Genomic DNA, 55783 nt, shown 5'->3' on the forward strand with positions numbered 1-55783 from the left:
GGCCGCGTCCGTTTGAGTGGTGGTCTTTCGCTTCGTTGCGATGATCAGCTGTCGTTAGTTTAGGCGGCGGTGATCTCGGGGAGTATCACCGCCTCGTCGATGGTGGGGGTGGTCGCGGTGAGCTCGGTCATGGAGGCTTCGGAGAAGTAGCGGCGGTCGGCGGCTTCCCATTCGTCGTGTTGCTCGACGAGGACGGAGCCGGCCAGGCGGAGCAGGGCGGCGTTGTTCGGGAACACGCCAACGACGTCGGTGCGGCGCTTGATCTCCCGATTGAGGCGTTCCAGCGGGTTCGTGGACCAGATCTGTCGCCAATGCCGGGCGGGGAACGCTTTGAACGCGAGGATGTCGTCACGGGCGTCGGTGAGCATCACGGCGGTCTTGGGGTGGACGCGCTCGATCATGCGCACGACTTCGTCGAACTGGGCATCGATGTGCTCGGCGTCGGGTTGGGCGAAGATCGTGCGGATCACGCTGGCGACCATCTCCTGCCGGCCCTTCGGGAGGGCGGTCAGGACGTTGCGCATGAAGTGGACGCGGCAGCGCTGCCAGGCGGCGCCCTGCAACACGGTCGCTGCGGCCTTCTTCAGTCCGGCGTGGGCGTCGGAGATCACCAGCTTCACCCCGCCCAGACCTCGTGTCTTCAACGAGCGCAGGAACTGCTTCCAGAACTCCTCGGTCTCGCTGTCTCCGACATCGAAGCCCAGCACGACCCGCCGCCCGTCAGCGGCGACGCCGATCGCGACGACGACCGCCTGGGACACGACACGGTGGTCGATGCGGACCTTGCAGTAGGTCGCGTCGAGGAACACGTAGGGGTAGGCGATGTCAGACAGCGAGCGGTCGCGGAACGATGCGACCTCGGCGTCGAGCCCTTGGCAGATGCGGGACACCTCGGACTTCGAGATGCCAGTGTCAGCGCCGAGCGCTTTGACGAGGTCATCGACCTTCCGGGTTGAGACGCCGTGGAGGTAGGCCTCCATCACGACCGCGAACAAGGCTTGGTCGACCCGGCGGCGCCGCTCCAGCAGCGACGGGAAGAACGACCCCTGCCGCAACTTCGGGATCCGCAACTCCAGATCCCCAGCCGTGGTCGACAGCACCCGCGGCCGGGAACCGTTGCGGGTAGTCGTGCGCTCGCTCGTGCGCTCGTAGGGGGCGGCGCCGATGAATGCGGCTGTCTCCGCGTCGATCAGCTCCTGGTAGAGCCGCTCGGTCGCGGCTCGGATGCGGTCGGTGGTGCCGGTGAGCTTCAGTTCCCCGAGCAGCTCGAGGAGGGCAGACTGGTCAAGAGCCATCGTGCGGTGTCGTCTTTCTGTGTGAGTTCTTGGTCGTTCTCACTGACCATCGCACGATGGCTCACCCCGTCGCGGTCACGACGCCGCGGGCCCGAAAGACCACCACCCCGCGGGACTCCAGGGAGCCAGGCGATCACTGCGCTCTGCCATCGGTCGGGGTCAGAGTTCCACGAGAGCGTATGTCCGGCCTCGAAGGTCTCCAGCGAAACAAGGCCAGGCCGAGCATCTCGGAGTGCTTGTGAGAGCCGTATCGGTACGGAGTCGTCGTGGGTGCCGTGAAGGATGAGCGTGGGCGCGGTGAGTTCCTCGGCACGAACCGTCCAGTCGAAGGATCGGATCGGGATGCTCTCGGGCAGGCCGACCATCCGGGCCAGCGGGCGGAGCGTCAGCCACGGGATCGCGAGGCTGCCCGCGGCTGAGGGGAGTCCGCTGCGGGTGCAGTTCGCCTTGATGACCTCGGTCCAGTCGAGCACGGGCGAGTCGAGCACGAGACCGGCGATGCTGCGTCGATACGACGGGTGGTGAGCGAGCTGGAGCGCGATGGCCGCGCCCATCGACCATCCGAACAGCACGACCTGTCGGGCTCCGTGCCGCATCGCGTACTCAATGGCGGCCGCGGCGTCGTCGGCCTCGGTGAAGCCGAGTGTTGAGCGACCGTTGCCGACTCCCGGGCCTTCGCCGTCGGCTCGGTAGCTGATGACGAGCGAGGTGTAGCCGCGCTCGGTCGCGGCGAGCACGGCGCGAAGCGTTCCGGCTCGGACGCTGCCGAGGCCATGTAGGTGGATCGCCCACGTCGACCTGCCGCTGTCGCCGTCGATGCGCCAGGCGGGGGCAGGCCCCGCGGGGGTGTCGATGGTGATGTCGTGTGCATGAAGGCTGGCGTCGTGCGGGGTCGCGTAGTAGATGCCGCTCCAGGAGACGTGATCGCCAGCCCTGAGAGTGAGCCCCGATGCCGTGCTCGTCACCCGTCGTGCGATCAGAGTCGGTCCACGGTCGAGCACGTCTTCGGAGAGTTGCGCCCAGCCTCCGTTCTCGAACCAGAGGTTGTACGCGCCTTCGGCTGCGGTCTGGCGAGTTCGGTCGAGCACGATGAGAGAGCCGTCGCCGTCGCGCTCAACCTCGCGGACGGTCAGGTCGTATCGCCGCGTGCCGGGGGCTGTTAGCCGCCGCGCGATCACCCAGCCGACACCCAACGCGCCTGCCGCAACGAGTCCGGCACCTAGCGCGACCCGTCGCATCACGAACTGCCCTCCTGGCCGACCCGGCCTCCTGGCGAAGCGGTGGTCCGTGTCGCTCTCGTGTCGAGTCCGAGGAGGTGGCTCTCGGCGCGATTCAGCAGGGCGCGCTCGGCTGCGCTGATGTCGAAGGTGACGCGCGGGTCGATCATCGCGTCGCGGATCTCAACGATCTCTCGGTGTAGACGGCTCTCCAGGTCATCCGCGCTCGCAGCGAGCGGGTCTGCTTGGCTCAGCCCAGGCCGCACGAGGGACGCCCGCTTCCAGAGAGGCTCCAACTGTGTCGCGAGGCCGACGGTGCGCTTCCGGCGCATGTCGTGCTGTGCGCGGCGGACGACAGGCTGCGCGGCGAAGCCCGCGCATAGGAAAAGGAACGCGAGTAGAGAGAGCGGTTCGTAGGCGCGTTGGACGGCGCGCATGAGATCGAGATGTCCTGTGACGTGTGCGACATCCATGATGAGCACGGCCAGGCACAGTCCGCCGCCGAACGCCGATCCCAGGCTCAGCAGAGCCGAGGGGAGACGCTGGATGCCGGAGCTGCGCAGATATTGCCGCGCGGCGAGGATCATCATCGTCGTGATGACGAGGAAGAAGTAGCTGAAGTTGATGATCGAGTAGGCCGCTGCTGCGGGTTGCGCGCCGAGGTCGATCATGAACCGAGTCGTGGTTGTGCCTCGGTCGATGAACACGAACGTCGTGGTGATCGCAAGAAGCGAGGTGAGGAGCACCGGGATGCCCACGGCGACCCGCACGAGCCTGGGGCGGTACTCGTCAGCCTTCATGACGCCTCGACCGAGAAAGAAGATCCCGGTCATCAGCAGCCCATCCGAAACGAGGGTTGTGACGTTCGTGCCGCCAAGAAGCGGATCGGTGACGAGGTAGATGGCGTCGACGTTCAGGGTCATCGCGACGGCAATCGTGAAGGAGGCGTAGGTGATGCTTCGATCCGCCCGTTTGCGGCGGAAGATGAGCAGGCTCGCCACGAGCGCCCACATGAGCGTCGCGACGAGCGCCTGGATCACCCGAAAATCTCCGAATAGCGGGACTCGGCGAACACCGATCCTCGGATGCCCGCGGCCAGCCGATCTGCGAGCGACTCGGCGGCGATCTCCGTCTCACTGTCAATGTCCTGTCGCTTGAGCAGGCGTCCGCGCGTGTGAAGAGGGATGTTGGGCAGCAAAACGTCCCCGGCTGTGCAATCGTCGCCCTCCGTGTGACCGAGGATCATGTGGGCCAACTCGTGAAGGACGAACTGCTGGCGGTGCAGTGCAGAGTCGCTGCGTGCGTGGAGCACGAAGTCCTCGGTGTCGGTGACCAGCCAGAGCGCACAGATGCCGTCGCGGGTGTCGAGGTCGGCGAGTTCGACGACGCGGAGCCTGCGATGGCGCCGTTCCTGTATGGCCTGGAGAAGGTGCGCAAGCGTGAACCTGCTGCCGAGCCGCAGATCGGAGACGGCGGCCGTTACGGTCTCTTCGGTGTTCACGTTTACCCCCTCTCGGCCGAGCAGCTACTGGCCTCGGCTCCGTGGTGCGCGACACCCGTCAGTGCTCGGGTGTTCGCATCATTTCCTCGTCCAGGAACTTGCTGATGGCTTGGAGCGCCTTCGGCGAGATGTCGCCGAGTGTGCGAGCAGCGTAGGACTTCACCTTCGCTGCACGCATCGAACGCACGAGGTCGAGCTGGGCGGAGACCTTCTCCGGGGTAGCCACGCCGCTCTCCCCCGCAAGAAAGGCAGCATCAACGTCGAAGAAGTCCGCGAGTCCCTCGAAGATCGCGGCGTCTTGAACGTATCGGTGGCCGTTGACCATGTACGTCCATCGTGATCGAGACAGGCTGATGCCACGTTGTCTCAGATACTCCGCGATCTGCGAGTAGGTCGGTTCGGAGCCGGACTCGGCAACAGCGACATCCATCAGAAGTCGCAGGCGTTTGGCGAGGTCGTCAGCCGCAGCCTGACCTTCGTCTTCAGTCATCGTCGCTGACCCCCCTTCCCTTCGGGAGGACCAAGGCATCGACGTAGCCCAGGCCCAAGGGCAGTTGTGCATGCTCAATTTACCCGTTGAGCATGCACAAATCAACTGTTGCGCATGCTCAACGTGCGGTGTTAGAACGGAATCTCAGGAGAGCTTTGAGCATGCTCAACGCGGCTTCCCTGTGAGCGGGAGGAGACGATTCCATGAGCACAGCGCGACCCCGCAGCCTGACCGCGTTGCCCATCGGACGGCGACCGTCTCTTGGGAACCCCGGCGCACCTGATCGACAAGAGCCCCACGGCTCACGACCAGGCCAGAGGAGGTGCCGAGATGACGATGCCGGAAGCCCCGCGCGGAGAGCGCCAGCCGATGGATGCCGCAGCCCTGCTCGCCTCGCTCACCGGGCTGTCACCGAGCGCCGCAGCGTGTCGCTACGCCGAGGCAGGCATCCCGGTCTTTCCCTGCGTCACAGGAGGCAAGCGCCCGCTGACCAAGCGGGGATTCCACGAGGCGAGCACCGAACCGCGCCAGGTCGCTCGCTGGTGGGCGCGGTGGCCGCGCGCCAACATCGGGATGCCGACGGGCCAGATCTCCGGGCTGGAGGTCGTGGATGTCGACGTGCACGGGGCGATCCGCGGCTTCGCAGCGTTCGAGCTGGCCCGGCGCGAGGGGCTGACGGATCGCTGGGCCGCGTTCATCCGCACGCCCTCGGGCGGAGTCCATGCCTACTACCCGGCCGATCCCGAGCTGGTGCAGCCGTCCTGGCAGGTGCCGCGTGCTGGCATCGACTTCCGAGGATCGGGCGGCTACGTCATCGTGCCGCCCTCGATCATCGCCACCAATGCGGGGCCGAGTGCGTATGCCCTCATCGGTTCCGGGCGAGGCGATGCGGTTCCCGTCGATGCCCGCGCGCTGCGGCAGTTCCTCGATCCGCGACCGGCGCGCCCGACGCCCGTCATCCCTGTCGAGGGTACGGACGGCGTTGACGTGGAGCGGATCGCCCGCTGGGTCGAGATGCGCGGCGAGGGCGAGCGCAACCGCGGCCTGTTCTGGGCCTCGTGTCGACTCATCGAGGCGGGCATCCCGCCCGACCGCGTGCGTGCCGCGCTGGGGCCGGCTGCCGAGCGCGCAGGCTTGCCCGCGCCGGAGATCGAGACGACGATCCGCTCGGCGCACCGCGTAGCGAGGGGCGCACCGTCCGCGCCTACCGCCAGTTCCGTGCCCAGCCATGCAGCTCAGCCTTCATCTGGTCAGGTGCTCTCGTGATCCCCGGCAGCATGCAACAGCCGCGCGGGCGGATCGCCGTGTGGACGGCGGTAGCTGGGACCGTATTCATCGCCGCAGCCGCCTTCTGGCTGTCGTTCACGGCGCTCGCCGACCTCGCGCGACGCTCCGGCGTCGATGAGAGCCAGGCGTGGGCATGGCCGCTCATCGTGGACGGCATCATCGTCGTTGCCACAGTGTCCGTCGTCGCGCTCGCGGGGCAGCGTGCCGCCTGGTATCCGTGGCTGCTGCTCATGGCCGGTGCCGCGGTCTCGGTAGCAGCCAACGCGATCCACGCGGTCGTCGCCGCTGACGCCGACGTTCCTTCGGCACTCGCAGGATCGGTCGCCGCAGTACCTCCGCTCGTGCTGCTGGCGATCACGCACTTGACCGTCGTGCTCACCCGACGGTTCCGTGCGGAGCCGTCGGCGCAGCCTGCCGTGTTGGTGTCGAACGCAGTCGAGTACCAGTCGCCGGAACCGCCTGCGCACCTTGCTCCCAGAGAACTCGCCCTGCGACTGAAGGAGGACGGCATGACGAACAAGGCCATCGCTCGTGCGACCGGGGTGCATCCGTCCACGGTCGGCCGCTGGCTGGCGACGCCCGCACTCTCCGCCGCGTCGGAAGGAGGCGCGCTGTGAACGACGAGTTGCCGGAGGACGAGCACGCCCGGCGGCTTGCCGATGTCCTCCACACGCTGAAGCCGACTCCGAGCGAGGCGGCTGAGATCTCGGAGCTGGCGCGCCACACGGACCCGTGGCTCGCCGCGCAGACGTGGCGCGGCGGCCACCCACTCCTGGAGCGGCTGAGCGCAGAGCACGACCGCAGCCAGGTCGTGTGGGTGCGCCCGACCGAGCTGCTCCCATCCGCTTCGGCCCGCATGATCGGGCGCGGCATCGACCTGCGCACCGAGCTGGCGCGCCGCGTTGAGGAACGTCGGCAGACTTCGCCGCAGGCGACTCCGGTGACCCGGCCCGGCATCCGCGGGCGTGCCCAGGGCATCGCGCCGCTCTCCGCGTTCGGGCAGTCCCCCGCGCGCCAGTCCTCTGTCAGCCGCGACCCGCTCCGCCGCCTGTGAGCGCGCCATGTCTGCCCAGGCCGCTCCCACGTCGTTCCGCACCCCGGAGGGACTGCGCGCGCTCCTGGAGCGTCTGCACGACGATGGGAAAGGCGCGTGGCGGCGCGACGTGGATGTCGCGGCGCTCATGGAATACACTGCGGGTCGGTACGCGAGCCTCGCGCGAAAGCACGGCCTCGACCCGTGGGAGGCAGCGAGCGCCGCGTTCGACGCGATGCGCACCCCGGCCGTGCGCAACGCGGAAGATCCGTGGGCCGTCGTCACCCGAGCCGTGCAGGTCACACTGATCGCCGAGGAACGGGGCAACGGGCTGCTGTGCTCGACGCATCAGGCGCGCAGACCGCAGTACAGCGGCTTCCACGACCCGGAGCGATTCAGCGACCGGGAGAACCCACTCAGCGACTACCACGAAGCGTTGCAGGTCGCGCCCGCGGGTGAGGACGAGAACGAATCGGACGACGAGGTATCTGGCGTCGTCCGTGCAGTCGAGGACGCGATCAAGCTACTGGCGCTGCTCGACTGGCCGGAGCAGACGGCGCGCGCGGCCATCGAGCACATCTGCACTCGACTCGGCGACGCGCCGTCACGGGCGAGCGCAGCGGAATCGCTTCGGCGAGACCCACACGCTCGGGCCGTGCTCGATCTGTCGTCGACGAGCTGGAACGCGCTGCTCCGTGCGATCCTCGGCAACCCCGATCCCGATCAGGCCCACACCGCCGTCGGCCGCGGCGTGCTGTTCCGCCTTCTTGTCGGCGAGCCCCTGCGTGCGCTGCTCACCGATGACGACCTCGTGCTGCTGCTCGGCCTGAACGCGCCCACTCTGGCGGGGGCGAGGTGAGCACATGGCGGCGAGCACCGGGCACATCGAGCTGGAACGCACCATCGACTCCATCGTCGTCGGCAGCCGTCATCGCATGGAGATGGGCGACATCGACGCACTCGCAGCATCCATCGAACGTGACGGACTTCTCCAGCCTCCGACCGTGACACCGGACGGCGTGCTCGTGTGCGGCGCTCGACGCATCGCGGCGCTGCGCAAGCTCGGCCACAAGAAGGTCAACGTCTTCGTGCGCTCCGGGATCAGCGACCGGCTACAGAGGCTCATGGCCGAGCAGGCCGACAACGTGCTCCACAAGCCATTCACGCAGACCGAGGCCGCGGCGCTGTACCGCGAGCTGAAGACGCTCATGGCCGAGGACGCCGCTCGTCGTCAGGCGGCGACGCAGTTCGGTGCTGGCGGGAAGATCGCCGGAACGAGCGGTGGTGCCGTCACGGCACCACCGCTGATCGGCGCTCCGGGCAAGTCCCGCGCGCAGGCTGCGCTCATGGTCACCGGGCGCAAGTCGTACACGAGCCTGGAACAGATCAACGACCTCCAGCGGATCGCCAATGACCCCCGACAACCGGAGGATGTGCGCGGCTTCGCCCGCTCAGAACTCGACGCCATCGACCGCGGCTCGTCGATCACCACGGCGCACGCCCGCACGATCGCCATGCTGGCGATCCCGCAGGAGGAACCCGAACCACCCGGCGAGCTGGAGTTGCTCGCACAGGAGGCGCTGGAGCGCGCGAAGCAAGGGCGCAAGCGAGGCCCGGCACCCGCACCAGCGTCGAGCGCCGTGCCGGTTCGCTATCCGGTGCGGGCGTTCACCCTCACCTGGAGCGACCTCGATCAGTGGTGGTCACACTACGACCCTGCTGAGGTCGGCACCGCGCTGAGTGATGACCAGTGGGAGCACTTCGAGACGATCCTCGACGCTACCGTCCGTTTCTTCGACGCGGCCCGCGCCGCCCGAACCGCCCGCCAACGTCTCGCCAAGGAGAGTGCCTGATGCCGCAGACTCGCTTCCCTCGTCGCCTCACGATCCTCCTGATCGTCGGTGCCGCCGTGCTTGCCGTCCTCGTCGGACTCGGGCTCTACGGGTTGCTGCTCGCGCCTCGATCCGAGCCTTCGCCGGGCGGCAGCTCCACGAGCGACCCACCAGGCGCTTCCACCAGCGCACCGTCGCCGACATCGAGCACACCGCCCGCCGTCCGTGAGTCCGACGACCCCGAGACGTTCGCGCGAGCCCTCGCCGTCGCGCTGTTCACATGGGACACCGCGACTGACTTCGGGCCGACCGACTACGCGCAGGTCATCGTGGATGTGGGCGACCCATCCGGCAATGAGACCGCCGGGCTCGCCTCTGACTTGCGCACCTATCTCCCGACCGCGGACGCCTGGGCGCAGCTCCGCACGATGCAGACCCGTGAATGGCTCGACATCAATGACGTGTTCGTGCCGGACGAGTGGGCGACGGCGCTGGAGCAGGCAGCCGAGGGACAGATCCTTCCGGGCACCGTCGCCTACACGATCACCGGCATACGACAACGTGAGGGCATCCACGGCACCGAGCCCGTGACCAGCTCCCACGAGGTCGCGTTCACCGTCTTCATCACCTGCGAGCCGACCTTCGATAACTGCCGCGCGCTTCGCATCTCCGAGCTTGACAACCCCCTGCGTTGATCGGCACCCGCATGAAGAAGCTCGTTGTGGCCATCGCCACCCTCGTCGCAGTGCTCCCCATGAGCCTGGTCGGCGTGGGTCTGCTCGTGTCGCCCGCGGTATTCGCCGCATGTCTCTCGTCAAGCTCGCTCGTTGTCGGGCCGATCCCGGAGTCGCTCACAGCCACAACGCGCGCGGGCGAGACCGTGACCCTCAACCATGAGCAGCTAACCCATGCAGCCACCATCACCACGGTCGGCGCGCAGACCGAGGGCGTTGGTCGCGCTGGCATCGACATCGCGCTCATGGCCGCACTCACCGAGTCGCGGCTACGGATGCTCGCAAACTCGGCTGCGATACCAGAGTCGGGCGATTTTCCGAACGACGGAGAGGGCAGCGATCACGACTCTCTTGGCCTGTTCCAAATGCGGCCGAGCGCAGGATGGGGCACCGTCGCGGAACTGATGAACGCGACCTACCAATCGCGCGCCTTCTACAGAGGTTCGAGCGGGCCGAACTACCCATCACCGCGCGGCCTGCTAGACATACCCGACTGGCAGCACCTCGACCCTGGCGAGGCAGCGCAAGCGGTCGAGGTCTCGGCATATCCCGACCGCTACCAGAACTACCAGCCAGTCGCCGAGGCGATCCTCGCTGCACTCACGCGCCGCGCCGAAACCACGCCGGGCGGTACCCCGCTCGGCAACGTACCCGAGACGACCGCCATCGTCTTCCCGCTGCCGAGCGGGACGTGGGTGAACACCAGCGACTTCGGGTGGCGCGAAGACCCCTTCACTGCAGAGCGAGCGTTCCACTCAGGAACGGACTGGGCTGCCGACGACGGCACGCCGATCCTCGCGCTCGCCGATGGCGTGGTCAGCTTCGCCGGCCCGTCGGGCGGCTACGGCAACCTCATCATCATCGAGCACACCATCGGCGGCGAGCGCATCGCCTCCGCCTACGCGCACATGTGGCAGAGCGGCGTTCTCGTCAGCGTCGGGGATCGCGTCGTTGCCGGGCAGCACATCGGCAACGTCGGTTCGGCGGGCAGGTCGACCGGAGCCCACCTGCATTTCGAGATCCGGCCGGGCGGGTCGAACGCAGCGGCCGTCGATGCCGAGCCCTGGCTTGCCGCTCACGGCGTGCAGAACCTCGATGCCGCAAGCACCGCGGCGCTCTGCTCAGCACAGATGGCCGCGTGACATGGACATATTCCCCGACTTCGGAGCCGTCGGCGGTCAGGCAGAACTGCGCGCCATCGTTGGTGCGTTGCTGACCGTCGTGCTCATCCTCGCCGTGCTCATGCTCGTCATCTGCGCCGCAGTGTGGGCGATCTCGTCGGCGAACGGCAACATCACTTCAAGTGCCCGCGCGCGCGCCGGATTCCTCGTCTCCGTCGGAGCCGCAGCACTCGCCGGCCTCGGCGTAACCTGGGTCAACTTCCTGCTCGGCGTCGGCGCGAGCATCTGATCCTGCCGATGGAGGTCAGGAGCGGCGCGCAAGGATTCCAATGGAGCAGTCGTCCTTCGTTGCCTCGCGGAGCCTGGTGTCGACCACCCGCCGCAGCCGCTTCTTGTGCTCCGGGCTTCTCACATGTCGCGTCGGTGCGACCGCGACCGCTTCGATCAACTTCGCGCAAGCAGGGGCCAAAGTCTTCGAGCGTTGGTCGAACAGGCTCGCGCTCGTTCCGTCGCTCATCAAGATGAAGCCGGAGACGCCCTCTGTCGCTCCGCGGAATAGCCGCGTCGAACTCGCGGCGCCAGGGGAGGTGACGAAGGTGGTCTGATTTGCGAACTCCGCATTGTCGGGTGCTGACACGACACGCAGTTCGCCATTCTTGACGTAGCCGATTACGCCGTCCCCGATATGCACGACGACGAACCTCTCCGCCGAGACCGCGACAGCGAGGAAGGTCGACGCGAGATCCGCGATAGTGCAACCTAGCCGCCGAGCCACACCCGCGAGACGCTCGTGCAGGCGTTCGAGAATCTCCTGCCGTGCTTGCTCTGCATCGGCGCTGGCATCGAACTGCGCGAACTGCTCGATCAGCAGCGCGCAACCTTCTTCCACTACTGCCTGAGCGCCGAACTCCGCTTGAGAGGCCGAGCCCGCGCCGTCAGCGAGGCAGAGCACCTGGACACCGCGGCGAGACAGGTAGGCGGTCCTGTCCTGTCCGCGCGTGCCGTCTAGTTCGTGCCCGCGTCCTCGCACTTGGTAGTGGAACTCGTTGAACAACTAGAGCTCCGCCCAGCCAGCCAGCCCCTCGAGGTCCAGCTTCACAGTGTCGCCCGGCGTGGAACGAGAGACGCGGGAGACCGACTTCGACAGCCACTCGAAGAACTCCTTGAAGCTCGGCCCGCGCAGCCGCAGCGGCGGACGGCTCGGGCTGAACTTCGCCAGCACGTCCATGTCAGCGTCAGCACCGATGCCGATCGGGAACACCGTCAGCTTCTTCTGCGCAACGAGGTCGGTCACACGCTGGATCGCCTGCTCCAGCTCGACGGCGCTACCGTTCGGCTGTCCGTCCGTCATGAGCACGAGCCAGGGCTGGTAATAGAGGACGCCCGCGCCCGAGTACACCGACTTGCGCTTCTCCAACGTGTCCAGCGCAAGGTTCACCCCTTCCCCTAGTGCGGTGCCGCCCGTGGCGTCAATCGCGTCGATGCGCTGGAGCCGCTCGACACTGGAGAAGTCCTGGATCAGGCTCGCCGCGGAGTTGAACTCGACGATGCTCACCTCTGCGGCATCGTGAGCGTCATCGTCCTCGTCGATGGCGTCATAGAAGAGGTTGACGCCCTGCACGAGTTCGCGGATCTTGTCGCCCATCATTGACCCACTGGTATCGAGACAAAGGGTTACGGGAACCCTTGGAGTCGGATTCTCTACGAGGTCATCGGCGCCGATTGTGAGTGCCATGTCATTGTCCTTGTCAGTTCGGTTGGTTCGTGGATGCTGTTCGGTTAGGACTTCCACCACTCCGCGAGACGCTCCCAGAGGGACTTCTTGGGTAGGGTGCTCTGCGGACTGGTCGCGGTCGCGGTTGTGCGCGACGGACGCGGAGTTGACACTGGCCGCGGAGGGCATGCCTTCCTGATGGCGGCGTGCGACTTGGGAATGTCGAGCCCCTTGCTCGTGAACCAGCTCACGTGGTCGAAGGTGATGAAGGGCTGGCGGCAGTCGACACAGAGTCTCGCAGGGTCGAGCTGTGCCGCCTTCGTCGCACAAGAGGCGCAGCGCCCATACGTCAGCTCAGTCTTGGGTGTGGGCGTTCCGCAGTCCTTGCAGGCGACGAGCTGGCAGTTGGAGCAGCGGCCGTCGATGAGGTACCGGCGGGGCGTGTCCTTCCCGCAGTTGCGACACGCGGAGTAGTTCCGCTTGCGGTTGCACTCCCAGCAACGCCCGTCTCGCAGCGCGTCGGCAGGCTTCGGTTTGCCGCAGTCCGAGCATCGGGTCTGGTTCTGGCGACAGTCCTCGCAGAGCTTCGGAGTCCAGTAGCTTCGCTTGTCCTCCTGCCAGCGCCCGATCATCGAGGTGCCGCACTGAGCGCACTCGTACTCGGGTGTCTCCGCGTCCTTCTTCTTGAACCGAGTGGGGTACACATCGTGCGACATTCGATCGAAGTCGTCGGACCCGCCGAAGAACTGCTCGTACTCGCGGAACACCCGCAGCCACTCGTCCGTGGTTGGACGCTTGGAGTACCTCAGCCCGTCGCGGTGGAAGGTATTCCAGAACGTGCGCTTCACGGGGAAGGGCAGGTGACTCCACATGTACTTCCAGTTGCCCTCGGGCTGATCCCGGTCGGACGCCCCACGGAACTGGAACGCGAACTTGCCCTCCTTGATGAGCGCCGCGAAGTCCCCGCCGTCCGCACCTGCCCGCGCGTATGGGAACTGGCCGGTGATGAGAATCATGAAGAGCATCGTGGCGACGGCAAACAGCTCCTCCTCTTCCGTGCGCAGAGCGTCCGCGTAGTCTCCGGTCACGGTGGGTGCGGTGAACATCGGCGTCCCTACGGGACACGGGTAGCCCTCCAACTGCCAGGAGTCAGCGTCGATGATCCAGACATCCTTGTTCGCGTCGACCATGACGTTCTTCGGGTTGATGTCGCCGAGCAGGATGTTGAGGGAATGCAGGTAGGAGACCTTCTCCAGGAAGGAAATGCAGACGTCGACGAGATCCGCCTTCGTCCAGTTGGGATAGGTCTTCTTGAACCGGGCAGGCCGCATGACAGTCGCCTGGAGTTCCTTGCCGGTGGCCCGCGGCATGGCGTAGCCGACGAACTCACCGTCGCTGTTCGTGATGATGCTTGTCGGGAAGCCGATGCCTTCCCGCTCGAATCCGCGCGACAGGAGCAGGGTCAGCTTCTCCTTGCGGTGCCATGTCCGGTGCTCGGCGTCGAAGACCTTGACGACGCTGTTCGCCGCGCCGTCCACTGCGTAGACTCGCCCCTCTCCGCCCTCACCGAGCATCGCACCGAGCACAAGCGTCCCGGTTTCTCCGCGGGCCGACGTGAAATGCACGGTATCCCCGGCCGCGGGCAGGACTGTGCTTCCCTCCAGCACGCGGTCAGGAGCCCTGATCGTCGCTGAGGGGTTGAAGGCACCCGGAACGCCTCTTGCTGCTCCGACCGCGGAGCGTTGCTGCCGCGTCGTTCGGCGTGCGCCAGGCGCGGCGACGACCGGGGTGACCGCGAATGTCTGCTGGAAGTCGGCGAGCAGCGGTGCGAGCGCTGCGACCTCGTTCTGGTCCTTGTCGGTGCCAAGGCCCTCCTCGACATGCCTCGTCATGCGTGCGTGCTTGCGCGAGGCTCGCTCATACAGGGCCTGATCACTATCCACCTCGATCAGCCCCTCCTTGGTGAGAACTCCGGCGACGAGACGCCGATCCGTCTCCGCCGCGAGCAGGCGAATTCGCAGCCGCAGAGTGATGTCGTTCGTCAGAAGGCACATCTCATAGCGGTGGGCCGCGCGTTTGAAGACCTCGACAAAGAGATCGTCTGCATAGGGGTTCGAGACATTGCCGAGGTCCGTTCGAATGAGTCCCGCGCCCGCGGCCGCGTCGAGGAACACGAGGGCATTGCCGGCCTTCTTGATCGAGCCCGCGCGCTCTTCGCTCAACCCGGAGGTGTCGATCAAACTCTGCTTGGTCAGTTCATCGACGACCTTGCTCGGGACCACAACAGGATTCTCGTGCGCACGGATAGCCTCAGCGCATCTCTCGAAGAGTCGCTTGAGCCCACCCTCGTGTGCCGGGTCCGTGTCCATGAAGACGTTTGTGTCGATGAACAGCCGGTGTTCCGGTTGCACGAAGTCCTCTGGCGTGAGCGCGCCGACCGCGGCTTCTATGGTCACTAGGACTCCCGCCCCTCTCCGAGTGCGTGCTGAAGTCGCCGCGCATCAGCACGGAACGTCACGTTGCTCTGGAAGCCGGTCGATCTCGATGAGAACTCGGTGAGCAGTTCTGCGGCGCGCTCGTGGCTCACCTGCCGCGTACGCTGATAGGCCAGCAGCTCGTCCGCCGGGACTCTGTGATGCGTTCCGACTTTCACCGCCTCGATGTCGCCGGATTCGATCAGCTTCATCAGGGACGCCCTGGAGATGCCGAGCATCGCGGCAGATTCGGTCGTGGTGTAAAGCTCTTTGACTGGCACGACGACCGCGCCTGACGTGTGCTCCGCCTCGACGAGCAGCAGCAGCTTCTCGGCGATCACCCTCGGGATGGTGAGCGTGACGCGCACGGGGTCTGCTGACTCAGCGAGGGCGTCGCGGAGGACGTCCGCTGCGTCGTCAAGCGGCTCCGTCATTTGCCTCTCCTATCGTCGCAACTGCTTCTAAGTGCTGTAACTGTAACACAAGTGTCGTCAATGTGAGGAAATGGTTTCCCGGAGGCGAATCGCGACGTGAGCGGGGACAGCGCGCGCACCTACCCGGCAAGCCGTCCCCTCGCCTGCTGAAGGAGCACACAGTGATCGACATCGACCCCAATACCGACGGGTTGCCCGGCATCGAGCAGCTCCGCGTCATCGTCGGCGCGGCCATGACGGTGGGGCTCATCCTCGCTGTCCTCGCCCTCATCATCTCGGCCGTGGTCTGGGGCTACGGGGCGAACAGCTCGAATCCGCACCTCGCCGGCCGTGGCAAGGTCGGCGTGCTCGTCTCGTGCGGCGCGGCCATCATCTGCGGGGCATCCGTCACCCTGGTCAACTTCTTCTGGAACGTCGGCCAGTCGGTCTAGCACCACGACCGAGTTGAGATGGCTGAGCCGATGAGTGTTTGTGATGTGCCCGTCATTGCGTCAGTGTGCGATGCCGTGGGTGAGGGAACCGCGTCGCTCATCTCCGCGCCGTTCGACTGGCTTGCGCAGGCAATGGGGCAGGCCGCCGCCTGGCTGTTCGAGAGCGTGTGGGCAGTGTTCGACTCGACCACGCTCGTCGACGTGACCGGAAGCCAGTACGTCTCGGTCTATAACGTGCTGTTCGGGGTGGCGATCTTCGTCATGCTCGTCTTCTTCTGCCTCCAGCTCATCACCGGGCTCGTGCATCGAGATCCGATGGCACTGTCGCGCGCGGGCGTGGGACTTGCCAAGTCGGTGCTCGGATCGTTCGTCGCCATCACCCTCACCGCGACCCTGTTGGAGGTCACCGATCAGCTCACCATCGGCATCGTGCAGGCGACTGGCAACACGATGGAAGGCATCGGTGACCGCATGGCACTGCTCGCCGCTGGGCTGACGACGATCAACATCGCCTCGCCCGGTGTCGGTGCGATCATCACGATCTTCCTTGCCGGGCTCGGCATCGCGGGTGCGGGCATCGTGTGGTTCACGCTGCTTGTCCGTAAGGCGCTTCTGCTGGTCGCCATTGTCTTCGCGCCCATCGCACTCGCCGGGTTCACCTGGGATGCCGCGAAGGGTTGGTTCGGACGCTGGGCGGCGTTCGTCGTGGCGCTCATCTTCTCGAAGCTCGTCATCGTCGTCGTGTTCCTGGTCGCCATTGGCCAGATCAGCGCGCCCATCGACCTCGACCTCGCCTCGATCAGTGACCCGATCTCGGGCGTCGTGCTGATGTTCATCGCCGCGTTCGCGCCGTACCTGACGTACAAGTTCATCTCGTTCGTGGGCTTCGACATGTACCACGCGATGTCGAGCGAGCAGGAAGCGAAGTCGGCGCTCAACCGGCCCGTCCCGCTGCCGGTCAAGGCCCAGCCGAACGCGGCAAAGTCCGTCCTCGGAGGGCAAAGCGGCGCGAGAGGCGGGACTCCTCCCGCGCCGAGCACAGCTCCCGCTGCAAGTGGCGCAGCAGGCAGCGCTGCGGGCGCAGGTGGCGGGGCGGCCGCTTCCGGTGGCGGAGCGGCGGCCTCGGGAGGCGCGGCAGGTGCCGGGGCAGCAGCGGCCGGCCCCGCGGCCGCAGCCGTCGTCGGGGCGCAGGTTGTCAAAGCCGCGGCGACGACTGGGCCGAAAGTCGGTGCCGCGGTCGGCGGCGCAGCAGCCGGGCACGCGGAGACATCCACGCCGCCGATACCCGTAGCGCCGAGGAAGGGGTAGAACATGGCCACCCAGCACCCCCCGGCTCCCGAGCAGCAGCTCTCCCCCGTGCAGTTCTCCCGACTCGCGCACCGTGGCATCCTGCTCGGACTGTCGATCTCGCAGTTGATCGTGCTGGGCATCGGCGTGGTCACCGTCGTCGCCACGATCTACACGGGCGGTGGCATGGGGCTGGTCTGGACATCCCCGATCTGGCTCAGCTGTCTGCTGCTCGCGGTCGTCCCCGTGGGCGGGCGCAAGCTCGTCGACTGGCTGTCCATCGTGTCGCGCTGGATGTGGCGGAGCACCGCAGGGCAGTTGATCTTCCGCCGCCGGGTCATCAAGCCGCGCCCCGTCGGCACGCTCGCGCTCCCCGGCGATGCGACCGCGCTGCGCGAATGGGTCGATCCCGAGACGGGCGCGGCGATGGTGCACGACCCCCACGCTCAGACCCTGACCGCAGTGCTGGGAGTGACGCACCCGGCGTTCGTGCTGCTCGATCCGGGCGAGCAGGAGCGGCGGATCAACGGCTGGGGTCGGGTGCTCGCTACCGCGTGCCGCTCGGGCCGGATTGCCCGGCTCCAGGTCTGCGAGCGGACGCTGCCGGACTCAGGCACGGGGCTCGCCGAATGGTGGGCCAGGCACGGCACCGACGACGATTCCTGGCCTGCGACCACCTACCGGGAGCTGATCGAGCGTGCTGGGCCGACCGGCGAGCGCCATGCGACGACCATCTCGATTGCGCTCGATATGAACGCCTCGGGACGACAGATCCGTTCAGCGGGCGGCGGCATTCGTGGAGCTGCGGCAGTGCTGCGTCAGGAGATGACCACGCTCGTCGCGGCGCTGCGCGCTGCGGACCTCGCCACCACCGGCTGGCTCGCGCCTGGCGAGGTCGCCGTCATCCTGCGTTCCGCCTACGACCCGGCTGCCGCGCCCGCGCTGGAGCGGCACGCCGACATCGGGCGTTCCCTCGCCACCGCGGGGCCGGTCGCGGTGACCGAGAGCTGGGATCGCGTGCGCACCGACTCCGCGCACCACACCGTGCTATGGCTCTCCGAGTGGCCGCGCTCGCAGGTGTTCCCCGGATTCCTCGCCCCGTTGCTGCTCACCTCCGGCGTGCAGCGGTCGTTCTCGCTCATCTGCACGCCAGTTCGCGCCGACATCGCGGCCCGCGACCTGCGGAAGAAGAAGGTCGGCCTGCTCTCCGACGCAACCCAACGCGCGAAGATCGGGCAGGTCGAGGACGCCTCACGCACGGCTGAGTACCAGGACGTGCTCCAGCAGGAGTCCGACCTCACCGCAGGGCACGGCATGCTCCGCTACACCGGCCTCATCTCCGTCTCCGCGCCCACGGTCGATGAGTTGGATGCCGCCGTCGCCGCCATCGAGCAAGCCGCGGTCCAAGCGTCCTGCGAAACGCGCAGACTCGTCGGCCAGCAAGCCACCGCATTCGCCGTCGCCGCGCTCCCGCTCTGTCGGGACGTGTGACGACGCGCACGCTGCGTCCCCTCTCGCCGATCAGGTCGTAGTCACTCGGCCGCACGCACGAGCAAAGTCGCGGATGGGTCGACGCCCTCTGCCCAGGCTAGAGTCGGCAGGTCGGCACCATCGAGACCCGCCAGTTGCAGAGCCGCCTGCCCAGACAGATGGGCCGAGTTAATCGACTGTCCGTTCGCCACCGCGGCGTAGAACTGCGCCGCGTAGCTGATCGCGTCACCGTCTTCAATCTCGTCTGCCATGCCGATTGCGAACGGAACAATGTCGGCAACGAGGGCGTCAAGCTGACCAGCAGACCGGCAGGAGTTCAGAAGAACGAGCAAGGGCGGATCGTCCGTTGCATTGATCGCGGCAGCGAAGGCGCGCGCGCTCACGATCACACCCTCGTGGGGCGTATCGGTTTCGTCTTCGAAGACGATCAAGTCCTCATTGCTGTGGCCGGAGAAGTGAACGACGTGCGGACGGAACTTCGTGATGCCATCCAGCAGATCGGCCGTCGTTGCAGCAGGACGGACATCCAGCTCAACCAAGTCACGATGAAGCGCCGACTCGACCGCTGCACGAATCCGCTTCTGCTCACGCCCCACGCGCAGATCGCCTTCCGACGATGCGCCGAGCATCAGCACGCGGAGCTTCTCAGGCTTCGGGGCAGGAAGCTCACGAATGACTTGCGAGACGGCGGACTCCGTGGCGCTCAGCCGCCGCTCGAGAACGGCGCGCTGGGCCGCGGCTTGCCGATCCGCACGCTGTTGGTCCAGCTTGCGTCTACGTTCAGCGGCGTTGCTCTCGGATGCTTCTGCCCGTGCGAGCTTGTCGGCAAGCGCCATCTCCTCCTTGGCATAGCCGGCCGCGCGCGCCTGCCATCGACTCGCCTCCTTACCTGCCGCGGCAGCCTCCGATTCCTTCCTTTCGGCTTCGCGCAGCTTGGACTGGATGGTGCTGGAGCTCTTCGACTTGCTGGCCGCAGCACGAGCTGCCGCTGACTCAGCTCGCTTTTTCGATTCCTTCCCGCGGTACTCTCCAGCCTTCTTTTCCGCGTCGATGCGCTGCTTCCGGTTGCGCTCAAGTTGGCCGCGGTATGTGCTTGCGCTCATGCTCTTCCTCACAACAGGTCGTCGGATCGACCGTAGCCTCGACCTCTGACGTCGGGGATAACGTGCGCACCTTCCTGGCAGATCGAGACGCCAGGGAGACGAAATGCCGACGTTCAGCAACCCTGTAGAGGACGCCGCAGACGCCCGCGAGGCGGTGCGGGCGCTCGCGCACGCGAGCCGTGCGTTCGCTGATCCCGCGGACACATATCAGGTGGTCGGCGAGTTGCTAGGGACGCTGCGATCCCTGGAGCAAGTGTTGGAGCAGGTCGCGGCGGCGCATGTCCTGCACCAGGACAAGGCGTTCCTCGACAACGGCGACCGCGAGGCCGGGGTTGACGAGGCTTGGGCCGCCGCCAACGCACTGCGCAGGGCCGCAGAACTCGTCCAGTCGGCCGAGACCGCCGTCGATCAGGCGTCGCAGCATTCGAGCTACATCGCGTGGCACCCGGCACCTGTCGCCAGTCGACCTGAGTTGGACCCGTTCTCCCGCGACCCGTTCGAGGCACTCCCGGTCAGCTCCCGGCGAGGATTATCGCTATGAGCCCCGGCGACCGCGAGCGCCTGCACACCGCGGTCCTGCTCGACCCGGCAGGCGAGCGCCGCGCCGCGCGGAAGGCGCGACGGCGAGCGGCGAGCAAGATCGAGACCGCCGACCGCAAGGCTCAGCAGGAGCGGGCGCGGGCGACATGGGAGGCCGAACGCGAGGCAAGGCGGGCGACGACCTACCTGCCACCGTCCGGCGAGACGCGGCCCGCAGCACTCCGCACGCCCGGCTGTTTTCGGCTGCCGCGCCACCAGGACACAAGCGCGACGCTGGCAGGGGCGTATCCGTTCCTCGCCGAGGGCGGGCTCGGCTCCGCTGGCGTGTTCGTCGGCCAGGATCTCTACAGCGGGGCTTCGTTCGTCTACGACCCGTGGGTGCTCTACGCGCAGGGCATCATCACCGCACCGAACATCGTGCTCGCGGGGATCGTCGGCTCCGGCAAGTCCTCGCTCGCCAAGAGTCTCTATACACGGTCAATCCCATTCGGTCGGAGGGTGTACGTCCCCGGCGATCCGAAAGGCGAGCACACGGCCGTCGCTGAGGCGGTCGGCGGTCGGGCGATCATGCTGGGGCACGGGATGTCTACGCGGCTGAATCCCCTCGATGAAGGGCACCGGCCTTCGGGCCTCAGCGATGCCGAGTGGCAGAGCCAGGTCACCTCACGGCGACGCGACCTGATCGGCGCGCTCGCCGAGACCGTCCTCGACCGCGGCCTCACCCCGCTGGAGCACACCGCCGTCGACATCGCGCTCGCCGATGCGGTGCGCTCGGCCGATGTGCCGATCCTTCCGATGGTGGTCGACCGCATCCTCGCTCCGAACGCCGAGAACGACGATGGCAGGCTCGCCGAGGACGGCCGACTCGTCGGACACGCGCTTCGGAGACTCGTGGCCGGTGACTTGGCGGGACTGTTCGACGGCCCGAGCACCGTGCGCTTCGACCCGTCGCTGCCGATGGTGTCGCTAGACCTGTCGCGGGTTGCGGAGAACTCGACGCTCATCTCCGTGCTCATGACGTGTTCGTCGGCGTGGATGGAGTCGGCGCTGCTCGACCCGGCGGGCGGCCCGCGCTGGGTCGTGTACGACGAGGCGTGGCGGCTCATGTCGCATCCGGCGCTGCTGCGCCGGATGGATGCACAGTGGCGGCTCGCGCGGCACTACGGCATCGCCAACCTGCTCATGTTCCACAAGCTCAGCGACCTCGACAACGTAGGCGACCAGGGCTCGGCGATGCGCGCACTCGCCTCGTCCCTGCTCGCCAACGCCGAGACACGGGTGATCTACAGGCAGGAGAGCGATCAGCTCGGAGCGACTGCGCAGGCCCTCGGACTCACCGGAACTGAGCAGGGATTGCTGCCCGGCCTCGGCACCGGGCAGGGGCTCTGGAGGATCAAGAACCGCTCGTTCGTCGTCCAGCACCAGCTCCACCCTGCCGAACTTGCGATGTACGAGACAGGTCAGAAGGCCAGAGGAGCGTGAAATGTCCATCACCCTTTCGCGGCGACGCCGCGCTCGCTCAGAGAGCGCCGAGCAGGAGGACTCAGCCAACGTGCCGCCCGTGCTGCCGGTCGTGACGATGACCGTGCAGGCGGACGCGACGCTGCGCGTCGTGGTCGACGGGAAGCTGTTCGGTCCGCCGACGTTCGCTCCGCCGTGGCAGCGGCACTCGTTCGCGCAGATCATCAGCGAAGTGATCGAGCAGCGCCGCTCCCCAGTCCGCGTCGTGGTGCACGAACTCGATGGCACCGTCTACACGGATATCGTGACCGCTCCACTGCACCCCGTGTCCCTCGACCAGTCCCCGCCCGCAGGACCGCGGGCCTCGGTCGAGGATGGCGACTCCGCGCGGGATGCGACGGAGCCTTCGCACCCGCGCGCACTCCAGAATGGCGAGGGCTTCGTACCAGGCGAGGATGTGGCCGTAGCGGTCATCGTCCGGCACGCCGCGGCAAGCGGCGACGGAGCGGCAAGGGCTCAGATCGAGCCGGGTCTGCTCGATCTGAGCCCCACGCACGAGGTCATCCTGCTCGGCCGCGTCTCGGGCACCTGCGTCATCGGACACCCGGCATGACCAGTTCGTCACCGCGAGCCAGGGCGTTCGGCGACGAGCTGACGAACCTCGCCCTCGGCGCGCTCATCGGTGCGATGCTGCTGGCCGGTGCGCTGCGCTTGGCCGGGAGCATCGCTGCGTTCGTCACAGTTGCGCCCCAGCCTGCGGCAGGTCTCGAAGCGGGAGTCGGCGTGGTCTTCCACCCCGATGACCCCGGCTCGGCACTCGGCTCCGCGTCACTCAGCCCGGTCGCCTACTGGATCACCGTCGCACTCCTGCTCACTGCCGTCGGAACGGCGACGTGGTTCATCTGGCGATGGGTGCGCGAGCTGGGCAAGCGGACCAAGGCCGACCCGAACCGGATCGAGGGAATCGCCGAGGGGCGCGATGTGCAGCGGGCCGCATCCGAACGCGACCTCCTGCGTCGAGCGAAGACCCTGCGCCCCTCGCTCACCGACCCGAAACCCGAGCAGGTCGGCTACCTCCTCGGCACTTCGCGCGGCAAGCGCGTGTGGACATCCGTGGAGGACTCGATCCTGCTGATCGGCCCGCCGAGATCCGGCAAGGGCGCGAACATCGTCATCAACACCATCCTCGACGCGCCCGGTGCGGTCATCACGACCTCGACCCGGCCAGACAACCTCACGGCGACGCTCCGCGCCCGCCAGTCGCACGGCGGCCCAGTCTCCGTGTTCGATCCCCAGCACCTCGCCGAGGGCGTGCCCGCGGGTCTGCGGTGGTCACCGATCCGCGGGTGCGAGGTGCCCCTGACCGCGATGATCCGCGGCACAGGTCTCGCCGCGGGAACCGGGCTCTCCGGCCCCTCTGTCGAGAACGGCGGATTCTGGGAAGGCAAGACGCGCACGGCGCTACAGGCGCTTCTGCACGCCGCGGCGCTCGATCACCGGCAACCCGCCGAGCTATTCCGCTGGACGCTCGACCCTGCGGCTGCGGCGGATGCCGTCTCCATTCTCGCGTCGCACCCCCACGCCGCGACCGGATGGGCCGAGTCGCTCGACGGGATGCTGCAATCCGACCCTCGCACCCGCGACTCCATTTGGCAGGGCGTCTCGCTCTCCCTCGCCTCGCTCGCCGACCCACGGGTGCTGGAGGCGGTCAGCCCCAGCGAGGACGAGCAGTTCGACCCCGAGGCGTTCCTGCGCGGGTCCGGCACGCTTTACCTGCTTGCGACAGGAGCCGGAGCCGGAGCGTCCTCGTCGCTCGTCGCGGCGTTCATCGAAGACCTCGTGGAGACGGCCCGGCGTATCGCCGCGCGCTCGCCGGGCGCGCGGCTCGACCCGCCCGTTCTGCTCGCGCTCGATGAGATCGGGAACCTCGCCCCGCTGCCTTCGCTTCCGGTCCTCATGGCCGAGGGCGGCGGAACGGGGCTCACGGTCATGCCCGTGTTCCAGTCACTCGCCCAGGCGCGAGGTCGCTGGGGCGACGACGCCGCGACCGCGATGTGGGACGCGAGCATCACCAAGATCGTGCTCGGCGGCGGGACGGACACACGGCACCTCCAGGACATCTCCACACTGATCGGCGAACGCGACGAGACGACTGACTCCGTGACCATCGGGGAGCGCGGCTTGCGCTCGAACCAACGCTCGATCCGCCGCGTCCCGATCATGAAGGTCGAAGACATCCGCACCCTGCCCCAGGGCACCTCGCTCGTGTTGCTGCGCTCCGCGCCGCCGATCATCACGACCATGCGTTACTGGCTCCATCGGCCGGAAGCCGAGACGCTGCTCGCCCAGCGCGCCGAGGTCGAGGCGATCATGCGGCCGGGCACCGCAGGGATAGGTGAGGCAACAGTCACCGACGACTGACTGTGAGGAGGCTAGATCGGCCAGTCTTTGTGCAGCTGCGAGCCGATACCAAGCGAACTCAGGTCCGCGGTAACGGCAAGCCACAAGTCATTGAAGATCTGGTCGGCGTCGCCCGTCCAGTCGTTTGGAATCGGGGTCGGCGAATCGACGGTATACGAGACGACGTATCCCGGAGCCGAGTAGTCGTCCCAAGTCAGCGAGACGTTGAGCCTCGCGTTCTCCAGTTTCACGTCGTCATCACCGTCGCCGAATCTGTCGGCGACGTACTCATAGTCGTATGAGAACTGGTAGGAGTCATCCTGCTTCATCGAACGCAGGTACTCGTCTTCATCCTCGAACTCTTCGCCGGTCGAGTTGTTCACGAACGACACTGGACGACCTACCTCTCGCGTTTGTAGGGACCGCTCAGAAATGTCCATCTTCGCAGCGGCAGGACGCGGAAGTGACAGGCGGAATGTCCTCGAAAGCCGCCGCGAGCATGCTTCTAGATGTCTTTCGGAGTCGATCTGTGCTCGTCGGGCTGATGACTCGACCTTCTGCCCTTCGACTGCGAGACGTAGAGGAGTATGCCGAGGGCGACGCCGACACCGAGGATGACGTCGGCAAGGTTGCCGATGAACAGGTTGCCGTAGGCGAGGAAGTCGGTGACGTGGCCGCGACCGAATCCGGGTGGGGCGAGCAGGCGGTCCAGGAGGTTGCCGACCGCGCCGCCCCATAGCAGGCCAATCGCGACCGCCCACCCGGCGGTGCGGGCGCGCGTGGCGGCGATGAGCAGAGCCACGGATGCCGCGGCCGCGATGATGGTGAGCAGCCAGGTTGAGCCGGATCCGAGGGACATGACGGTGCCGGGGTTGAACGCGAGCTGCAAGCCGAGCCAGTCTCCGAGGAGTGGGATGCGGGCTTGTTCGCTGAGCCGTGAAAGGGCGAGTGCTTTGGTTCCCTGGTCGATCAGCACCGCCCCGGCAGCGACGGCGCACGCGATCAGGAATAGACGTGGTCGGACGCGCGAGCCAATAGGGCCGGCGGAATTCATTTTCACGGCATCCGCCCTTCCCTGCGCGAGGCCATGAACGAGACCGGTCATGCCTTCGTGCGCCGCGCCGCGCGGAGCCCGTTGAGGATCACAATGACCTCCGCGACTTCGTGCACCAGCACCACGGCGGCGAGGCCCAGAATGCCGGTGATCGCCAGCGGCAGCAGGATTGCGATGATCGCGATGGACAGCACAACGTTCTGGTTGATGATGCTGCGGCCGCGACGGGCGTGAGCGAGAGCCTGCGGGATGAGACGCAGGTCGTGGCCGGTGAACGCGACGTCGGCGGACTCGATCGCAGCATCCGCGCCCTTGGCCCCCATCGCGATCCCCAGGTCCGCGGCCGCGAGAGCGGGGGCGTCGTTGATGCCGTCCCCGATCATCGCGGTGGGCTGCGACTTCGACATTTCCGCGACAGCGGCGGCCTTGTCCTCGGGACGCAGTTCGGCGCGCACGTCGCTGATGCCGGCCTGTACGGCGAGGGCCGCGGCGGTGCGGGCATTGTCGCCGGTGAGCATCGTCACCCCGATCCCGCGCCGGTTCAGCGTGGCGATGACCTCAGGAACCTCAGGACGCAGCTCGTCCCGCACCCCGATCGCGCCGACTGGCTGGTCGTTGCGGTGGATGATGACAACGGTCATCCCCTCGGACTCCATCGCCTGCACTTCGTCGGCCAGCGTGCCAGCGTCTAGCCAACGTGGACTCCCTACGGCGAGACGAGCTCCGTCGAGGGTGCCGACAATGCCGTGGCCGGCGGTCTCGCGGACGTCTGTAGCGGCCGGAGCGCCGGGAACCGCGTTGGTGATCGCTGCGGCGAGGGGATGCGTGCTGTGGCCTTCCAGGCTCGCTGCCCATGCCAGCACACCATCCTGGGTCGCGCCGGTGGTGACGACATGGGTAACAGTGGGCTTGTTGCGGGTCAGAGTGCCGGTCTTGTCGACGGCGAGGTGGCGGATGCCACCGAATCGCTCGAACGCGGCACCGGACTTCACAACCACACCGAACTTTGACGCGGCGCCGATGGCAGATACGACGGTGACCGGGACAGCGATCGCCAGAGCACACGGCGACGCTGCGACCAGCACGACCAGAGCACGGGTGATCCACACCCCGGGGTCGCCGCTCAGCAGCGACCCGAGCACGCCGACCAGCACGGCGAGGATCATCACGCCGGGAACGAGGGGGCGGGCGATGCGGTCGGCCAGGCGGGCGCGGTCGCCCTTCTCGGCCTGCGCCTGCTCGACCAGTTCCACAATCGTGGTGAGCGAGTTGTCGGTGCCAGCGGCGGTGGCCTCGACCTCGAGGACGCCGGTGGTGTTGATCGACCCGGCCGACACGTCAATGCCGGGCTCGACCTCGACCGGGATCGACTCGCCTGTGATCGCGGACGTGTCCAGGCTGCTCCGCCCGGCACGCACGATGCCGTCTGTCGCGATCCGTTCGCCCGGCCGGACAACGAGCACATCGCCGACACGCAGCTCCTTCGCCTCCACCTCCGTGGTGGCGTCGCCGCCCTTGACGAGTGCGGTGTCGGGCACGAGCTTCAACAGTGCCCGCAGCCCTGCGCGGGCGCGGTCCATGGCCTTGTCTTCCAGCGCCTCCGCGATGGAGTACAAGAACGCGAGTGCGGCGGCCTCCTCGACGTAGCCGAGGATCACCGCCCCGGTGGCGCTGATCGTCATGAGCAGGCCGATACCGAGCTTGCCCTTGGTGAACAGTTTGCGCAGCGCGCCCGGCACGAACGTGTACGCGCCCAGCAGCAGACCGATCCAGAACAACACCAGACCCGCGGTCTCCGCGCCGGTCCACTCGCACACCAGACCGGCGGCGAACGCGACGCCGGAGGCGATCGGGATCAGAACGCTCGGGCTCCGATACCACGGCCGGTGATCGTCATCATCGTCGTCGAGGTCGACGTGTTCGGCTTGCGAGCCCGTGACCGCGCTCACGCCCGAACCTCCCCCGCCACGCAGCCCTCGACCCCGCAGTCCGGGTCCATGCATGGCACGCTCTCGTCGACCGTGAGCGTCACATCAACCAGCGCCGTCAGCGCGCGCGCGAGGTGCGGGTCTGCGACCTCGTACCGGGTCTGCCGGCCCTCGGGCTCAGCCACCACGATCCCGCACCCGCGCAGACACGTCAGATGGTTCGACACGTTCGAGCGGGACAGCCCCAAATCACGAGACAGCACCGCCGGATAACTCGGGCCGGTCAAGAGGGTCAGGAGGATCCGAGAGCGGGTCGGGTCGGCCATTGCTCGGCCGAGCCGGTTCATCACATCGAGTCGATCGGCAATAGTCAGCACATGCTGACTATACATCAGTGGCTGTACTCGGTCTCGCGCTTGCACCTTCGCTCTTCGACCCGCGATCCTCCCGGAAGATGTCCCGGATAGACATCTCGTGGACATTTCCTCCACGAAATGGACATTTCCGAAGAGTCCCTACAGCGTTCTCTGCCCAGGCGACGCTCGCCTCTCAGCCATGTCATCACAGTAGCCCGGGGCGCGGACGGTCGAGCTTGCGCACCTATCGGGTAGCAGTCCTCTCTCGGCAGGAGAAGTTAGGAGCATCCCGATGCGAACCAAAGAGTCCCTGTGGGGCTTCTTCGCCAGCGACCCGCAACTGTCCTTCAACGAGAAAGGAGAGGCGCGACTGTTCGCCTGGATCGGTCAGGAGCAGTTCGAGCGCAACCCGGACGGCTCGTTCACCCAGGGCGAGACGAAGTTCTACCCGTTCAAGATGTTCCGGAAGACCGCGGAGCACGCCTACGAGAAGTTCGCGCGCGGCGACACCTTCGTCGCCAGCGGGCACGTCCAGAAGTTCAGCTACGAGAAGAACGGCGAGACGATCAGCGGCGAGGAGTTCATCGCCACGCACATCGGCCCCGATGCCGCCCGCACGAGCTACGCCGTCGATCGCGGCCGCTCGCGCACGCAGCACGTCGAGAGCGCAGCCATCGAAGCGCCAGACCCGACCATCCCCCAGCAACCGTCACCCCGTCCGATGACGCTGTGAGGCCGCGTCATGACCACCGACGAGACGCTGTTCCCGCCCGATGACCCCGACTTCGATGTGCCTCCGCTCGAGGAACCGGAGCCCGAGCCGGTGACACCTTCGCCGAGGCCGGCCAAGGAGCCGGACGCCGAGGCGAAGGACACGCCGGAGCCGCCGCGCCCCGTCAACTGGAACATCCTGACCGCGGCCGAGGCGCAGGTGGAGTGGCTGGAGCTGAACGCCTTCGTGAACTGGCTGCGTCACGAGTTCGGCCTGAGCGTGAACGTCGTGCCGCCGTTCTGGCATCGGCACCCGGAGCTGGTGTGGCCGCTGTCGGCGCTGCGGCAGCACTACCTCAACGCCTACGACAAGAAGCAGCACGGCTCGGCACCGTTCGGCTGGTGGCGCGACTTCTGGGCGTTCGTGCCGCAGCTTCGGGACGCGGTGACCGCGTGCGGCACGAAGCTCAACACCGACCGTCCGACGCGGCAGGCGGTGTGGCCGGGCGAGGACGAGCATCCCATGCTGGTGGAGACGGTGATCCCCGACCGGGATGCCGACTTCACGCAGTTCGTCAAGGACGACGTGGCTCGCAGGCAGGCCATCGAGGACGAGTTCTACGCCCATCTCGCGGCGGAGCAGTAGGGCGCGGGCGGTGACGGCGAATGGCGCGGCAGCGATCCCGGAAGCCCTGGCCGGGGCAACTGGAGTTCGACCTGTGGGGGCTCGACGAGCCCGCCGCCGACACCGCGCTCGCCACCGCTCGCGAAACCGGGGCAGGCGATGAACAAGTACGGGCAGATGGCGCTGGAGCACTGGCAGGCGACAGCTCCGAGCCGAGTGGCGGAGCTGAGCGATCCGGCGACGTTCTTCGAGACGCTGGGCCTGGAGATGCAGGCGCAGGTGACGAACCTCGCGTCGATGCTGGCGGGCAGCGACCGGCAGGGGGAGACTTTCTTGCAGAAGGTCGCCCGGCTGACAGCGGCCCGGAGACAGGCGGAGGAGGTCGTGATGTCGCAACTGGCGTGGGTCACCGACCCGAGCCTGCCGCTGGATCAGGCACGGGAGGAATGGGAGCAGACCCGTCCCTCCGACGAGAACCTGGTCCTCTGGGCCCAGCGGATGCAGGACTGCCCGGATTCGATGCCCTCCTCCGTGGAGTTGGAGGAGATGGCGAAGACGTGGGCGCTGCCGGTCGAGTTCCTGCTGGAGCTCGTGGCGACGGAGCCCCCACGGGAGTACATGCGGGCGAACCGGGCGACGCTCGCCGAGGCGGCGACGATCCGCTTCTTCCGCAAGCTGCGGTAGCGCCTCGGTTCCTTCCCGCCTCGCAGGACGACCTTGGCCCCTCGGGCGCGAAGGCACGCTATCGGGCGAACGTGGAGGCGATCCACCTCATCCACGATCTGAACTCGACGGGTCGCCCCGCGTCTCCAGAGGGTCAGCGCGTGCTCGCCCGCTGGTCGAGCTGGGGCGCGATCCCCGAGGTCTTCGATGATCTGAAGCCCGAATGGGATGCCGAGCGCGCTGAGCTGCGCGAGCTGCTGAGCGACGACGAGTGGGATGCCGCCGCGCGCACGACGATCAACGCGCACTACACCGACCCGATGATCGCCCGGCAGGTGTGGCGGCTGCTGGACGGGCTGGGGTTCCGCGGCGGCGCGGTGCTGGAGCCCGGTTCCGGCGCGGGTACGTTCATCGGCCTCGCGCCGGCGTCGGCGCAGATGACCGGGGTGGAACTCGATCCACTGACGGCGGCGATCTGCGCCGAGTTGTACCCGCACGCGACCGTCCGCGCCGAGTCCTTCGCCGACACCCGACTGCCTGAAGGACACTTCGACGCAGCCATCGGCAACGTGCCGTTCAGCAGCGTCACTCTGCACGACCCGCTGCACAACGCGACCCGGCAGTCGATGCACAACCACTTCATCATCAAGTCGCTGCGCCTGACCCGGCCCGGCGGAATCGTCGCGGTGCTGACCTCGCACTTCACGATGGACGCGCAGAACCCCGGCGCGCGGCGGGAGATGAACGAGCTGGCCGACCTCGTGGGCGCGATCCGCCTGCCCACCGGGGCGCACCGCCGCGCCGCAGGGACGGAGGTGGTGACCGACCTGCTCGTGTTCCGGCGGCGACCGGAGGGCGAGCAGATGCGCGACGACGCCTGGGAGACGGTCGCGCAGGTGCCCATCGACGGCGTGCCGATGCGGATCAACCGCTACTTCGACGAGCACCCGGAGCAGATGCTCGGGGAGGTCGGCGTCGGCCACGGGATGTACGACGCGGCCACGCTCACCATCACGACCGATCTGGCTGACTTGGAGGCGGAACTCGCGGTCGCCTTCGACCAGATCGTGTTCTCCGCGCGCCGGGCCGGGCTGACGATGACCGAGCGCACCGCCGAGCAGCAGGCGCGCCGGGCAGCGTTCACCCCGTCGGCGCCGGAGCTATGGGACGGCAGCATCGTGGCGAGCGAGACCGGCGGCTTCCGCACCGTTGTCTCCGGCTCGCTGGAGCCGCTTGCGGTGCCGAAGTCCGCCGAGCGCGAGCTACGCGCACTGCTGCGTCTGCGCGACGGGGCATCCCGCCTGCTGACCGCGGAAGCGGCGAGCGTGGACGACACGCCTGACATCGTGCTCACCCGCACGACGCTGCGCCGCGACTACCTGAAGTACGTCGGCACCTACGGGGCGCTGAACCGCTACACGCTGCGCCCCACCGGGCACACGAACGAGGACGGCGAGGAGACCTTCGCGCGCATCGTGCCGACACCGATCCGGCTGCTGCGCTCCGACCCGTTCGGTCCCCTGGTGCTCGCGCTGGAGCAGTTCGACGACGAGGATCAGTCCGCGTCGCCTGCCGCGATCATGAGCCACCGTGTGGTGGTGCCGCGCGCCGAGGTGCAGGGTGTCGACAGCCCGGCCGACGCCATAGCGGTCAGCCTCGACCGCACCGGCCGCATCGACATCACCCTCGTCGCCGATCTGCTCGGCATGAACGACCGCGAGGCGCGCGCGGCGCTGGGAACGCTCGTGTTCGCCGATCCGGTCACGAACCAGCTCACCCACGCGCCGGAGTATCTGTCGGGCGACGTGCGGGTCAAGCTCGAAGCGGCACGGCTCCGCGCCGAGGACGACCCGGAGTTCCAGGTCAACGTCGATGCGCTCGCTGAGGTGTTGCCCGCGCCGCTGGGCATCCAGGACATCCACGCGAAGCTCGGCGCCGTCTGGATCAGCGCCGACGTGCACGAGCAGTTCCTGCGTAGCACTCTGCGCGCGCCCGACGTTCGCGTGGAGAACCCGCTGCCAGGCATGTGGGAGATTCGCGGCGGTCGGCAGGGGCTGCCCTCCACCTCGGAATGGGGCACGCCCCGCCGCCCCGCGCCGGACATCGCACAGGCCGTCATGGAGCAGCGGACGATGCTCGTTTACGACGAGGAGAAGGACATCGACGGCAAGGTGCGTCGCGTGCTCAACCCCGTCGAGACCGCCGCAGCGCAGGAGAAGGCCGACGGCCTCCAAGAGCGGTTCAGCGAGTGGGTGTGGGAAGACCCGGCACGCGCGCAGGCGCTCGTGGACGAGTACAACCGGCGCTTCAACTCCATCGTGCTCCGTGACTACACGGATGCCGGGGCATATCTGTCGTTGCCCGGCCTGGCGTCGAACTTCGAGCCGCGCACGCACCAGCGAGCCGCTGTCGCGCGCATGGTGTCCGAGCCCGCCGCGGGCCTGTTCCACGAGGTCGGCGCGGGCAAGACCGCGGAAATGATTATGGGCGCGATGGAGATGCGCCGGATGGGGCTCATCGGCAAGCCCGTCGTGGTCGTGCCGAATCACATGCTGGAGCAGTTCGGGCGCGAGTGGCTCCAGATCTACCCGCGCGCCCGCGTGCTCGCGGCGTCGAGCCTCGACCTCACGGCAGACAAGCGGCGGCTGTTCGTCGCCCGCGCTGCCGCGAACGAGTGGGACGCGATCATCCTCACGCAGGGGGCGTTCGCCAAGATCCCGCTGCGCGCCGAGACGCAGCAGGAGTACATCCGCGGGCAGGTAGACGACGTGCGGCGAGTGCTGGGCGAGGCGACCGGCGAGCAGCGGATGAGCGTCAAGCGCATCCAGCGGAAGCTCCTGGCGATGGAGAACAAGCTCAAGGATCGGCTCGACTCCGACCGCGACCGCGGCGTCTGCTTCGAGGACACCGGCATTGATTACGTCATCGTCGACGAGATGCATATGTACAAGAATCTCGCCACCGAGTCGAACATCAGGGACGCGGCCATCGAGGGCTCGGATCGCGCGAGCGACCTGCACATGAAGCTCGAATACCTCCGCTCCGCGGGGCGCGAGCGGGTCGTGACCGCCGCGACCGCGACGCCCATCTCGAACTCGATCACCGAAACCTATGTCATGCAGCGATACCTGCGGCCCGACGTGCTGGAGTCGGCGGGTGTCGGCGCGTTCGATGCGTGGGCGGCAACGTTCGGCGAGCTGGTCACGCAGATGGAGATCTCGCCGACCGGCAGTACCTTCCGAATGAAGACCCGCTTCGCCCGGTTCCAGAACGGGCAGGAGCTGCTCCGGATGTGGTCGGTGTTTGCCGACGTGAAGACCGCTGAAGACCTCGACCTGCCCGTGCCCGCGCTCGTGCAGCGCGACGACGGCAGCCGCGCGCCCTCCACCGTGCCGGTGCAGCCGACCGTCGAGCTGGAACAGTACGTCGCATCCCTCGCCGAGCGCGCCGAGAAGGTCGCCACCCGCCAGGTGCGGCCCGACGAAGACAACATGCTCCTGATCGCCACCGACGGACGCAAGGCCGCGCTCGACATCCGCATGGTCATCTCCCGCGACCCGTCCGGGCCGAGCAAGGTCGACGTCGCCGCCGACGCGATCCACCGCATCTGGGAGCGCACCCGCGACAACGAGTACCTCGACACGGTGACCGGGCAACCCTCCACGGTGCGCGGGTCGCTCCAGCTCGTGTTCTCCGATATCGGCACCCCGAACCAGGACAGGTGGAACGCCTACGACGAGCTGCGGCAGCAGCTCGTGCAGCGCGGCATCCCCGCCGAGCAGGTCAGATACATGCACGAGGCGAAGACCGACGTGGAGAAGGCCCGCCTGTTCGCCGCAGCCCGTGCCGGCCACGTCGCCGTGCTCCTCGGATCGACGGAGAAGATGGGTGTCGGCACGAACGTCCAGGCCCGCGCCATCGCGCTGCACCATCTGGACTGCCCGTGGCGGCCCTCCGACATCGCGCAGCGCGACGGTCGCATCATGCGGCAGGGCAACCAGAACGAGGAAGTGGCGATCGTCCGCTACGTCACCGAGCGTTCCTTCGACTCCTACATGTGGCAGACCGTCGAGCGGAAGGCCGCGTCGTTCGCGCAGCTCCTGCGCGGCAAGATCAACGCCCGAGAGATCGAGGAGATCGACACCTCCGCGTTGTCCGCAGCAGAGGCCAAGGCAATCGCCTCCGGCAATCCGCTCCTGCTGGAGCACTCCGTCATCCTCAACGAGGTGAACCGGCTCCGCCGCCTCCAGCGCGCGCACGAGCGCAACGAGGACATGCTCGTCCACACCGGAAACCGCGCCCGGTCAGCCGCCGAGCGCGCCGCCGCGGACATTCGCGGGCTGGAAGCCGCTGCCCCGCGGATGATCGACACGAGCGGCGACAGGTTCCGCATCACGCTCGGCGCGCGCGACTACGACTCCCGCTCCGAAGCCGCCCACGCCCTCGCCGCATGGATGAGCGACTCCGGCCTGAAGTGGCTGCCTCGGTACGGGCACAAGGACTTCGGGATCATCGGCCGCATCTCAGGCTTCGACATCCACGTCGAGGCCCGCTCCGGGCTCGCCGCTCTCGATGTGACCCTCTCCCTGCCCGAGGTGCCCCGCTCGGGATTCACGATGTCGAAGGAGTCGTTCCTGGAGGCCGGGCTCGGGCTCGTGCAGCGCATCGAGAACCGTGTCAGCGGCATCCCCTCCCTCCTCGACCAGGCCCGCGAAGACCTGGAAGAAGCCGAGCAGACCGTCACCGATACCCAGCAGCGCCTCGGCCAGCCCTTCCGCCACGCACAGACCCTCGCCGACGCCGAGGAAGACCTCGCCCGCGTCGAGTCCCAGCTCGCCGCGATGCAGGACGAACCGGCACCCGAGCCCGCCGCGCCAGAGTCCGAGCGCGTCGAGCTGACCATCGAAGCAGTGCGCGCCTACGAACCGAACCTCGGGTCGCGGGAGGGTGCGGGTCGTGAGCCCGCGACCCCGTTCGTCCCCGTGACGCCTCCGGCCGCGCCGCCGGGCAACGCCCAGCGGCTGTAGCTCAGCGGCACTCCGGGCCGAGCCCGTCGACGATCGTGGCCGGGTCGGCGATGATCTGCTCGCAGCGCAGGCAGCGCGCGCCGCGAAAGATCACCTCCGGTTCGCCGTGGATGCCGTGTTCGGGTTCGACCTCGTAGAGGTCCGCGTGTGCGGCGAACAGGCGCGGGTGGTTCTTGGCGATGGCGGCGTGGAATTGCGCGGGCGTGGTCGGCGGGTTGAGCTGACGCTCGACGAACAGGTCGATCACCGTCGAATAGGCATCGCGGGTGAGCCGCGCGGCGAGGAACAGATCGGGGTTCGCCGCCGAGATGCCGACGCTAGCAAGATCGTCCAGCCCGTAGTCGTCCACATCCTCGGTGACCAGGAAGCGTGCGCCCGCGGCCGCAGCATCGGCAAGGATCTGCCGATCCGCGCCCTTCGTGCCTCCGAAATGTTCCGCACCCGTGCCGGTCGGCCCGAGCAAGACGTCGAATCGCTCCCGGACACTCGACGGCGGCAACGCCCTCGGGCGCATGTGCACCTGGGCCTCCCGCTCGGCAGCCCGGCTCCAGAAGGCGCGGAAGCCGCTCGGCACCCCGCCGACGACCAGCAGAGTCCGAGTGACGGGCTTAGCGATGATGTTCGCGTCCAGGAGAACGCGCGTCAGCTCACTGATCGCCGAAGAGGTCGTCGCGGAGTTCATCGCGCGTCAGCTCCACGAGGTCGCCCATCATCTTGCGCCAGTACCGCGCGAACTCCTCGTAGGGGATGCGATTGCGATTGCCGACCTTGACCGCGCGAATCTCCCCCGCCTTGATCTTCCGCGAGATGGTGGGACGAGACACGCCCATCGCGTCGGCGACCTGCTCGGGGGTCATCATGCGGCGCTTCGCCGTCAGCGTCACCGTCTCCCCATCGGCTGCCGCCTGCTGCACATATGCGGCGACCTGCTCCAGCCAAGCCGGGCGCGCCCCGGCGCTGGAGCGCACATCCTCCGGGTTGATCGTCAAGCTCGTCATGGTCATGACCCCATCCTACCTCCATCTGCACACTCTGGACAATACAAGTGTTCATACGGCATCCCCTTCTTGAGCCTTACAGTTCATGCGTCGATGCCCGCGAACGCCTCGTCGAGCGCGTCAGCCGCGACCTCGACGATGAGGTCGGGACGCTTCGCGTAGTGCCCTTCCGTGATGTCGGTACTGCTGTGCCCGAGCAGGTCGCGTGCGACCTCGACGCCAGCCGTGTCCGATACCGCGGCCGCGACCGCCTTGCGGAGACTGCGGAAGGTGAGATGCTCGGCGTCGACCCCGATAGCCAGCAGTTCCGGCTCGAACTCGCGGCGGAACATCCGGAGCAACTCGCCGACGGCGCTGGGGTCGCGCGGACGGCCGCGCTCGGTCGTGAACAGCACGTCGTCTGGATTCCGTTCGGGGTCGGGAACGTGGCTCGCCACGAGTTCGCTCAGTACCTTCGCTGCGAACTTCGGCACGCGAACCCAACGCTTCTGCCGCTCCGCTTTGGGCGAGTCCTGGCGAAACAGGCCGCGGGACTTGGTGCGAACCATCGTCCCGCCGACCCAGACGAGCGCCTCCATCGTGAGGCTTCCATCCGGTTGTTCCACCGCCTCGAACCGCACGTCCTGGAACCGGATCGCAATCGGTTCTGCCGTCCTCTCGGAGGTGCCGAGCGTGATGAGGATGTAGTCGGCGAGCAGCTTGTAGTTGGGCCGTCGGCCCACCGGATACCGCTTCCGGTGCCGCTCGGGCCACACCTCGCGGATGAGGTGGAGGATGTACTTGACCTGCACCGCGTCGAGTTCGAAGTACACCGTGTCCGGCTCGTCCGCTCGCCTGGTCGCACGGATCGGGTTCGCCATGACGACCGCTCCGTACCGTGTGTTCTGGATCGACCCGGCAGCCGAGAAGTGCCCCTGCTGGATCGCCCAGTCGAACATGAGCGACATCACGTTCCGAACCTTGTTCGCGGTCGTTACCGACTTCTCCCGTGCTACGTCCATGAGCAGCCCATCAGCACGGTCGGCGGTGATGTCGGCAATGGGGATGGCACCGGCGCGCGGGACGACATGCGCGCGAACAACCGATGCGTAGCCATCGACGGTCTGCTCGCGGCGCTGGCGCAGCACCCGCGGATCATCGTCGTGATACGCCGTCTTCAGCCACGCCTTCGCCAGCTCAGCGACAGTCATGACCTGTGCTCGTCGCGCCAGCACTCGACCGACAGCGACATCAGCAGCTTCCTGCAACGCCGTCAGCGCCTCAGCCTCGGTCGCTCCGCTGCCGCTGGGACGACGCTCCTGCCCCTGGCCGTCATAGACCCGCGCTCGCGCGATGACCAGTCCGCTCGGCTCGACCGTGTAGGTCACCTTGCCGAGTTCGCCGAGTGCGCGCTTCGGCCGCGCCATCAGTCGCCCGCCCTATCCGTCGGGGCCACGATCCGCCCAGCGATGAACGCCTCGACATCCTCATCGCGGTAGCGAACGTTGTGCGACGAGAGTGCGACGAACGGCAACCCGAGACCTCGGCTGCGCGCACGCTCTGTGCGCCAGTCAGCGAGCGTCCTGATCGGGATGCCCGTGTACTCCGCAAGCTCCTGCGGAGTCCAGAGGCGGGGGCGGTCGTCGCTCATACCAATGAGGTAGGCGGCACCACCCGCAGACCTCCAGCGAACCCCGTAGGACGGCCAAGAATCGAGTAAGCGGACGGGTTCTCGGACAGCCGCAGTAGCGACCAACTCCATGCTCAACATCGCACTTCCCTGTATTTGCAGGGGAGTATGATCCTGTGGAACACCCTCCGGTTCTCAGATCCTCAAGCCGAGCTGTACTTCGGAGTCTGAGCCGACCGCGGATCGCGAGAGAGCCCGTTCCCATCTGGGGGCGGGCTCTTTCGCTGTCCGGTGGCCCGTGCGAATACGGCACCCAGACCTCTACGTACTCATATGGGGGCGCTTCATACACATATACAGACTTTTAGCTGTCTTTTGACTCCGTAGTCGCTTATGCTCGATCCCGCAGCCGGGGGGGCTCGCAGGAAGAGGGCAGCATGTCGCAGGACTATGAAGTCGACACGGACGTGTTGCGGGCGATGGCGGCGAAGACGCGACGCATCGTCGCAGACGTCGGATCGACCGACCTCGCCCCGCCGACGAGTGCCGGCCACGAGTGGGTGGTCGCAGCCTCTGAGCGGTTCGCCGAAGCCTGGTCTGCGGGCCTCGCGTCCCGGGTGACGGACTCCGACGACTTCACCGAGCGTTTGGCGACGACGGCCCGGGTCTTCGACGAGGGGACGGATGCCGCGAAGGCCGAGGTCGACGCGATGATCTGGGAAGAGTGATGGAGCTCGGGCAGACCCGCTCCGCCGCCGCCCTCATTCCCGGCTCCCCCGGCGAGGTCAGGCAGGCAGCCGAGGCGTGGAAGGCGCACAGCGTGGCTGCGGCACGAGTGCACGACCAGCTCGCGGCGCTCGACGACGAGGGCACCTGGACGGGCGCGGCCTACGATGCGTACCTGGCGCGCTTCGATCGTCAGCTGCTGCACTGGTCGAACGCCGGCGACGGGCTCCGCGAGGGTGCTCACGCCCTGTTCACCTGGGCGGATGCTCTCGAGTGGGCGCAGGAGGAAGCCGCGCGCGCCATCACCCTGTGGGACGAGGCCGAGCAGCAGGCCGCCACGGCACTGGCCGCGCACCGCGCCCACGTCCGCGAGCTTCGGGTCGGGCAAGGCCTCCGGCACCCGGAGGTGGAGGTGCCGTTCGTCGACCCGTCCGGTCTGGCGCATGAACAGGCCAGAGAGGTGCTGTTCAACGCTCGGGCGACACTGGAGGTGTTCGCCCGAGACTGCACCGTCCGGTTGAACCAGGCTGCGGAGACAGCGCGCATGCCGCTCACCGAGGCTGAGGCCGCGACCGCCGCCCAGCATGCCGTCACCGAGGCGGTGTTCACCCTTGCTGTCGTGCAGCCGTTCCACGCCACGATGGACATGCTCGCTGTCGCCGCGCAGACGCTGTGGGAGCACCCGGACATCATCCTCGAACTCCTGGGCGGCGCTGCGACCTTCATCGGAGGCGCCACACTCGCTGTCGGTGGCGGAGGCCTGACGGTGACCGGAGTCGGTGCCATCGCTGGCGCGCCCGCCATCGCCGCCGCCGGCGTCGGCGTCGCCGGCGCCGGCGCCGGACTCGTCGGCGACGCGGCAGGGCGATGGTTCCGCGAAACCGACCGAACCCCAGACTCCCGCAAGGGTGTCGATCGCGGGGATGGACGAGACTACGAGGGCAAATACGCAAACGGTCAGGAGAACAAGCCGTGGGTCGACAAAGAGAAGATCGGACTCGACAAGTTCGCCGCTGAAGAGCAAGTGGAAGTGATCCGCACCAAAGCCAAGGTGGGCTACGACGGCGCGCCGCAGGACGGCCGATACTATGACGGCCTCGTCCGAAACCCTGACGGGACGTTCACAGCTATCGAGGTCAAGTCCGGTGGTGCTTATGACGCGTATTTCCGGCCGGGGAGCACACAGCGCCAGTTCGACGCGCAAGTGAACGATGGGGCCGTCGCGAGAGGGCAGCTCAATGGTGAGAGTATCGAGATTTCTAGGGTGATTGTGAGAAGGGAACCATGAGCAGCTACGGACCGTTCGCAGAGAGAACCCCACGCGGCCAGGAAGGGTGGATTGAAGAGGTCTTTCGTCCGGTCCCGCACACTCTTCGACTGAGGCTCGAAGCACTGGACGGCCTGGAGACATTCACCTACATCATCTGGCGGGGCAGCGACCCGACGAGCATCGTGGGGTTCGAGTCCAAGCCTGGTGGATCCTTCATGCAGGCGGCGGGTTCAGCCGATCAGATGACCGTGGAGGTCCGGTTGGCAGGGCCTGACGGTCAGACCCACCTGTACACGGTAGGGCGTCCCGAGCCTGCCGACGAGACGACGCTGATCCCCATCAGTCAGACCCGTGCGGTGCGCGTGTTCTCGAACGAGGTGTTCACCGCTGACGAGGCCGCGGTCATTTTCTACACGTACTACCTCACCGACGCCGTCGCTCAGCCGTACGTCCTCCGCGAGCTCGACCTCAGCCAGGAGCTGTCGGAGGAACGATGAAAGTCGCGGTCCGCCACGACGCCGTCAGCGACACGGTCGCGCGTCTCGCCCTCACCGTCCGGCAGTTCCAGGAGCAGCTCGACACCCTCGACGCGGAGGCCGCTCGACTTCGATCCTTATGGTCCGGTGAGGCGCAGGCAGCATACGACCGCGCCCACCACGACTGGGGCACCGCCATCCGCCGTATGAAGGCCGCCCTCGCCGAAGCCAACCGACGGCTCATCACCGCCAACGCCATCTCCATAGAGACCGCGAGCACCGCCGCCCGCCTCTGGAAGTGACGCTCATACGGTCCGAGATGGAACCCCGCCCGCGGCAACCTGGACGGCCAAAACATCGTCGTCATCATCACGCGAGTAGAGAGCAGGGATGTCCCATGAGAGCGCCATTTACGCATGGCGAAGAAACACCCAGCGGGCAGCGCGGCTGGATCACGGACAGCTTCCGCCCCATTCCCGCGCATCTGAGGCTCATGCTGGGCCACCTGGACGGCGAGCGAAAGCTGACCTACATAATCTGGCCCGGATCCGATCCCTCCAGCACCGTGGGCTTCCGCGAGCCTGCCAGGGATACCTTCATGCAGGCGGCAGGCACTGCCGACGCAATGACGGTGGAGGTGAAACTGCCTGGACCTGACGGTGAGAGCCACTTGTATACGGTCGGGCGTCCCAAGCCTGCCGACGGGACGACGCTGATCCCGATCAGTCAGACCCGTGCGGTGCGCGTGTTCTCGAACGAGGTGTTCACCGCAGACGAAGCCGCGGTCATCTTCTACACGTACTACCTCACCGACGCCGTCGCTCAGCCGTACGTCCTCCGCGAGCTCGACCTCAGCCAAGAGCTGTCGGAGGAACGATGAGAGTCTTGAGACGGCCAGCACCGCTGCCCGCCTCTGGCGGTGACGGCGCTCCTGGCATGGCCCGCGTCAGGGCTCGTCGGCGACGATCTCGGCCTTGAACCCCGCGGAGTTCTCCAGCCATCCGGCGTAGTGATCCGGCCCACCGGCGTGCGGGTAGCGCTCCGCGTACAAAGGCCGCCAGCCGTGCTCGGGTGCCGCCGCGATGATCGCGTCCACTCGGCTCGGCGGGCCCGCCGCAAACGCGAGGTGGTTCACGCCAGGGGCGCGACGATCGTGTTCGCTGCCGCTGAGGTTCGGGGATGTCGTGAGGGTGACATACGCGCCACCCGCCTCCCAGGACTCGCCCTCGGGCCACGCGCTGGCGCGGACGAACCCCACCGCACCGAGCAGCCACCCCCACTCAGCTCGCGACGACACGAGGTCGGCGGCCCAGACCTCCACATGGTGAATCCCTGCCATCCGTCCAGTCTCCCAGCTGCCCGTGGATCCGCCGTTGCAGGTGTCGGCCTCCACGTCAACCCCAACGCAGTGTTTTCTCTGCGCGGATACGGTGAAGACACCGTCGGGATACCCGGTCCCGCCAATGGAGGACGCCGTGATCACCCAGGAAGCCCCGCCCACCGCCGCGCTTCTGGACGGCCGCTACCGCCTGGCGGAGGCTGTCGGCATGGGCGGGATGGCGACCGTGTATCGCGCGGAGGACATCGCCCTCGAGCGCACCGTTGCCGTGAAGATGTTCCGCGAAACCGACGATGCGGTCGTCCCCGTGGAGCGGGTGCATTCGGAGAAGGCCCTGCTCGCTGGCCTGAACCACCCGGGCCTGGTGACTCTTCTGGACGCGTGTCTCGAGCCCGGCCGACCGAAGTACCTCGTGATGGAGTACGTGCCGGGGCCGACTCTGAGCATGCGGATGGCCCGCGCGACGGTCACACCTCAGGAGGCGGCCACGATCGGAGCGGACATCGCCTCCGCTCTGCACGCCGTGCACTCCGCGGGCATCGTGCACCGCGACATCAAGCCGTCGAACGTCCTCCTCACGCCGCCCGTCGACACGAACGGCCGATGGGCCGCGAAGCTTGCTGACTTCGGGATCGCGTGCACCATGGACACGTCCAGAGTCACCACCCCCGGGATCGTGCTCGGCACACTCACCTACATGGCCCCGGAGCAGCTGCGGAATGGCGACCTCCGGCCGTCCGTCGACATCTATGCGCTCGGGCTCGTCCTGCTGGAGGCCCTCACCGGCAAGCCCGGCTTCGCCCCCACCCTCAGCGTCGAATCCGCCCTCGCCCGTCTCCACATCGCGCCAGAGATCCCCGCGGAGCTGGGATCGGAATGGGCCGCACTGCTCCGTGCGATGACGGCGATCGACCCCGAGGCACGTCCGCACGCTCTGGAGGTCGAGAGCGAACTGCGCCGGCTGATCGATCTCCCCGTCACCGAAGAGGTGGCAACGGACCTCACCGTGCCGCTTCCGGCGCCGACGGCAGGCGCCCTCCCCCGCACCCGCGCCGAGGCTCGCGCCCGCCGTCGCGCCGCCTCGGTGCACCCCGCGGCGTCTCCGGCGCGGCGCACGCGCCGTCGTCGCGAGTCCCTGCTCATCGCCGCCGTGGTCGTCCTCGGCGCGGTGACCACGGCCTCCGCAGCACTGGTCGGACACGGCGAGCAGGCTCTCGCCAGCTCGGGCGCCGTCTTCGACGGTGCGTCGAGGATCGTCGACAACGTCGAGGACTCCGTGCCGGTCGAGCCGGCTCCCGCGGACGCCGTCGTCGACTCCGAGCCGGCGGAGACCGTCGCTGTGGAGCCGGTGGCCGCGACCCCGGTGGCACCGACGGCACCGGTCACCGAGTCGGTCGACGAGGAGAGCCTGCCCGAGAACGCCGCACCGCAGGCGCAGGAGAACCGAGGCAAAAGCCCGGGCCGCGACGGCAACAACGGCAAGGGCAACAGCGGCAAGGGCAACAGCAGCCACTGACCCGACGCTCCCGACGCCCGCCGAGCCGGCGGGTGTCGCTGAGCAGCGCGCGGGACCGGGTGGAGGATGATCGAGTGTCGAGTATCGACAGAGGGAGGGGACCATGCGTCGCAGGAAGTTGATCGCACCGCCGGATCAGGCACCCAGCGTGTCCGCGCAGCGACGGTCGCCCTCGAGCGTGGTCGCCGGCGCCAGGGCGAACCCGTTCATGTTCGGTCTCCTCGGCGCCCTCGGGGTGCTCGTCGCGCTCATGATCGGCGGCATCGTCGGCCAGCTCGCCACCGTGCTGGTCTACATCGGCGTCGCGCTCTTCCTGGCGCTCGGCCTCGATCCCATCGTGCGGTTCATCGAGCGCAAGCTCCCCCGTCCCGCGGCCGTCGCCGTGGTGGTGATCGGCGTTCTCCTCGCCTTCGCCGGAATCATCCTCGCCATCGTTCCCACCCTCGTGGAGCAGATCGGGAACCTGATCGAAGACGGTCCGAAGATGGTCAAGGACTTCACGAACAGCGCCTGGTTCCAGGACGTCAGCGGACAGTTCGGCGGCACGATCAAGGACGCAGTGGACGGCGTGGTCGGCTTCGTGCAGAACCCGGACAACTTCCTCGACATCGGCGGCGGTGTCTTCGCCGTCGGCGCCGGGATCGCCGGAGGCCTGACGGGCATCACGATCGTGGTCATCCTCACGCTCTACTTCATGGCGTCGCTGCGCAGCATGAAGCGGGTGGCTGCCCGATTCGTCCCGGCGTACCAGCGCGACACGTTCAGCGAGCTCCTGGAGGACGTCTCCAGTGCCGTCGGGCGCTACGTCATCGGTCAGGCGAGCCTCGCCCTAACCAACGGCATCCTGAGCCTCATCTTCCTGACCATCATCGGAGCGCCAGTGCCGGCGCTGCTCGCACTGATCGCCTTCATCGGCTCGATGATCCCGCTCGTCGGAACCCTCTCGGCGTCGATCATCATCTCGCTCATCTGCCTGTTCGTCTCGCCGACGACCGCGCTGATCGCGATCATCTACTACCTGATCTACATGCAGATCGAGGCGTATGTGCTCTCTCCGCGGATCATGAACAAGGCCGTCGACGTCCCGGGCGCACTGGTCGTCATCGCCGCCGTGGCCGGTGGCGCGCTCGGCGGGATCCTGGGTGCGCTCGTCGCGATCCCGGTGGCCGCGAGCATCATCATCATCGTGCAGAAAGTCGTCTTCCCCAACCAGGACAGGAAGAGGACGCCGCCCGCGGTGACCGTCGCCTGATCAGCGGACGAGGACGGCGCCCGGCTGCACGCGGACGGTGAAGGCGTCGATCTCGCCGACCTCCTCGCCGTCGATCTCGAACATCTGCGGCGCGGCGAGCTGCACGCGGATCCGCTCCGCCGACACGTGGGTGGTGGAGTCCGTGCTGACCGCCTGATCGACGTTCCCGATCATGCGACGGATGCCGTTGTCCCAGACGACCGAGCGGACGGTGTCGAGCCACTGCAGCGCGCCGTCGGAGCTGATGAGCAGCATGTCGAGGAGGCCGTCGTCCAGGACGGCGTCGGGAAGCAGCCGGATGCCGCCCTGGAGCATGCCGCAGTTGCCGACGAGCAGCGTGTGCCCGCGCACCTCCTCCGGTTCGTGGTCGTCGAGCTGCAGCGTGATGTCCGTCATCTCGGTGCCGGCCAGTGCGCGCCCCATCGCCTCGACGTAGGCGAGCCAGCCGGCGCGATCCTTGAGGTCGTCGTTGGTCTCCACGAGCATCTGCGCGTCGACCCCGAACCCGACCATGACGGAGAAGGCGTGCTCCTCGCCGTCGAACTCCACCCAGCCGAGGTCGATGCGGTGCGGCTCGGAGTCGCGGATGTGCTCGAGCGCCGGCAGCACGCCCTCCAGCGGAACACCGAGGTTGCGCGCGAGCAAGTTGCCCGTGCCCTGCGGCACGATCCCGAGAGCGACATCGGTGCCGACCAGAGCTTCCGCGACGGCGCGGATCGTGCCGTCGCCGCCGACCGCGATGACGAGAGCGCAGCCCTCCTCCACGGCCTTCGCCGCGACGCCGCGACCGGGGTCGTCCGGGGTGGTCTCCCCCCAGCGCACATCGGCTTCCTCGCCGAACGCGAGGGTCACCGCTTCCCCGAGGACATCCCGGTCGGACTTCGTCGGGTTCCAGATCACGCCGATGCGAGGAGAGGTCATACGCTCACTCTGAGCGACGGAGGACGATCGTGCAACTCGACCGGCCGTCTAGCCGTAGAAGAGCTGCTCGAAGGTCCGCCGGGCGCGCCGCGTGACCGCCAGGTAGTCCTCCTCGAGCGGTGTCGCCGACCGGGGCGGATAGCCGAGCAGACGGGCCAGGGCATCCAGCTGACGGCGGTCGGCAGGCAGGACGTCGCTCGTCTGCCCCGTGAGCAGGGTGATGCCCGAACGGAGACGGCTCGACAGCAGCCAGGCGGCCCGCAAGCGCTCGGCGTCGTCCTCCTCGACGAGCCCGGCTGCGACCGCGGCGTCGAGCGCGTGCAGCGTGGACGTGGTGCGGAGACCCGGGACGTCGGTCGCATGCTGCAGCTGGAGGAGCTGCACGAGCCACTCCACGTCGCTGAGAGTTCCCGGCCCGAGCTTGAGGTGACGACGGGGGTCGGTGCCCTGCGGCAGCCGCTCCCCCTCGACGCGCGCCTTGATCCGCTTGATCTCCCGGAGCCCCTGGAGGTCGACCGTCTCCGGGTACCGGACGCTGTCCGCGAGCTCCATGAACCGCCCGATGAGCTTCGTGCTCCCGGCGACACCGCGCGCCCGCAGGAGCGCCTGCGCCTCCCAGGACAGCGACCAGCGACGGTAGTAGGCCGCGTAGGCATCGAGGGACCGCACGATCGGACCGTTGCGCCCCTCGGGCCGCAGACCCGCGTCGAGGTCGAGAGGAAGGCGATGATCCGTCAGATGCTCACGGAGTCCCGCCACGATCCGCGTCGCGAGCTTCTCCGCTCTGCCCGGGTCGACGCCGTTCGCGTCGTACACGTACAGGACGTCGGCATCGGACCCGAAGCCGAGCTCGGCACCCCCGAACCTTCCCATGCCGATGACCGCGAAGTCGAGCGCCGCGTCCTCGGGCGGCACGACCTCGCGGAGGACGGCGCGGAGGCCCGCCTGGATCGTCGCGTCCGTGATGTCGGTGAGCGCGGTGGCCACCTCCTCGATGGTGACGACGTCGAGGACGGCTGCCATCGCCGTGCGCAGGAGCTCGCGACGCCGCAGGGCCCGGACGGCCCGCAACGCGTCGGCGACCGTCTCATGGCGCGTCTGGATCGCTCGGGCCTCGTCGTCGAGCGCCTGCGCGCTCCGCGGACGCAGCCGCTCGGCGCTGTCCAGCCACGCCACCGACTCCGGGATCCACTCCAGCAGCTCGCCGATGTACCGCGACGACGACAGCAGTCGGGTGAGGCTCTCGGCCGCGCCGGAGGAGTCCCGCAGCATGCGCAGGAACCACGAGGTGTCCCCCAGCCGCTCGCTGATGCGGCGGAACGCGAGGAGGCCGTAGTCGGGGTCGCTGCCGTCCGCGAACCAGCGCACCATGACGGGCATGAGGTGCCGCTGGATCGTCGCCTTGCGGCTGAGTCCGCGTGTCAGCGCGCCGATGTGGCGCAACGCTCCCGCCGGGTCGCGGAACCCGATCGCGGCGAGCCGGTCGTGAGCCTGCTCCGCGGAGAGGGTGCGCTCCTCCTCGGGCAGTCCGGCCACGGCGCTCAGCAGCGGGCGGTAGAAGAGGCGGGTGTGGATGTCGCGTACCTCGCGGCGGACGCTCTCCCAGCGTGCCCAGACGCCCTCCCCCGTCTCCGCCAGCTTCGTGCTGCGCGCCAGGATGCGCAGGCCGGCCGGCGTCTTGGGCATGAGGTGGGTGCGGCTGAGGTCGCGCAACTGCAGACGGTGCTCCATGAGCCGCAGCACCCGATAGTCGTCCGCGAAGGTCCCCGCGTCCGCCCGGCCGATGTAGCCGCCGGCGACCAGGGCGTCCAGGCTCTCCAGCGTGCCACGCGTGCGCAGCGACTCGTCGGTGAGACCGTGCACGAGCTGCAGGAGCTGCACCGTGAACTCGATGTCACGCAGCCCGCCCGCCCCGAGCTTGAGCTGGTACGGGGCGTCCTCCGGGTCGATGTGCTCCATGACCCGCTCACGCATGCGCTGGACGCTCTCGACGAACTCCTCCCTGGCGGCACTCGACCACACGCGCGGCTGCACCGCCTCGATGTAGGCAGCGCCCAGGTCGGGGTCGCCCGCCAGCGGACGAGCCTTCAGCAGAGCCTGGAACTCCCAGCTCTTCGCCCACCGGTCGTAGTACGCGACGTGCGATGCGAGGGAGCGCACGAGGGCGCCCTGCTTGCCCTCCGGGCGCAGCGCCGCGTCGACTTCCCAGAGCGGCGGCTCGACCTCGATGGCGCTGAGGTTGCGCATGGTGTCCCTGGCCAGACGCGTGGCGATGTCGATCGCCTGCGGCTCGGAAAGCGCCTCTCCATCCGCCGTGCCGCCGACGAAGATGACGTCGACGTCGCTGACGTAGTTGAGCTCCCTCGCGCCGGCCTTCCCCATGCCGATCACGGCCAGCTGAGTGGCAGCGACGGCGTCCCGACCGGCGGACGGCGCCTGGCGGGTGCGGGCGATCGCGAGCGAGGCCTCGAGGGCGGCGCCGGCGAGATCCGCGAGGGAAGCGGCGACCGCGGCGACGACCTCTTCGGGACGCGAGTGACCGAGATCGAAGGCGGCGATCTCCGCGAGGTTCCGCCGATACGCGACGCGGAGCGCCACGACCGTCCCGTCGTCCGCCGCGTCGGCGAACCCGTCCTCCGCCCCGACGGCAGCGAGGAGACGATCGCGCCACACGTCCGCCGTGGGGAGCACGTCGATCGGTGCGGCCAGCACGTCCAGCTCGTCGGGATGCCGCAGGAAGAACTCCGCCAGTCCCACGGAGGCACCGAAGACGCGCCAGACACGCCGGCGCGTCTCCTCGTCGTCCGCGAGCGCCCGCAGCGGGTCAGGGTCTCGTCGAGCGACCCGCAGCATCCCGCGAACGGCCGCATCCGGGTCCGCAGCGACGGCCGCCTCGAGCAGCATCGCGCGCGGCACGCCGAGCAGGCTCTCAAGCTCCGCCAGCGACGCCGCGGCCTCGCTCAGCTCAGCGAACCCGAGCCGGGCGAGGGCCGAGAGCGAGGCGGAGGCGTCGGGGCGAGCCATGCCGCGCTCAGAGGAGCTCGAGGTTGTTCTTCAGCTCCAGCGGCGTGACCTGGCCGCGGTACGCCTCCCACTCCTTGCGCTTGTTGAGCAGCACGTAGTTGAACACCTGCTCCCCCAGCGTCTCCGCGACGAGCTCGGAGGCCTCCATGTACTCCAGGGCGTGGTCGAGGCTGGCGGGCAGGGCGGAGTAGCCCAGCGCCCGGCGCTCGGCGTCGCTCAGCGCCCAGACGTTATCCTCCGCCTCCGGCGGAAGCTCGTACTCCTCCTCGATGCCCTTGAGACCGGCGGCGAGCATGAGCGCGTACGCGAGGTACGGGTTCGCCGCGGAATCGAGCGCGCGGTACTCGACGCGCGAGGACTGCCCCTTGTTCGGCTTGTACATCGGGACGCGGACGAGCGCAGACCGGTTGTTGTGGCCCCAGGTGATGAAGCTCGGCGCCTCGTCGCCGCCCCAGAGCCTCTTGTACGAGTTGACGAACTGGTTCGTCACGGCGGAGATCTCGTTGGCGTGCTTGAGCAGGCCCGCGATGAAGTGACGGCCCGTCTTGGAGAGCTGGTACTTCGCACCCTCCTCGTAGAACGCGTTCTGATCGCCCTCGAACAGCGACATGTGCGTGTGCATGCCGCTGCCGGGCTGGCCGCTGAGCGGCTTCGGCATGAACGTGGCGTACACGCCCTGCTCGATCGCGACCTCCTTGATGACCGTGCGGAAGGTCATCACGTTGTCTGCGGTGGTGAGGGCGTCGGCGTAGCGGAGGTCGATCTCGTTCTGGCCGGGGCCGCCCTCGTGGTGGCTGAACTCCACGGAGATGCCGAGGTCTTCCAGCATGCGGACCGAACGGCGACGGAAGTCGTGCGCCGTGCCCCCGGGGACGTTGTCGAAGTAGCCGGCGGAGTCGACGGGGACGGGCCCCTCAGGACCGAACGACGACGACTTGAGCAGGTAGAACTCGATCTCCGGGTGCGTGTAGAACGTGAAGCCCGCATCGGCGGCCTTCGCGAGCGTCCGCTTCAGCACGTGACGGGGATCGGCCACCGCGGGCTGTCCGTCGGGCGTGGTGAGGTCGCAGAACATGCGCGCGGTCGGGTCGATCTCCCCGCGCCACGGCAGCGTCTGGAAGGTCGTCGGGTCGGGCTGGGCGAGCAGATCGGACTCGTACGTGCGGGTCAGCCCCTCGATCGCGGAGCCGTCGAACCCGATGCCCTCGGCGAAGGCGCCCTCGACCTCGGCCGGCGCGATGGCGACGGACTTGAGCGTGCCGATCACGTCGGTGAACCACAGGCGCACGAACTTGACGCCGCGCTCCTCGATCGTCCGGAGGACGAAGTCCCTCTGCTTGTCCATGGCTACTCTGCGCCCTGGCCCTTCTCTGCACCGAAACCGCTGGAGGGCTTTGCGTCCCAGCCCTGCTCCGCGGCCTCTTCCTCGGCCCAGGCACGCGACCGCTCCTTGAGGACCTCGGGGGCGCGGTGCGCCTCGGCCTCGGTGTCGAACGGACCGATGCGGTCGATGGACGGCGACAGCATGCCGAACTCGACCTCGCCCGTGACGGAGTTGTACCAGTACTTGTGATCGCCGTCGGTCATGGCTGCTCCTTCTTCCCGCGAGCGGTTGGGGTGATGTCATCGATCCTACTGGCGTGCACCGTGGTCGCTAAGCTATCGGCCATGGCAAAAGCGATCGGCGTCGACATCGGCGGCACGGGCATCAAAGCGGGAATCGTCGACCTCGAACACGGCACCATGGCCTCGGATCGGGTACGCGTGCCCACTCCGGCAGGCGCGGCACCGGAAGACGTCCTCGTCGCGGTGCAGACGGTCCTGAAGACGCTCGACGTGCACGAGTCGACCCTGCCGCTCGGCGTGGCGTTCCCCGCGATCGTCAAGCGCGGCAAGACCCTCTCCGCGGCGAACGTCTCGAAGGAATGGATCGACTTCGACGCCGAGCGCTTCTTCCGCGACGGCCTCGGCCGCAACATCGTCTTCGTGAACGACGCCGACGCCGCCGGTGTCGCGGAGGCCCGCCACGGAGCCGCACGCGACGTGCTCGGCTTCACGCTCCTGACCACGCTCGGCACCGGGATCGGCTCCGCGTTCCTGTACGACGGCGTGCTGCTCCCGAACACGGAGCTCGGCCACCTGAACTTCCGCGAGTACGAGTCCGTCGAGACCTATGCGGCCACCTCGGCGCGCGAGCGCGAGGGCCTGAGCTGGGAGGAGTGGGCCGAGCGCCTGCAGGCGTTCTACTCCCACATCGAGTTCCTGTTCAGCCCCGACCTGTTCGTGGTCGGTGGCGGCGTGTCGAAGAACGCGGGCGACTTCCTGCCCCTGCTCGACCTGAAGACGCCGATCGTCCCCGCGATCCACCGCAACAACTCGGGCATCATCGGCGCGGCCTCGCTCGCCGGCGACTGACCCTTCGACAGGCTCAGGGCTCTTCGACAGGCTCAGGGACCCAACGAGAGAAGGCCCCGATGACGGGAGTCATCGGGGCCTTCGGCGTTCGAGGCGAATGGGCCGACCTGTACGCCGGGTTCTGTTCCGGGGTTCTTCGCCCCTTCGACGGCCATCTCTCTCGGCGACACGTTGCCGTGCCGCTCCAGCGGTCTACCCGAGGACTCGGCGGGCCGCGTCATCATCCTCTGTCTGACCTTGCTCCGGGCGAGGTTTACCTGGCGGGCCGTGTCACCACGGCCCCCGGTGGTCTCTTACACCACCCTTTCACCCTTACCCCTTCGGGCCCTTCGACAAGCTCAGGGACCGAACGGGCGGTCTGCTCTCTGTGGCACTGTCTCGCGGATCACTCCGGGTGGGTGTTACCCACCGCCCTGCCCTGTGGAGCCCGGACGTTCCTCGGTGCGGTTGCCCGCCACGCGACCGTCCAGTCGACCCATTCGCCCCTCCAGTCTACGGGGCCTCACTTCTCGGCGGAGTCCGCGATGCGCAGATCGAGCGGCACGTCGATCGGGAAGGTGCCGAACAGGCGGGAGGTGGCGACGGCAGCGGCCTCGCGGACGGCGTCGGCCGCGGCCTCCGCATGCTCCTGCGGCGTGTGCAGGATGACCTCGTCGTGCAGGAAGAACGCCAGGTGCGGCTCTCGGGCGAACGGCCCCGATGCCTCGGCCGCGCCGAAGACCTCGGGAAGCTGTGCCAGGCGGTGACGGATCTCGGCGAGCCAGATGAGCGACCACTCCGCCGCGGTGCCCTGGACGACGAAGTTCCGGGTGAAGCGCCCCCACTCCCGTGCGCGGCGGCGGGCGAGGGAGACCACGGCGGGATCGGCGTCGGCGCCCGTGGCATCGGCCTGCAGTCGCATCCACTCCGTGGACGGACGCGGCGAGGAGCGACCGAGCCAGGTCGAGACGATGCCACCGTCCTCCCCGACCCGCGCCGCATCGTCGACGAGCGCCATGGCGCGGGGATAGACCTTCCGCAGCCGGGGAACGAGTCGCCCGCTGTCGCCGCTGGTGGCGCCGTACATCGCTCCCAGCACCGCGTACTTCGCCTCCTCGCGGGTCGCGACGGCACCCGACGCGACGACCCCCGCGTAGAGATCGCCGCCGCGCGCCGCGGCCGCCATCGCCTCGTCGGCCGCCATGGCCGCGAGCATCCGCGGCTCGAGCTGGGCGACGTCCGCGACGACGAGGGCCCAGCCCGGATCCGCACGCACCGCGGGGCGGAGGTTGCGCGGCAGTTGCAGCGCGCCGCCGCCGGCCGATGCCCACCGTCCGGTCACGACGCCTCCGGGGATGTACACCGGGCGGAAGCGGCCGTCCTGCACCCATTCCGACAGCCAGGTCCAGCCGTTCGCGCTGAGCAGTCGAGACAGCTTCTTGTAGGCGAGGAGCGGCTCGATCACGGGGTGATCGTGCGCGGACAGCTCCCACTTGCTCGTGGACTCCACCGACACGCCCACGCGGTGCAGCGCCCGCAGCAGCTTCGGCTGGCTGTCCAGGTGCAGCGTGGGGTCGTCGAGCAGGGCCCGCACCTCGTCGCCCCGCTCCACCATCCGTCGGGGCAGCCCGCCCGAGGCGGGACGAGCGCCCAGGGTCTCGGTGAGGATCGCGTCATGCACTCCGGCGTCCCACGGGAGCCCCGCGACGCGCATCTCCTCGGCGATCAGCCCGCCGGCCGACTCTGCGGCGCACAGCAGCGTCAGGCGCCCGTCGGCCGCCTCCGCCATCACGATCCGCTGCGCGCGGTACTGCTCGAGTGCCGCGGTGACCGCGTCCTCACCGGACTCCTCGTCGAGGACGTCGAACAGGGAGGGGGTCGTGTCGACCGGGTCGCGGCGCTCCCACGCCGCGGCGGGTGCCAGCGGCGTGGACACCATGGCCGTGTCGCGCAGGATCGCGTGACAGAGGACGAGGTCGTGGCTGCGCGTGATCCTGACGCCTTGGCTCAAGAGCAGCGCGTAGATCTCGGCCGCGCTGCGGATGATCCACCGCGGGGCGTCGGCGGCTTCGACCGCGGCCACCCATCCCGCGAGTTCCGCCGCGGGCAGGAGCGTGCGCTGCTGCTCCTCGTCGTGCTCGTCCAGCTCGATCGCGGCGTACTCCCCCGCACCGAGACCGACCAGCGCGAGGCGTCGCTCCGGGCCCGACGCCGGCGCCGTCACGGGCGGTGCAGGCCGGATGCGCTCATGACGAGAGTCCCGACTCCTCGGTGCGCACGAGGATGCAGCCGCACTCGGGGCACGAGACGACCTCGTCCTCGGGCGCGCGACGGATCTCGTTGAGATCGGTGCCTGGCAGCATCATGCGGCAGCCTTCGCAGGTTCCGCGGGTGAGGAGGGCCGCTCCGGCGCTGTTGGCGGCGCGGCGATCGTACTCCGCGAGAAGCGGCGCGGGAACGGTGGCGGCGACCGCCTCCCGGTCGCGGGCGAGCTGGGCGCCGAGCTCGGTCGCCGCAGCGACATCGGCCTTGCCCTGCGCGGTGAGGGCACTCCCCTCCGCGGTCGTCGCATCCAGCAGCGCCTGCTGGGCGGCCACGGCGGCGTCGGCTTCCTCGACTCGGCCCATGACGTCGAGCTCCGCGTCCTCCAGGTCGCTCAGACGCTTGGCGAGGCTGGCGAGCTCGTGCTCCAGAGCCTGCGCCTCCTTCGGGTTGGTGGCCGCCGCGAGGCGCTGGGTGTCGCGGTCGCGCCGCTGCTCGGCCAACGCGACGTCCGATTCCAGCCGCGAGAGCTCGGTGCGGGCGTCGTCCCTGGCGCCGGTCAGGACCGTGAGCTCGCGGAGCTGCTCCTGACGGATGGCGACGAGCTCGGCGATCCGGCCCGCCTGGCTCGGCTGCGTGCGGGCGCGCTCCGCCTGCGCGATGCGCCGGTCGAGGTCCGCGATGTCGAGCAGGGTGCGCTGGTTCTCCGGGGTGGCGTTCACGCTCTCAAATCTACTCGCTGCCGGGCCGAGGGCCGCATCACCCGATGTCACCGTCCACGTAGAACCACGTCCGGTTCTCACGGACGAAGCGGCTGCGCTCGTGCAGCGATCCGCGCGTGCCACCCTGCCGCCAGAACGCCTCGAACTCGACCACGCCCTCCGTGTCGAAAGGGCCGCCCGCCACGCGGTCCACGATCAGCAGGCGCCGCCACTCCAGGTCCGCCTCGAAGGTGATCGTCTCCGGTCGCGTCTCCGGGTGCCAGGTGCGGAGCAGGTACGCCCCGTCCTCCCGCACGAAAGCGGTGTACCGGGAGCGCATCAGCCGCTCGGCGGTCGGGGCAGGAGCGCCGTCGAGGAGGGGGCCGCAGCACGCGGCGACGGTGTCCCCCGAAGCGCAGGGGCAGCGGGAGGACGCCGTCATGAGGGCGCGACGATCAGGGTCATGCCTGCCAGCATCGCGCGGAGGACCGTGTCGCGCCAACTCGCCCTACGCTGGAGGCACGCCAACGCCAGGAGCACCGATGACCGCTGTCCCCACCTTCCGCGCCCACAACGGCTTCGCCCTGCCGGCACTCGGCCTCGGCACGTATCGGCTGAACGGCGACGCCGGAGCCGACGCGGTCGCCCAGGCCCTCCGTGCCGGCTACCGCCTCGTGGACTCGGCGTTCAACTACGAGAACGAGGGCTCCGTCGGGCGCGGCGTCGCGGCCTCCGGCGTCCCCCGCTCCGAGGTCATCGTGACGACGAAGCTCCCCGGACGGCACCATGCCCGCGCGACGGCGACCGCCAGCATCGAGGAGAGCCGCTCCCGCCTCGGCCTCGACGCGACCGATCTGCACCTCATCCACTGGCCGAACCCGAGCCAGGACGAGTACGTCGAGGCGTGGGAGGCGCTCGTGGACGCCCAGGCGCGAAGCGTCGTCCGCCAGATCGGCGTCTCGAACTTCCTCCCCGAGCATCTCGAGCGCATCGAACGGGAGACCGGGGTCCGGCCGGTCGTGAACCAGATCGAGGTGCACCCGTACTTCCCGCAGGAGGAGCAGCTGGCCTATCACCGGGAGCGCGGCATCCTCACCGAGGCCTGGAGCCCGCTGGGACGTGCACAGGCCCTCCTCGACGAGGACGTCGTCCGCGAGGTGGCCGCCGCCCACGACATCACGCCCGCACAGACCGTCCTCGCCTGGCACGTGGCCAGGGAGACGGTCGCGATCCCGAAGGCGTCGTCCGCGGAGCACCAGGCCGCGAACCTCGCCGCCGCCGCCGTCGTGCTCGACGACGCGGAGGTCGCTGCGATCACCGCACTCGGACGCGCGGACGGGCGCCTGTTCGACGGCGATCCCGCGGTGCACGAGGAGTCCTGAGCGCGAGGGCTCAGACGCTCTGCGTGCCGAGCACGCGCAGGAACTCCAGCTTCCCGGCCGCCTCGCTCCCCGGCTGCGCCGTCAGGACGATGAGCGCCTGCGACTCGTCCTCCGTGAACAGCGCCTGGCAGTCCACCTCGATCTCCCCCAGCTCCGGATGGACGATCACCTTGTGCTGCTCGAAGCGACGGGCGACCTCGTGGGCCGCCCAGAGCCGCACGAACTCGGGACTCCGTTCCGACAGATCCGCCACGATCTCCCCCGCCCGCGACCGCGCGCCCATGGTGCCGTACGCCGCGCGCAACGCCGCCACCAGCGCCCGTGACTGCCGGGGGTGATCGACCTCCCGGTACCGACGCCGTTCCTCCTCCGGTCGCGCGAACCAGCGATGGATGCCGCTCCTGTCGAGCCCGGTCAGACCGCTCGCGTCTCCGATCAGCGCCCGTGAGGCATCGTTCTGCACCAGCACCTCGTCGAGAGCCGAGACCACGAACGCCGGGGTGTCGTGCAGACGGTCGAGCACGCGGAGGATGCCGGGACGGACGTAGTCGGTGATAACCGCGCGATCGGGAGCGCTGAGTCCGCTGAGGCGATAGAGGTAGTCGCGCTCGTCCGAGGACAGCCGCAGCGCACGGGCGAGGGCGGCGAGGATCTGCGCGCTCGGCTGCGGGCCCCGACGCTGCTCGAGACGCGTGTAGTAGTCCGTCGACATGGTCGCCAGCTGTGCGACCTCCTCGCGGCGCAGTCCCGCCGTCCGTCGCCGAGTCCCCTCGGGCAGGCCCACGTCGGCAGGACGCAGCGCCTCCCGACGGCGCAGGAGGAAGTCGGCCAGGGCGTCACGATCCATCCGTGCAGTATCCCCCGGACGCGGGACCGGATCCAGGGACCGCCGATCCCCCGATCAGCCGTCTCTGGAACGGCGCGGACGCAGCGTCGAGGCTGGGGCCATGGACATCACCGGAAACACCATCTTCATCCCCGGCGCGACGAGCGGGATCGGTCTGGCGCTGGCCCTCCGGCTGCAGGCGCGCGGCAACACCGTGATCGTCGGCGGACGCCGAGAGGACCGGCTGGCCGCGATCGCCGCCGCGCATCCCGAACTCCACACGGTCCGCATCGACACCGCCGACCCGGCGAGCATCGACGAGACCGCGGCCTCCGTGCTCGCCGCGCATCCGACGCTGAACGTGCTGGTCACGATGGCCGGCATCATGCGCGCGGAGGACTGGACCACGCCGGCCGGCTTCCTGTCCACCGCCGAGGAGACCGTCACGACGAACATCCTCGGCCCGATCCGCCTCATCGCGGCCTTCATCGAGCACCTGCAGGCCCAGCCCTCGGCGACCATCATGACCGTCTCCTCCGGTCTCGCCTTCGCACCCCTGAAGGTCACGCCCACGTACAACGCGAGCAAGGCGGCGATCCACATGCTCAGCGAGTCGCTGCGGCTGCAGCTCGCCGGCACGACCGTCGCGGTGCAGGAGCTCGAGCCGCCGGCGGTGCGCACGGACCTGATGCCCGGGCATGCGGAGAACGAGGCCGCTCTGCCCCTCGACGCGTTCATCGACGAGGTCATGACGCTCATCGAGACCCAGCCCGACGCGACCGAGATCCAGGTCGAGCGGGTGAAGTTCCTCCGCTACGGCGAGGCACGGGGCGACTACGACGAGGTCGTCGCGGTGCTCAACCGCACGGATCCACACG

Annotated in this window: 56 protein-coding genes and 1 other RNA gene (1 of these 57 cut by a window edge); 29 read left to right on the forward strand and 28 right to left on the reverse strand. The window is 68.3% G+C overall.

The genetic code is table 11. From position 1 onward, the window contains the following. Window positions 1-59: 59 nt before the first annotated feature. Genes CJ226_RS14705 through CJ226_RS14725 form a run of 5 tightly spaced genes read right to left on the reverse strand, consistent with a single transcriptional unit; the run spans window position 60 to window position 4503 of the window. Window positions 60-1295, reverse strand: a complete 1236-nt coding sequence (locus CJ226_RS14705) for an IS256 family transposase (RefSeq protein ID WP_046746337.1) — start codon at window positions 1293-1295, stop codon at window positions 60-62. Then, window positions 1250-2533: an alpha/beta hydrolase gene (locus CJ226_RS14710; RefSeq protein ID WP_180964619.1), complete on the reverse strand. Its 1284-nt coding sequence runs from the start codon at window positions 2531-2533 to the stop codon at window positions 1250-1252. The genes CJ226_RS14705 and CJ226_RS14710 overlap by 46 nt, the downstream gene beginning before the upstream one ends. Further along, a complete protein-coding gene (locus CJ226_RS14715; RefSeq protein ID WP_102209651.1) occupies window positions 2533-3552 on the reverse strand; it encodes a DUF6545 domain-containing protein in 1020 nt (339 codons plus the stop codon). The genes CJ226_RS14710 and CJ226_RS14715 overlap by 1 nt, the downstream gene beginning before the upstream one ends. Then, complete coding sequence (locus tag CJ226_RS14720; RefSeq protein WP_102209652.1) at window positions 3549-4013, reverse strand: hypothetical protein; 465 nt, start codon at window positions 4011-4013, stop codon at window positions 3549-3551. Before CJ226_RS14720 ends, CJ226_RS14715 begins: the two co-directional genes overlap by 4 nt. A gap of 58 nt (window positions 4014-4071) precedes the next feature. Then, complete coding sequence (locus CJ226_RS14725) at window positions 4072-4503, reverse strand: hypothetical protein (protein ID WP_102209653.1); 432 nt, start codon at window positions 4501-4503, stop codon at window positions 4072-4074. A 330-nt stretch (window positions 4504-4833) separates the two neighbouring features. Between CJ226_RS14725 and CJ226_RS14730 the strand changes: the two genes are divergently transcribed. From CJ226_RS14730 to CJ226_RS14765, 8 genes are read left to right on the forward strand one after another with little or no spacing between them, the layout of a single operon-like run. Further along, a complete protein-coding gene (locus CJ226_RS14730) occupies window positions 4834-5769 on the forward strand; it encodes a bifunctional DNA primase/polymerase (protein ID WP_257996683.1) in 936 nt (311 codons plus the stop codon). Window positions 5770-5780: 11 nt separating this feature from the next. Then, window positions 5781-6407, forward strand: coding sequence for a DUF2637 domain-containing protein (locus CJ226_RS14735; protein ID WP_102209747.1), 627 nt, complete (start codon window positions 5781-5783; stop codon window positions 6405-6407). Then, entirely contained in the window at window positions 6404-6844 is a 441-nt protein-coding gene (locus tag CJ226_RS14740) for a hypothetical protein (RefSeq protein WP_102209654.1), read from the forward strand. Before CJ226_RS14735 ends, CJ226_RS14740 begins: the two co-directional genes overlap by 4 nt. A gap of 7 nt (window positions 6845-6851) precedes the next feature. Next, window positions 6852-7682 (forward strand): hypothetical protein, encoded by an 831-nt coding sequence (locus CJ226_RS14745; protein ID WP_102209655.1) that lies wholly within the window; start codon window positions 6852-6854, stop codon window positions 7680-7682. Window positions 7683-7686: 4 nt separating this feature from the next. After that, window positions 7687-8676 (forward strand): ParB N-terminal domain-containing protein, encoded by a 990-nt coding sequence (locus tag CJ226_RS14750; protein WP_102209656.1) that lies wholly within the window; start codon window positions 7687-7689, stop codon window positions 8674-8676. After that, window positions 8676-9350, forward strand: a complete 675-nt coding sequence (locus CJ226_RS14755) for a hypothetical protein (RefSeq protein WP_102209657.1) — start codon at window positions 8676-8678, stop codon at window positions 9348-9350. Before CJ226_RS14750 ends, CJ226_RS14755 begins: the two co-directional genes overlap by 1 nt. Window positions 9351-9361: 11 nt before the next feature. Next, window positions 9362-10531 (forward strand): M23 family metallopeptidase, encoded by a 1170-nt coding sequence (locus CJ226_RS14760; protein ID WP_102209658.1) that lies wholly within the window; start codon window positions 9362-9364, stop codon window positions 10529-10531. A 1-nt stretch (window position 10532) separates the two neighbouring features. Further along, complete coding sequence (locus CJ226_RS14765; protein WP_102209659.1) at window positions 10533-10799, forward strand: DUF6112 family protein; 267 nt, start codon at window positions 10533-10535, stop codon at window positions 10797-10799. Between the two features lie 15 nt (window positions 10800-10814). Here CJ226_RS14765 and CJ226_RS14770 read toward each other — a convergent pair whose 3' ends face one another. From CJ226_RS14770 to CJ226_RS14785, 4 genes are read right to left on the reverse strand one after another with little or no spacing between them, the layout of a single operon-like run. Beyond that, a complete protein-coding gene (locus CJ226_RS14770; RefSeq protein WP_102209660.1) occupies window positions 10815-11564 on the reverse strand; it encodes a PP2C family serine/threonine-protein phosphatase in 750 nt (249 codons plus the stop codon). Beyond that, entirely contained in the window at window positions 11565-12245 is a 681-nt protein-coding gene (locus CJ226_RS14775) for a VWA domain-containing protein (RefSeq protein WP_102209661.1), read from the reverse strand. Window positions 12246-12289: 44 nt separating this feature from the next. Beyond that, window positions 12290-14680, reverse strand: a complete 2391-nt coding sequence (locus CJ226_RS14780) for a hypothetical protein (RefSeq protein ID WP_102209662.1) — start codon at window positions 14678-14680, stop codon at window positions 12290-12292. Beyond that, complete coding sequence (locus CJ226_RS14785; protein ID WP_257996684.1) at window positions 14680-15039, reverse strand: helix-turn-helix domain-containing protein; 360 nt, start codon at window positions 15037-15039, stop codon at window positions 14680-14682. The genes CJ226_RS14780 and CJ226_RS14785 overlap by 1 nt, the downstream gene beginning before the upstream one ends. Window positions 15040-15293: 254 nt before the next feature. Between CJ226_RS14785 and CJ226_RS14790 the strand changes: the two genes are divergently transcribed. From CJ226_RS14790 to CJ226_RS14800, 3 genes are read left to right on the forward strand one after another with little or no spacing between them, the layout of a single operon-like run. Beyond that, complete coding sequence (locus tag CJ226_RS14790; RefSeq protein WP_102209664.1) at window positions 15294-15563, forward strand: DUF6112 family protein; 270 nt, start codon at window positions 15294-15296, stop codon at window positions 15561-15563. A gap of 18 nt (window positions 15564-15581) precedes the next feature. Further along, entirely contained in the window at window positions 15582-16871 is a 1290-nt protein-coding gene (locus CJ226_RS18170) for a conjugal transfer protein TrbL (protein WP_374754540.1), read from the forward strand. Between the two features lie 3 nt (window positions 16872-16874). Continuing rightward, a complete protein-coding gene (locus tag CJ226_RS14800) occupies window positions 16875-18341 on the forward strand; it encodes an SCO6880 family protein (RefSeq protein WP_102209665.1) in 1467 nt (488 codons plus the stop codon). Window positions 18342-18382: 41 nt separating this feature from the next. Here the strand turns inward: CJ226_RS14800 and CJ226_RS14805 are convergent, their stop codons facing one another. After that, window positions 18383-19444, reverse strand: a complete 1062-nt coding sequence (locus tag CJ226_RS14805) for a hypothetical protein (protein WP_102209666.1) — start codon at window positions 19442-19444, stop codon at window positions 18383-18385. 103 nt (window positions 19445-19547) lie between these two features. On the opposite strand from CJ226_RS14805, the gene CJ226_RS14810 reads away from it, so the two are divergent. Genes CJ226_RS14810 through CJ226_RS14825 form a run of 4 tightly spaced genes read left to right on the forward strand, consistent with a single transcriptional unit; the run spans window position 19548 to window position 23866 of the window. Further along, window positions 19548-19985, forward strand: a complete 438-nt coding sequence (locus tag CJ226_RS14810) for a hypothetical protein (RefSeq protein WP_102209667.1) — start codon at window positions 19548-19550, stop codon at window positions 19983-19985. Beyond that, window positions 19982-21466 (forward strand): ATP-binding protein, encoded by a 1485-nt coding sequence (locus CJ226_RS14815; RefSeq protein WP_102209668.1) that lies wholly within the window; start codon window positions 19982-19984, stop codon window positions 21464-21466. The genes CJ226_RS14810 and CJ226_RS14815 overlap by 4 nt, the downstream gene beginning before the upstream one ends. Window position 21467: 1 nt before the next feature. Beyond that, window positions 21468-22058, forward strand: coding sequence for a hypothetical protein (locus CJ226_RS14820; RefSeq protein ID WP_229381994.1), 591 nt, complete (start codon window positions 21468-21470; stop codon window positions 22056-22058). Then, entirely contained in the window at window positions 22055-23866 is a 1812-nt protein-coding gene (locus CJ226_RS14825) for a type IV secretory system conjugative DNA transfer family protein (RefSeq protein WP_102209669.1), read from the forward strand. The genes CJ226_RS14820 and CJ226_RS14825 overlap by 4 nt, the downstream gene beginning before the upstream one ends. Window positions 23867-23877: 11 nt before the next feature. Here CJ226_RS14825 and CJ226_RS14830 read toward each other — a convergent pair whose 3' ends face one another. The 4 genes from CJ226_RS14830 to CJ226_RS14845 form a co-directional block, all read right to left on the reverse strand. Then, the gene (locus CJ226_RS14830) at window positions 23878-24228 is read right to left on the reverse strand and encodes a hypothetical protein (RefSeq protein ID WP_138172282.1); all 351 of its coding nucleotides are present in this window, start codon (window positions 24226-24228) and stop codon (window positions 23878-23880) included. Between the two features lie 122 nt (window positions 24229-24350). After that, on the reverse strand, window positions 24351-24950 hold the full coding sequence (locus CJ226_RS14835; protein WP_229381995.1) for a signal peptidase II: 600 nt from the start codon (window positions 24948-24950) through the stop codon (window positions 24351-24353). Beyond that, window positions 24947-26848, reverse strand: a complete 1902-nt coding sequence (locus CJ226_RS14840) for a cation-translocating P-type ATPase (protein WP_228162905.1) — start codon at window positions 26846-26848, stop codon at window positions 24947-24949. Before CJ226_RS14840 ends, CJ226_RS14835 begins: the two co-directional genes overlap by 4 nt. Further along, entirely contained in the window at window positions 26845-27204 is a 360-nt protein-coding gene (locus CJ226_RS14845; protein ID WP_102209749.1) for a helix-turn-helix transcriptional regulator, read from the reverse strand. The genes CJ226_RS14840 and CJ226_RS14845 overlap by 4 nt, the downstream gene beginning before the upstream one ends. Window positions 27205-27475: 271 nt before the next feature. Between CJ226_RS14845 and CJ226_RS14850 the strand changes: the two genes are divergently transcribed. The 4 genes from CJ226_RS14850 (at window position 27476) to CJ226_RS14865 (ending at window position 34209) form a co-directional block, all read left to right on the forward strand. Beyond that, window positions 27476-27916 (forward strand): single-stranded DNA-binding protein, encoded by a 441-nt coding sequence (locus tag CJ226_RS14850; protein ID WP_048809344.1) that lies wholly within the window; start codon window positions 27476-27478, stop codon window positions 27914-27916. A gap of 9 nt (window positions 27917-27925) precedes the next feature. Further along, window positions 27926-28540 (forward strand): hypothetical protein, encoded by a 615-nt coding sequence (locus CJ226_RS14855; RefSeq protein ID WP_102209673.1) that lies wholly within the window; start codon window positions 27926-27928, stop codon window positions 28538-28540. Between the two features lie 138 nt (window positions 28541-28678). Continuing rightward, window positions 28679-29203 carry a hypothetical protein gene (locus tag CJ226_RS14860; RefSeq protein ID WP_102209674.1) on the forward strand — a complete coding sequence of 175 codons (525 nt, stop codon included), beginning with the start codon at window positions 28679-28681 and terminating at the stop codon, window positions 29201-29203. A gap of 71 nt (window positions 29204-29274) precedes the next feature. Then, a complete protein-coding gene (locus CJ226_RS14865) occupies window positions 29275-34209 on the forward strand; it encodes a helicase-related protein (RefSeq protein WP_180964614.1) in 4935 nt (1644 codons plus the stop codon). Window position 34210: 1 nt separating this feature from the next. Here CJ226_RS14865 and CJ226_RS14870 read toward each other — a convergent pair whose 3' ends face one another. The 4 genes from CJ226_RS14870 to CJ226_RS14885 form a co-directional block, all read right to left on the reverse strand. Beyond that, entirely contained in the window at window positions 34211-34891 is a 681-nt protein-coding gene (locus CJ226_RS14870) for a hypothetical protein (RefSeq protein WP_102209675.1), read from the reverse strand. Then, complete coding sequence (locus CJ226_RS14875) at window positions 34857-35213, reverse strand: helix-turn-helix domain-containing protein (RefSeq protein WP_102209676.1); 357 nt, start codon at window positions 35211-35213, stop codon at window positions 34857-34859. The genes CJ226_RS14870 and CJ226_RS14875 overlap by 35 nt, the downstream gene beginning before the upstream one ends. Before the next feature lie 77 nt (window positions 35214-35290). Further along, window positions 35291-36613, reverse strand: coding sequence for a tyrosine-type recombinase/integrase (locus tag CJ226_RS14880; protein ID WP_102209677.1), 1323 nt, complete (start codon window positions 36611-36613; stop codon window positions 35291-35293). Continuing rightward, window positions 36613-36837 (reverse strand): AlpA family transcriptional regulator, encoded by a 225-nt coding sequence (locus CJ226_RS14885; RefSeq protein ID WP_102209750.1) that lies wholly within the window; start codon window positions 36835-36837, stop codon window positions 36613-36615. The genes CJ226_RS14880 and CJ226_RS14885 overlap by 1 nt, the downstream gene beginning before the upstream one ends. 416 nt (window positions 36838-37253) lie before the next feature. Between CJ226_RS14885 and CJ226_RS14890 the strand changes: the two genes are divergently transcribed. From CJ226_RS14890 to CJ226_RS14910, 5 genes are all read left to right on the forward strand, one after another. Continuing rightward, a complete protein-coding gene (locus CJ226_RS14890; protein ID WP_062634394.1) occupies window positions 37254-37544 on the forward strand; it encodes a hypothetical protein in 291 nt (96 codons plus the stop codon). Then, window positions 37544-38830: a WXG100 family type VII secretion target gene (locus CJ226_RS18175; RefSeq protein WP_180964621.1), complete on the forward strand. Its 1287-nt coding sequence runs from the start codon at window positions 37544-37546 to the stop codon at window positions 38828-38830. The genes CJ226_RS14890 and CJ226_RS18175 overlap by 1 nt, the downstream gene beginning before the upstream one ends. Next, entirely contained in the window at window positions 38827-39309 is a 483-nt protein-coding gene (locus CJ226_RS14900; protein ID WP_062634390.1) for a hypothetical protein, read from the forward strand. Before CJ226_RS18175 ends, CJ226_RS14900 begins: the two co-directional genes overlap by 4 nt. Continuing rightward, window positions 39306-39590, forward strand: coding sequence for a WXG100 family type VII secretion target (locus CJ226_RS14905; protein ID WP_102209678.1), 285 nt, complete (start codon window positions 39306-39308; stop codon window positions 39588-39590). The genes CJ226_RS14900 and CJ226_RS14905 overlap by 4 nt, the downstream gene beginning before the upstream one ends. Window positions 39591-39781: 191 nt before the next feature. After that, window positions 39782-40168, forward strand: a complete 387-nt coding sequence (locus tag CJ226_RS14910; protein WP_146008252.1) for a hypothetical protein — start codon at window positions 39782-39784, stop codon at window positions 40166-40168. Between the two features lie 66 nt (window positions 40169-40234). Here the strand turns inward: CJ226_RS14910 and CJ226_RS14915 are convergent, their stop codons facing one another. After that, a complete protein-coding gene (locus tag CJ226_RS14915) occupies window positions 40235-40627 on the reverse strand; it encodes a VOC family protein (protein WP_102209680.1) in 393 nt (130 codons plus the stop codon). 136 nt (window positions 40628-40763) lie between these two features. Between CJ226_RS14915 and CJ226_RS14920 the strand changes: the two genes are divergently transcribed. Together CJ226_RS14920 and CJ226_RS14925 are read left to right on the forward strand one after the other, a co-directional pair. Beyond that, the gene (locus CJ226_RS14920) at window positions 40764-42143 is read left to right on the forward strand and encodes a serine/threonine-protein kinase (protein WP_180964615.1); all 1380 of its coding nucleotides are present in this window, start codon (window positions 40764-40766) and stop codon (window positions 42141-42143) included. Window positions 42144-42291: 148 nt separating this feature from the next. Further along, entirely contained in the window at window positions 42292-43395 is a 1104-nt protein-coding gene (locus CJ226_RS14925) for an AI-2E family transporter (RefSeq protein ID WP_374754541.1), read from the forward strand. Here CJ226_RS14925 and CJ226_RS14930 read toward each other — a convergent pair whose 3' ends face one another. Genes CJ226_RS14930 through CJ226_RS14945 form a run of 4 tightly spaced genes read right to left on the reverse strand, consistent with a single transcriptional unit; the run spans window position 43396 to window position 48927 of the window. Then, window positions 43396-44316, reverse strand: a complete 921-nt coding sequence (locus CJ226_RS14930) for a diacylglycerol kinase family protein (RefSeq protein WP_060923238.1) — start codon at window positions 44314-44316, stop codon at window positions 43396-43398. Between the two features lie 48 nt (window positions 44317-44364). Further along, window positions 44365-47340, reverse strand: coding sequence for a bifunctional [glutamine synthetase] adenylyltransferase/[glutamine synthetase]-adenylyl-L-tyrosine phosphorylase (locus CJ226_RS14935; RefSeq protein ID WP_102209683.1), 2976 nt, complete (start codon window positions 47338-47340; stop codon window positions 44365-44367). Window positions 47341-47347: 7 nt separating this feature from the next. Further along, entirely contained in the window at window positions 47348-48685 is a 1338-nt protein-coding gene (gene glnA / locus CJ226_RS14940) for a type I glutamate--ammonia ligase (protein WP_025103603.1), read from the reverse strand. Between the two features lie 2 nt (window positions 48686-48687). After that, window positions 48688-48927 carry a hypothetical protein gene (locus CJ226_RS14945; protein ID WP_062634376.1) on the reverse strand — a complete coding sequence of 80 codons (240 nt, stop codon included), beginning with the start codon at window positions 48925-48927 and terminating at the stop codon, window positions 48688-48690. A gap of 81 nt (window positions 48928-49008) precedes the next feature. On the opposite strand from CJ226_RS14945, the gene ppgK reads away from it, so the two are divergent. Further along, window positions 49009-49755 carry a polyphosphate--glucose phosphotransferase gene (ppgK, locus tag CJ226_RS14950; RefSeq protein ID WP_025103605.1) on the forward strand — a complete coding sequence of 249 codons (747 nt, stop codon included), beginning with the start codon at window positions 49009-49011 and terminating at the stop codon, window positions 49753-49755. A 94-nt stretch (window positions 49756-49849) separates the two neighbouring features. On the opposite strand, the gene rnpB is transcribed toward ppgK, so the two are convergent. The 4 genes from rnpB to CJ226_RS14970 form a co-directional block, all read right to left on the reverse strand. Next, window positions 49850-50233: RNase P RNA component class A (gene rnpB, locus CJ226_RS14955), an RNA gene on the reverse strand. A 24-nt stretch (window positions 50234-50257) separates the two neighbouring features. Then, complete coding sequence (locus CJ226_RS14960; RefSeq protein ID WP_102209684.1) at window positions 50258-51958, reverse strand: bifunctional 3'-5' exonuclease/DNA polymerase; 1701 nt, start codon at window positions 51956-51958, stop codon at window positions 50258-50260. A 22-nt stretch (window positions 51959-51980) separates the two neighbouring features. After that, entirely contained in the window at window positions 51981-52718 is a 738-nt protein-coding gene (locus CJ226_RS14965; protein WP_102209685.1) for a zinc ribbon domain-containing protein, read from the reverse strand. A gap of 37 nt (window positions 52719-52755) precedes the next feature. After that, window positions 52756-53139, reverse strand: a complete 384-nt coding sequence (locus CJ226_RS14970; protein ID WP_102209686.1) for a YchJ family protein — start codon at window positions 53137-53139, stop codon at window positions 52756-52758. A gap of 100 nt (window positions 53140-53239) precedes the next feature. Here CJ226_RS14970 and CJ226_RS14975 point away from each other — a divergent pair, with 100 nt between their 5' ends. Continuing rightward, on the forward strand, window positions 53240-54079 hold the full coding sequence (locus CJ226_RS14975; protein WP_102209687.1) for an aldo/keto reductase: 840 nt from the start codon (window positions 53240-53242) through the stop codon (window positions 54077-54079). 10 nt (window positions 54080-54089) lie between these two features. Here CJ226_RS14975 and CJ226_RS14980 read toward each other — a convergent pair whose 3' ends face one another. Further along, window positions 54090-54926 (reverse strand): helix-turn-helix transcriptional regulator, encoded by an 837-nt coding sequence (locus CJ226_RS14980; RefSeq protein WP_025103610.1) that lies wholly within the window; start codon window positions 54924-54926, stop codon window positions 54090-54092. A 100-nt stretch (window positions 54927-55026) separates the two neighbouring features. On the opposite strand from CJ226_RS14980, the gene CJ226_RS14985 reads away from it, so the two are divergent. Beyond that, on the forward strand, window positions 55027-55783 hold the 5' portion of the coding sequence (locus CJ226_RS14985; RefSeq protein ID WP_102209688.1) for an SDR family oxidoreductase. 8 nt of this gene lie beyond the right edge of the window; only the first 757 of its 765 coding nucleotides appear in the window; its start codon is at window positions 55027-55029; its stop codon lies beyond the right edge, outside the window.

Origin of the sequence: Microbacterium sp. UMB0228 (genome assembly GCF_002871415.1) — a bacterium.
Classification (GTDB): domain Bacteria; phylum Actinomycetota; class Actinomycetes; order Actinomycetales; family Microbacteriaceae; genus Microbacterium.

Excerpts from the sequence above, each read along its gene's own strand:
- CJ226_RS14805 (WP_102209666.1), bottom strand. The coding sequence starts at position 19,444 with ATGAGCGCAAGCACATACCGCGGCCAACTTGAGCGCAACCGGAAGCAG.
- CJ226_RS14980 (WP_025103610.1), bottom strand. The coding sequence starts at position 54,926 with ATGGATCGTGACGCCCTGGCCGACTTCCTCCTGCGCCGTCGGGAGGCG.
- CJ226_RS14945 (WP_062634376.1), bottom strand. The coding sequence starts at position 48,927 with ATGACCGACGGCGATCACAAGTACTGGTACAACTCCGTCACGGGCGAG.
- CJ226_RS14910 (WP_146008252.1), top strand. The coding sequence starts at position 39,782 with ATGCTGGGCCACCTGGACGGCGAGCGAAAGCTGACCTACATAATCTGG.
- CJ226_RS14915 (WP_102209680.1), bottom strand. The coding sequence starts at position 40,627 with ATGGCAGGGATTCACCATGTGGAGGTCTGGGCCGCCGACCTCGTGTCG.
- CJ226_RS14890 (WP_062634394.1), top strand. The coding sequence starts at position 37,254 with ATGTCGCAGGACTATGAAGTCGACACGGACGTGTTGCGGGCGATGGCG.
- CJ226_RS14775 (WP_102209661.1), bottom strand. The coding sequence starts at position 12,245 with ATGGCACTCACAATCGGCGCCGATGACCTCGTAGAGAATCCGACTCCA.
- CJ226_RS14930 (WP_060923238.1), bottom strand. The coding sequence starts at position 44,316 with ATGACCTCTCCTCGCATCGGCGTGATCTGGAACCCGACGAAGTCCGAC.
- CJ226_RS14735 (WP_102209747.1), top strand. The coding sequence starts at position 5,781 with ATGCAACAGCCGCGCGGGCGGATCGCCGTGTGGACGGCGGTAGCTGGG.
- CJ226_RS14705 (WP_046746337.1), bottom strand. The coding sequence starts at position 1,295 with ATGGCTCTTGACCAGTCTGCCCTCCTCGAGCTGCTCGGGGAACTGAAG.
- CJ226_RS14725 (WP_102209653.1), bottom strand. The coding sequence starts at position 4,503 with ATGACTGAAGACGAAGGTCAGGCTGCGGCTGACGACCTCGCCAAACGC.
- CJ226_RS14860 (WP_102209674.1), top strand. The coding sequence starts at position 28,679 with ATGAACAAGTACGGGCAGATGGCGCTGGAGCACTGGCAGGCGACAGCT.
- CJ226_RS14765 (WP_102209659.1), top strand. The coding sequence starts at position 10,533 with ATGGACATATTCCCCGACTTCGGAGCCGTCGGCGGTCAGGCAGAACTG.
- CJ226_RS14760 (WP_102209658.1), top strand. The coding sequence starts at position 9,362 with ATGAAGAAGCTCGTTGTGGCCATCGCCACCCTCGTCGCAGTGCTCCCC.
- CJ226_RS14905 (WP_102209678.1), top strand. The coding sequence starts at position 39,306 with ATGAAAGTCGCGGTCCGCCACGACGCCGTCAGCGACACGGTCGCGCGT.
- CJ226_RS14850 (WP_048809344.1), top strand. The coding sequence starts at position 27,476 with ATGCGAACCAAAGAGTCCCTGTGGGGCTTCTTCGCCAGCGACCCGCAA.
- CJ226_RS18175 (WP_180964621.1), top strand. The coding sequence starts at position 37,544 with ATGGAGCTCGGGCAGACCCGCTCCGCCGCCGCCCTCATTCCCGGCTCC.
- CJ226_RS14800 (WP_102209665.1), top strand. The coding sequence starts at position 16,875 with ATGGCCACCCAGCACCCCCCGGCTCCCGAGCAGCAGCTCTCCCCCGTG.
- CJ226_RS14815 (WP_102209668.1), top strand. The coding sequence starts at position 19,982 with ATGAGCCCCGGCGACCGCGAGCGCCTGCACACCGCGGTCCTGCTCGAC.
- CJ226_RS14750 (WP_102209656.1), top strand. The coding sequence starts at position 7,687 with ATGGCGGCGAGCACCGGGCACATCGAGCTGGAACGCACCATCGACTCC.
- CJ226_RS14970 (WP_102209686.1), bottom strand. The coding sequence starts at position 53,139 with ATGACGGCGTCCTCCCGCTGCCCCTGCGCTTCGGGGGACACCGTCGCC.
- CJ226_RS14835 (WP_229381995.1), bottom strand. The coding sequence starts at position 24,950 with ATGACCGGTCTCGTTCATGGCCTCGCGCAGGGAAGGGCGGATGCCGTG.
- CJ226_RS14900 (WP_062634390.1), top strand. The coding sequence starts at position 38,827 with ATGAGCAGCTACGGACCGTTCGCAGAGAGAACCCCACGCGGCCAGGAA.
- CJ226_RS14975 (WP_102209687.1), top strand. The coding sequence starts at position 53,240 with ATGACCGCTGTCCCCACCTTCCGCGCCCACAACGGCTTCGCCCTGCCG.
- CJ226_RS14810 (WP_102209667.1), top strand. The coding sequence starts at position 19,548 with ATGCCGACGTTCAGCAACCCTGTAGAGGACGCCGCAGACGCCCGCGAG.
- CJ226_RS18170 (WP_374754540.1), top strand. The coding sequence starts at position 15,582 with ATGGCTGAGCCGATGAGTGTTTGTGATGTGCCCGTCATTGCGTCAGTG.
- CJ226_RS14880 (WP_102209677.1), bottom strand. The coding sequence starts at position 36,613 with ATGGCGCGGCCGAAGCGCGCACTCGGCGAACTCGGCAAGGTGACCTAC.
- CJ226_RS14730 (WP_257996683.1), top strand. The coding sequence starts at position 4,834 with ATGACGATGCCGGAAGCCCCGCGCGGAGAGCGCCAGCCGATGGATGCC.
- ppgK (WP_025103605.1), top strand. The coding sequence starts at position 49,009 with ATGGCAAAAGCGATCGGCGTCGACATCGGCGGCACGGGCATCAAAGCG.
- CJ226_RS14870 (WP_102209675.1), bottom strand. The coding sequence starts at position 34,891 with ATGAACTCCGCGACGACCTCTTCGGCGATCAGTGAGCTGACGCGCGTT.
- CJ226_RS14825 (WP_102209669.1), top strand. The coding sequence starts at position 22,055 with ATGACCAGTTCGTCACCGCGAGCCAGGGCGTTCGGCGACGAGCTGACG.
- glnA (WP_025103603.1), bottom strand. The coding sequence starts at position 48,685 with ATGGACAAGCAGAGGGACTTCGTCCTCCGGACGATCGAGGAGCGCGGC.
- CJ226_RS14935 (WP_102209683.1), bottom strand. The coding sequence starts at position 47,340 with ATGGCTCGCCCCGACGCCTCCGCCTCGCTCTCGGCCCTCGCCCGGCTC.
- CJ226_RS14745 (WP_102209655.1), top strand. The coding sequence starts at position 6,852 with ATGTCTGCCCAGGCCGCTCCCACGTCGTTCCGCACCCCGGAGGGACTG.
- CJ226_RS14855 (WP_102209673.1), top strand. The coding sequence starts at position 27,926 with ATGACCACCGACGAGACGCTGTTCCCGCCCGATGACCCCGACTTCGAT.
- CJ226_RS14755 (WP_102209657.1), top strand. The coding sequence starts at position 8,676 with ATGCCGCAGACTCGCTTCCCTCGTCGCCTCACGATCCTCCTGATCGTC.
- CJ226_RS14885 (WP_102209750.1), bottom strand. The coding sequence starts at position 36,837 with ATGAGCGACGACCGCCCCCGCCTCTGGACTCCGCAGGAGCTTGCGGAG.
- CJ226_RS14820 (WP_229381994.1), top strand. The coding sequence starts at position 21,468 with ATGTCCATCACCCTTTCGCGGCGACGCCGCGCTCGCTCAGAGAGCGCC.
- CJ226_RS14710 (WP_180964619.1), bottom strand. The coding sequence starts at position 2,533 with ATGCGACGGGTCGCGCTAGGTGCCGGACTCGTTGCGGCAGGCGCGTTG.
- CJ226_RS14875 (WP_102209676.1), bottom strand. The coding sequence starts at position 35,213 with ATGACCATGACGAGCTTGACGATCAACCCGGAGGATGTGCGCTCCAGC.